Raw genomic sequence first — 57,671 nt, 5'->3', positions numbered from 1 at the left:
CGCGCCTTTTCTGCAGCCGACCCTTCATGCTTCTCGGGACCTATAGCTACGGCCTGTACGTCTACCATCACTTTATATCGTACTATCTCGTGACTCATCGAACCGAGCTTACACTCGGCGAATGGCTCGGCTCTCACAGCGCAGCCGTGGCAATACAGGCGACAGCGGGAGCACTCGTCTCGCTGCTGATCGCTTATCTGAGCTATGAATTCGTCGAAAAGCGCTTCCTGGACCTGAAGCGGTTCTTCAACGCTCGGCGCGCCGTTGCTGCTGGCGAAGCGTTGGCGCCTTCCCATCCGTACCGCAACTGATGGCGAGCCTCGTACGGTAAAAACCCTCGAGAGCGCGAGCTGCTGAACTCCAGGCATACTTGCTTTCGGCCAAATGCCTTGCGGAACGTCCGAGATCCGCAGCGCGATCGGCATCGCCCAGTAAGCCGCTGACACGGGCGGCAAAGCTCTCGACATCGTCCGCGATCATGATGTCACGATCCAGCATGGCCTCGATCCCCTCGGCGCCCAGGGTTGTCGAGACGATTGCCTTACCCATCGCCATAGCCTCGACAATCTTGAGCCGTGTCCCGCCTCCCAATCGCAGAGGGACGACGACGACCGCCGCCTCGGCAAGATGCGGTCTCAGATCCGGCACGAAGCCGGTGAACTCGATTCGGGGACCTGCCAGCGCCAACAGGGCGGAGGGCGGCGAACCGCCAATGATCTTGCAACGCGCATCCGGATGGCTGGCCGCGATGCGCGGCCATATATCATTGATGAAGTGGATGACACCGTCGACATTCGGTGCATACGACAGGAGGCCAAAGAATACGACGGTGCGTCCGTCGGGCTTCGGATCGTCGGCACGCGGGCGATAGAACTCGATATCCGCGGCATTGGGTATGACGGCAGTCCTGGCTTCCGGCACTTCTTCAAGCAGCCGTCGTTCGTCAGCAGCGCTGCACAGATAGACGCCGTCTGCGTCACGATAGGTCCCGAGTTCCTCCTTCCGAAGCTTACGCCAATTGACTTCGGAATAAAGGCGACGAAACAGGCTGTCGCCGCTTTGGGCGTACTGGCGGGCGAGGTCGTAGTCGATGTTGTGAGAATCCACGACCAGTACCGGAAGCTTCTCTCCTGCCGGCGCCTTGCGCAGCTCGTAGTGACCAAGGAACGTGAACTCGAGATTAACCACGTCGAAGCGCGTCGACCCAAGCAAGTCATCCAGCGTCTGACGCACGACGTCTGCCGTGATTCGCAAACGCTCGAAGCTGAGGGGCGATACCAGGGAGCGCAGTTGAAGCAAGCGCTTCGGCATCCCATCGCGACCGAACGGGTTACGCACGAGCACCACCTTGCGGCAATAGGCCTGCATGGCAGTTCGGCATTCGTCGATGTCGTGCTCGTCATCCACGAGCATGACTGCCGTCAGGTCATGGCGCTGAGCCAATTCCGTCATCAAACCGTGCATGCGTGCCTGCGCGCCGATCCGCGGCGGGCTCGCAGGCATCTGTGACACGAAGAGAATATTTAGGCGGTCTGAGTGCATCGATCCAAACCTGCCTGCCGACGTCGACAGGTACTGAGATGCTCGCTGGGGTCCACATTCACATAGCTCGGCTTACTCAATGCTTAAGCCGAAGCCTTGCGTTAATAGTTGCCTCGTTCCTCTTAACGAAACAATGATAGAAAGGCGGCGTGTCCATTTATCCGCTTGGATTTTCGACGTAGAAGCATTGCCGAAGCAGTCTTGGTAGGTTCTCCGCAACGTTACCTCGTGCGGGCCAGCTCAAGCTCAAGCCGCGAAGGCGACGATTGAATGTGCGGTATCTCGGGTATCATCGGCCGGCTTGACGAAAACAACCGAGCCGCGCTCGCTCGGATGAGCAAGGCCATGATCCATCGCGGGCCGGACGGCCATGGCTCGTGGGCTTCGACGCCGGATGCCCGCGGCTGGGGTGTCATGCTCGATCACCGCCGCCTCTCGATCCTCGATCTGTCGTCCGCCGGCGCCCAACCGATGGTGGACGATACAACCGGGCACGTGATTTCGTTCAACGGCGAAATCTACAACTATGTCGCCCTGCGCAAACGCCTCGAGAGCGAAGGGCAGTCTTTTCGGTCCAGCGGCGACACCGCCGTCATGCTGCGGGCACTCAGCCTGCATGGCCTGGACGCAGTTGGATGGCTGCGCGGCATGTTCGCATTCGCAAGCTGGGATCCGCAACAGCGACGACTTCTGCTTGCGCGCGACCAGCTCGGCATCAAGCCGCTCTATATCGCGCAGTCCAGCAATCCGAACACGACGTGGTCGCTGATATTTGCATCCGAATTGCGTGCATTGCTGGCCTCAGGCTTGCTCGGAACGCCGCGTCTTGATCCGCAGGCGGTTGCGAGCAACGTATGGAACGGGTTTGTTGTCGGCCCCTGCACCGCCGTTCAGGGCGTTGAACTTCTTGCGCCGGGTCACTACGCCGAGTTTGACGAGACAGGCCGTAGAATAGGCGAGCGCGATTTCTGGCGCATTCCCGGAGAGTCGCCAAAACCGACAATGGACGAAGCGACGCTTGCCTCGATCCTCGACGCAGGGATGAAGCTTCACCTCGCCAGCGATGTGCCGCTCGCCATTTTCCTGTCGGGCGGCATCGATTCCTCCGCGATGGCAAATCTCGCGCAACGGACCGCTGACGCCCCGGTTCATACTTTCACGCTCGCGTTCGAGGACCAGCAGTTCAACGAAGCGCCGTTCGCAAGGCAGACCGCTGCGGCAATCGGCACTCAGCATCATGAGGTGGTGTTGTCCGAGCAGCGGTTCGTCGACAGTCTGGACGACGCCCTCGATAGTCTCGACCAGCCAACCTTCGATGGACTGAACGCCTATTTCATCTCCCGGGCCATTCGCGAAGCAGGCTTTACCGTCGCGTTGTCAGGAACCGGGGGTGACGAGCTGTTCGGCGGGTATCCGACGTACCGCGATCTTCCGATCTTGCAGCAGTGGTGTCATCGGGGCCGCGCATTTCCCAGAAAATGGCAAGCCAGGGCTGCAGCTTTGTTGACTTGGCCCCTGCGACGATCCTCGCATCCCGTGCCGCCTCAAACGCGCTGGGCGAAGCTTCCGGATATGGTCGATCGTAGCGAGGATCTGCTGGCGTTATACCAGATGGCCTACGCGCTCTTCCTGCCTGGATTTCAGGGTGAATTGCTTGCACCGGATTTCGCGGGCGCGCTCGTGGAAGGCCTTCCCGACGCGATGCGCCGGCGGCTGACGGCCGAAACGGCCGGCCGTACCCCTGTTTCCGCTATTAGCGTGATGGAACAACGTCTCTTTTTGGGTGAACGCCTCCTGCGCGATAATGATGCAGCAAGCATGGCCAGCTCGCTCGAGCAGCGCGTTCCGCTGGTCGACCACGTATTGTTTGAAAGCGTCGACGCCCTGTCGGACGAAGCGCGATATCAGCCTTTGGGGCGCAAAGATATGCTTCGGCGGATCGGATTGCGCGGTCTCGATCCTGCGCTCTTCGAGCGCCCAAAGACTGGCTTCGTCATGCCCTTTGACCGGTGGATTCGCCGCGGATTGAAGGACGCCATGGATCGAACCATGCGCGATCCGCAGGCGATCGCGCCTACCGGCCTGAATCCCGCAGCGGTTGAGCGACTTTGGCGAGCCTTTCTCGACGGAGCGCCCGGCATGTACTGGTCGCGGGTCTGGTCCATCTACACGTTTGTCCGTTGGTGCCATCGCAACGGCGTTTACGCATGAACAGCGAGTGCCTTCACAGGCTTTCTCGCCGCTCACTCTGACCATTCGTCCAATCGATAACGTCGAACTCGAGCCCTCGCTTCAGCATCTCCGCCTCAAGATCGCTGGCATGCCGCTTCCATTCGGCCGTCGACCGGACTCGGAATTTGGGATCTTTGCCGCTTGCCTCGAATTCATCGTCGGCCTCGAGCGCGCCGCGGATAGCTTCATATATCATCCTCAGACTGGGATCGGTGATGGCACTGCAGGCCATTGGTTTCAGTGTCTCGATCTCGTCGAAGTTTTTGCTCATGACTATGGTCGATCCTCATCTATGCGCGCTAGCGCGCCTTCGATGACCTCGATCTCCTCGCGGAGGATATCGCTCACGATCGACGGCTTGAACCCTGGAATGGTGTGCATCTGAACATCATCCAGCAATTGCTGACGATGGTGCCTCAGCTTTTCCAAGGCTTGGCGATCCTTCAACGAAACGTAGCCGGCAACGATCTGCTCGATGGCTTTCATCGGAAATGCGCTCTACAATAAGAATAACGTACTGCAATCTCCCGATTAAAGTGGCCAAATCGCTTCCTGGCAAGGCCCCCGCCTTTGTGCTCGTGCGGCAGCGTTAACGCTCAGTCCGTAAAAACCCGGACCCTCCACGAAATGATTCCGCCGCTTGTCGGGATCCGGCTGAAAGCGAAGAGGTCGGTTCGATCGTCTTGGTCGAGTCGCTTCCACGCAACACGATGGGGAAGGTGCATAAGAACCTGTTGCGCGACCGCTTCGCCAAGATCTACTCGGCGCAGGTTCAGCAGCGAACCTGAAACGCGCTGCTGGATCCGCGCTCCGATACCCGTCGCGCAGCACCGCGGATCCTCAAAGATAGCAGCGATGCCGTGGACGGCGTTCCGTTCACCGGCTGCGAGCGATGTGTGTGACGCCAGTCAGGAGTGACGCGTAACGACGCCCGTCGGCGTGGCAAAGTCCTGGAGAGTCTTGATCCGCTTCTCGAGCCACCAGCCGAACTCGGGCGACCAATCCTCGAAACGGCTGTTGATGCCGAGATCGTGCGCCCAGTGGTGGGCGATGTTGGGATTGAACTGCGACTGCCGCCCGACGGCAATGAGGTCGGCCTGGCCTTTTTGAAGGATGGCCTCGGCCTGCTGCGCCTCGAGAATGATGCCGACGGCCATGGTGGTGATATCCGCCTCCTCGCGCACGCGCTCGGCGAAGGGAACCTGGAAGCCGAGGCTGCGCGGCACTTGCGCTGCCGTAGCCGCGCCGGAGATTCCGCCGGAGGAACAGTCGACGACGTCGACGCCGCGCGCCTTCAGCTCGTGCGCGAAGGCGACCGTATCATCCATGTTCCAGCCCTCGACGGTGCCGTCGACGGACGAGACGCGCACGAACAGCGGCATGTCCGCCGGCATTTCGCGGCGCACCGCCTCGACGATCTCGAGCGGCAGACGCATGCGGCCAGCGCGGTCGCCGCCATACTCGTCATTGCGTGTGTTGGAGACCGGCGACAGGAACGAGGCCAGCAGATAGCCGTGCGCGGTGTGGATCTCGATGGTGTCGAACCCGGCGGCAACCGCTCGCCTTGCAGCGGCTGCCCAAGTACCGACCATGGCCTTGCACTCGGCAGTGGTCAATTGCCGTGGCGTCAGCCAGCCCTTGGCGACCGGCTCGGCGGTCGGGCCGACCGGCTGCCAGATCCTGGCGCCGGCTTTCAGATTCTCCTCGGTCAGCGGCCCCATGCCCTGCATGGCGGACTGTGCCGACGACTTGCGGCCGCCATGGCCGATCTGGATGCCGATCGCCGTCCCCTGACGCTTCATGAAGGCGACCAGCGGCTTGAAGCTCTCGGCCTGCTCGTCATTCCAGATGCCGAGATCGTTTTCGTTGGTGAGTCCGACTTCCTCCACCGCCGTCACTTCGACGAAGACGAGCCCGAATCCACCGAGCGCATAGCGACCAAGATGTACGAGATGAAACGCTCCGCAGGTATTTCCCGGTTCGCAGCTGTAATGGACCATCGGCGGCACGACGAGGCGGTTCTTCAGCGTAAGGCCTCGAATCGTGAGTGGCTGGAACAGCATCGGCCGCTCGTCTTCTTTGCCGTTGATCATTTCGCCACTCATGGAACTATCTCCTTGCATGCTATGGCCGTCCGTTCGTGCCATGGACGGCAAGTCTTCAGGTACGTCTTGGGGGCCCCAGCGACGCGCGCGGGATGAACTCGTTGGGCACGAGCACGCGCCGCGGCTCGTGCGGACCGTCGTTTCGGATGCGATCGAGCAGCATGCCGGCCGCAATCCGGCCGACCTCCGCCTGATCCCAGCCGATGATGGCGACGGCCGGTGAGACGAGCTCGGCGAGCTCGGAATGGCCTGACGCGATCAGCGACAGGTCCTCCGGTATCCGCAGGCCTCGCCCGCGCACCGCGCGCAGCACGCCCGACAACATGTCGATGCCGCCGGAAATGATCGCGGTCGGAGGGTTGCGCTGGCCGAGCAATGCCGAGGTGATACGAAATCCCGCGCCGGGCAGGAAGCTCCCGGCGTGAACGAGCGAAGGATCAGGCTCGAGATTTCGCGCGGCAAAAGCCTCCTGATAGCCGCGAACGCGTTCGCGCGCCGGATAGAGCCCGGCGTCGCCGGTGATCAGCGCCACGCGCCGATGACCAAGATCCAGCAAATGACTGACCGCGACACGCATCCCTTCGGCGTGATCGGCCATAACGGCATCAGTCCAATCCGGCTGATCACGATCGATCAGCACGATCGGAATATCGAGATCGCGCAGGAAGGCCTCGAACTCACCGGCGACCGGCGTGTATGGCCCCATCATCACGCCGTCGGCCTGCCGCCGCGACAGCCGGCTGAGCAGCTCTCGCTCACGCTCCTTGCGGCCTTCCGAGTTGGAGATGAGCAGCGAGAAGCCGACCTCGTCCAGCACGTCGTGCGCGGCTTTGACGAAGCCCGCGAGTTGCGGAATGTTGATCTCACGCAAGATGCAGCCGATCGTGTGGGTCGACCGGATGCGCATGCTCTGAGCCACCGCGTTCGGCGTATAGCCCAGATCATCGATTGCGCGCTGGACCTTCCGGCGGATGTCGGGATGGACGGTGGCATTGGCATTGAGCACCCGCGACACCGTGCCGGTCGATACGCCCGCTGCGGTCGCCACGTCGCGGATCGTCAATTTGCTTCCGCGACCTGCCGTTTGCTGTTCTGCCATCACCATCACCGGGGCTGAGATCTCAATCCCCTGCACAATACGCGGAAGCCAATTCGGCCGCAGGTGCTATCAGCCGGCCGAAGGCAAATGATTTGTGCATTTCTCCACCGTGATCCAAACGGCCTGGCCTCCCGTCCTTGTTCCGGAACGATCAGATGGCGTCGGCTTCGACGATATTGCGGCTCATACTTCGAACGCCCACTGCTCCGCCACCAGGTTGTATCGGCCCGCCTCGCGCCGCATATGTCCGAACCCGGGGAAATGCAGATGCATGCCGCCGACCAGCATGTCGTCAGTGACCACCATGTCGAACATCATCTGACGAGCGGCTGCGGCGGCCTCGGGGTCGGTGTCGAATTCCATCGTCACTTCCGGACGTGCAACCTGGATCTCCGGCACATGGACCGTGTCCCCCCAAACCACCATTGATTCGCGGACGCGCGATACGACATAGGCGGCGTGGCCGGGGGTATGACCGTGGATCGGGATCGCCGTGACGCCCGGGAGCACCTCGCCCTTCCGGAATGTCTTGACGCGATCGGCAGCCATATAGGGCTTCAGCTGGGTGCGGCCGGCCTCGAAATAGCGGCGCCGGGGCCGCTCGGCGGCCTTGGCCATCGCCTCGTCGTTGAACCAGTGATTGATCTCGTTCTCATGGACGATGACTTCCGCGTTGGGAAACAGCCGCGTTCCGGTTGCGGCATCTGTCAGCCCGTTGGAATGGTCGGGATGGACGTGAGTCAGCAGCACCGCGTCGACCGAGGCCGGATCGATGCCGGCGGCAGCGAGATTTGCCGGCAGACGGCCGCAGGTCGGCCCCATCAGATCCGCTGATCCGCAGTCGATCAGGTAGGTTCGGTTGTCCATGCGCACGGCAAAGGCGTTGACCGAGATGCGCGGCGGCGAGGTGCGATGATCGCGCGCCAGGATGGCTTTGGTTTCCTCCTCGGGGATATTGCGAAAGATCGTGTATCCCATGTCGACGTAACCGTCGCTGAGGCCGGTGACCAGCGCGTCGCCAAGCCTGCGGTGATAGACTCCTGCGACTTGCGTTGAGGGTGAAGTGCTCATTGTGCGTCCCCTTGCCAAAATCTTGCAACGATCGCTGGATCGTCGCGCCTGTGGTGCCAGCTCCGGCCCACGCCAAGTTGCGCCTTCGACCAGAGCCTGATCTGCATCAGCGCGTAGGCCCAGGTGACTGCAAACACGTCCATCACGGGAGCACCGGCGATGCGGTAGACGCCGTGACGAACCAGGAGTTCCGCCAGCACACCTTCCGCCGGAATGATGACGTCAGCGCCGTGCGCCACCAGGCGCTCGGCCGCGGCGGTGAAATTTGCGATGACCGGAGCCGGATCGACGTAAGCGCGCGCCAGTTGCGGCTCGTCGAGCGGCGGATCCATCGCCGCAACCTCCAGCACACGGGCGGCGAGCTTGTGCTTATCGACCGCAACCTTCGTCATCCACTGCACCGCCGGCGCATTGGAGATCAACGCCACATAGCTGCCGAGCGAGCAGCCGACCAGAAGGCCACTCTCGGTCAGCGAGGCGACGGGAATATCCACCGCGGAGCGGATCTCGCGCAGAAACGGCTCGCTGAACGAACCGATCACGAAGGCATCATAACCCTGCCGCTCGGCGGTGATCGCATTGTCGATCACCCGGCTGAGAATGCGGTGATAGGCGAATGCATTGCCGAGCACCGCAGTGGCCGAAGCGCCGGCGTATGATCCGGACGGAAGCCCGTGGACGACGACCTCGGCGTCGTCGCCAAGGATTTCCGCCGCATGGGCCTCGAGCGCGCGCTTGTAGACTTCGAGATGATCGAGCTCGTTGACCGACTGGTGCCAGATGCGCGGCGTCGATCCCTTCCCAGGCATTGCTGCGCTCATGCGTCGCCCCGGTCGTTGGTCAGGCGAAGCGAGCGGATCGACCCGAGGTCCTCGATATTCCAGAGTTGCTCGAACAGTGCTGCGGCCTGGCCCTGCTTGAACACCCGGGTCGCGCAGTCCATGAACTTATCCTGCAGTTCGTCGCGCGAAAGCGGGCGCTGCCAGCTGCCCTTGGCATGAACCACCGGCGCATGCTCAAGCACTTCGCCCGACGCCAACACGACGCTGACGCGGTCGGCCGGCGCAAACGGCTGGTCGCCCGGCATGATCTCGTCCGTCGTCGTGCAGCGGACCTTGGCGAAGGTAGCGCCGACGTCGGGCCGCGAGACGAACTCATCGGTGAGCTCGGACAGCCCGACACGGCCGGCGACCAGCGCGGCGGTCATCGCGAATTCCATGCTGAACTTGGCCTCGAGACCGGTCTGCGGGTTGGTGTTGCGCAACATCAGCCTTTGGGTGACGCCAGTGTGGACCCGAATTTCCTTCACGTCGTCGGGTTTGAGCTTGTGCGCATTCACCAGGCCAATCATCGCGTCGATCGAACGATGGGTCGCATAGCAGGTCGGATAGCGCTTCACATTGATGCCGAGATCGGCAAGCCGCCAGTTGCGGCCGATATCGATCGTGCCGTTTTCGATATCCGGCGTGCCCGATGGCGAATGGGCGCGCAGGAAGCCGGTTTGGTGTTCGAGCACATCCAGCGATGCGGTAAATCCCTGATCGGCGAGGCGCGCGGCAAGCACGCCGGATTGGGCGGTGCGGCCGGCATGCAGCGATTTGGTCATGGTGCCGAAATTGGCGACCAGTCCGGAGGCGAGCGAGGCGGCGATCGCGATGGCATGCGCGGTCTTCGTGGAGTCGAGATTGCGCAGCCGCGCACAGGCGGCCGCGGTGGCGAGCGCGCCCATCACGGCCGTCGGATGAAAGCCGCGCTCATGGAGGTGACCGGGCTCCAGCGCAATGACCTGCGCCCAGACTTCGTAGCCCGCGGCATAGGCGGCGAGCGCGTCGGCGCCGCTGGAGTCGAGCGACCAGCCTTCGGCCAGGATGGCCGGCACCAGCACGGTGCTCGGATGTCCGGCCAGCGCCACGTCGTCATAGTCGAGCACATGCGCTGCGACGCCGTTGACGAGCGCGGCATCCGGCGCCGCGAGATTGCGGCCCGACGGAACCTCGGGCGCGCCATCGTTCTGGGTGGACGCGGCCACCATCGCCGACACGATCCGCACCGGCTGCTCGGCGGCACCAGCGATCATGACGCCGACGCAGTCGATGATGCCGGTCCGCGCCGCCTCGCGGCAGCGGCCGGACAGATCGGACAGCTTGAGGCCGGCTACAAAATTGGCTGTCTGACGCGTGATATCCAGCATGGGTCGTCTCCTCAGTAGGAACGCGGAAGACCGAGCACGTGCTGCGCCACATAGGCCAGCACCATGTTGGTCGAGATCGGGGCTGTCTGGTAAAGACGGACCTCACGCCATTTGCGCTCGACGTCGTATTCCTGCGCAAAGGCGAAGCCGCCATGGGTCTGGAATGTCGTATCGGCCGCTTTCCAGGTGGCCTCCGACGCCAGCAGCTTGGCGATGTTGGCGTCTGCTCCGCAGGGCTGCCCGGCCTGGAACAGCGCGGCGGCGCGGCGGCACATCATGTCGGCGGCTTCGAGTTCGGCGTAGGCGCGCGCCAGCGGAAACTGGATGCCCTGATTCTGGCCGATCGATCGTCCGAAGACGCGCCGCTCATTGGCATAGGCGACGCCCTTGCCGAGCAGCCAGCGCCCGTCGCCCACACATTCGGAGGCGACCAGGATCCGTTCGGCGTTCATGCCGTCGAGGATGTAGCGAAAGCCCTTGCCTTCCTCCCCGATGAGATTGGCGACCGGCACTTTCAGGTTCTCGATGAACACCTCGGTCGTGTTGTGATTGACCATCGCCTTGATCGGGCGGATTTCGACGCCGTTGCCCTTGGCCTCACGCAAGTCGACGAGGAACACCGAAAGTCCGTCGGTGCGCCGCTTCACCTGATCGACCGGACTGGTGCGCGCCAGCAGCAGCATCAGGTCGGAGTGAAGCGCCCGCGACGTCCAGACCTTCTGGCCGTTGACGACATAGACGTCGCCCTGACGCTCGGCGCGAGTCTTGAGCTGGGTGGTATCGGAGCCGGTATTGGGCTCGGTTACGCCAAAGGCCTGCAGCCGCAGCCGTCCCGCCGCGATCTCCGGCAGGTAGGTCCGCTTCTGGGTCTCGTTGCCGTGACGGAGCAACGTACCCATGATGTACATCTGGGCATGCGCGGGACTGGCGCTGCAGCCGTTCGCATTGATCTCTTCGAGGATCACCGCGGCCGCACGCAGCGGCAGGCCCGAACCGCCGTATTCCTCCGGGATCAGCGCGCCGAGGAATCCCGCTTCCGTCAACGCCGCGACGAATTCGGTCGGATATGCGCTTTGGTCGTCGAGCTTGCGCCAGTATTCGCCCGGAAAGCCCTTGCAGATCTGCCGCACCGTGTTGCGCAAGTCGGAGAAATCCTCGCCCAACGCGACGGTGACTTCCATGTCGGCGGTTTGGGCGGCGTCGTGATAGTTCATGTCATATCCTTTCGGGCGGCGGCGCTGGCCGACACGCGGAACGTTTTGGGCAGGCCGGCGCGGGCGATCGCGCCGGAGAACCGTTCGCCGGGCAGCCAGCTCTCGACCTCGCGTCGCAAGGCAACCAGCCGCTCGACATCGGCGCCGGTATCGAAACCGAGTTGCTCGAGCAGGAAGACGGTATCCTCGGTGTCGATGTTGCCGGTGGCGCCGGGTGCGAACGGGCAGCCGCCGAGTCCGGCGAGGGATGCGTCGAAGGCGCGTACACCCGCATCCAGTGCCGCCGTCACATTGGCGAGACCGAGACCGCGCGTATCGTGGAAGTGGCAGGCGACCGGCAGTGGACGCACCGCTGCGATCACCGCGCCCATCAGGCGGCGAACCTGACCCGGATCGCCATAGCCGACCGTATCGGCGACGATGATCTCGTCGGCGCCCATCTCGGCGAGCCGCACCGCGATCTCGACCACTCGTGCCTCCGATACCGCCCCCGAGATGGTGCAGCCGAACGCGGTCGCGATGCCCGCACCAAGTCCGATTCGTGCTCCGGGGCGCTGATCGCGCGCCGCGGCGATGCGCGCGAAGTCCTGCAGCGACTCCTCGGTGCTGCGGCGAACATTGGCCTGGTTGTGCTCCTCGCTCGCCGACAGCACGTAGTTGACGATTGGCACACCGAGCGCGAAGGCGCGCTCGGCCCCCTTTAGATTCGGAACCAGAACCGACGGCCGCAAGCCAGGCATCGCCAGCGCGCCGCGGGCCACCTCCTCCGCATCGGCAAATTGCGGGATCACCTTGGCCGGCACGAATGAGGTCACCTCGATCTCGCGGAGTCCGGCCTCCACCGCGCCACGGCACCAGGCCAGCTTGCGCGCGCTCGGCAAGATGGTCTTGACCATCTGAATGCCGTCGCGGGGTCCGACCTCGCGAACACGAGCTTTCTCACGCATTTCGCGCCTCCTACTTGCCTTGAAAGTTGGGTTTGCGGCGCTCGTTGAACGCCAGCACGCCTTCGCGCCGGTCCGCCGTCGGGACCAGACGGTTGTAGGCCTCGATCTCGAAGGCGAGGCCATCGGCGAGCGACATCTGCAAACCGCGATGGATCGCCTGCTTGGCCTGGCGCACCGAGATCGGGCCATTGGCAGCGATGCGATGGGCGATGGCGAAGGTCGCCTCCAGCAATTCCCCTGGCGGCAGCACCCGATTGACCAGCCCCCACTGCTCGGCCTCGGCAGCCGAGAACGGCTGCCCGGACAGAATCAATTCCTTGGCGCGGCGCTCGCCGACGGCGCGCGGCAGATTCTGCGTGCCGCCGCCACCCGGCATGATGCCGAGCGTCACTTCGGTCAGCGCGAAGCGTGCATTGGTCGAGGCGTAGACGAAGTCGAGCGCCGCGGCGATCTCGCAGCCGCCGCCATAGGCCGCACCATTGATCGCGCCGATCACGGGAATCGGACAGCCCAGCAGAGCGCGCAGCATGCGCTCGAAGACCAGATGCTGCGCCTGCCAAACCTCGTCCGTCATGCCGTTGCGCTGCTTCAGATCGCCCCCGGCGCAGAACGCCTTGTCGCCGTGTCCGGTCAGGATCACCGCGCGCAACCCCTCGATGTCGGTCGAGAAGCCCTCGAACAGTTCCACCAGATCGAGGCCCATCTGGGTGTTCATCGCATTGGACGCTTCCGGCCGGTGCAACGTCACCAGCAGGATATCGCCATCACGCCGTTCGACCTTGATGGTCTGGAAATCAGTTCGCATTGATGGCTCCCTTGCTCGCAGGCTTTCGAAGAATGGCATTGTGCTGGCCGAGCGCTGGCGCAGCGGTGCGTGCGCGCGGTCGCGTACCGTCGAAGGCAAGCGGAACGCCGACAAGATCGATATCGTCGCCAGCACATCGCACCATCATGTCGAGGGCGCGGGTTTGCGGATGCTCCGCAACCTGATCGGTGGTCAGCAGCGGTGCATTGGGAACCCCGGCGCCGTCGAGAATGCCGCCAAGCGCATCGGCCGTATACTTACGCACCGCGGCCGCGATTTGCGGGATCAGTCGTTCGCGGTTGACGACCCTTGCCGCGTTGGTCGCGAAGTCGGGATCATGCGCAAGCGCCTCGAGGCTCAACGCCACGCACAGCTTGCGGAACAGATTGTCGTTGCCGGCGGCAATCATCAGCCATCCGTCGGACGCCTCGAATGCCTGATAGGGCGCGATTTCCGCGGTGCCCGATCCATAGGGCTTGCGCACCTCACCTGACGCCGCATAGCCGGCCAGCGGAACCGTCATCCACGCGAGCCCGGTCTCGTAAAGCGAGGTCGCAACGCTGCGGCCCTGACCGCCCTTGTTGCGCGCCACCAACGCGGCGAGCATGCCGATCACTGCCCACATGCCGGAGCCCATGTCGACCAGCGAGACGCCGACACGCACCGGCGGCCGGCCGCCCTCGCCGGTGACGCTCATGATGCCGGTGCTGGCCTGGGCGAGCGGATCGTAACCCGGCTTGCTGGCGAGCGGCCCCTTGGCGCCGAACGCGCCGATGTCGCACCAGATCAGCGATGGCTTCGCGGCGCTGAGCGCATCCGCGGTGAGACCAAACTTGTCCAGGATGCCGGGCCGCAGATTCTGGATGACGGCATCGGCCTCGTTCAGGATCAGCGACTTCAGCCTCTCGCAATCCTCCGCTGCGCCGAAATCGACGGTGATGCCTTCCTTTCCGCGATTGAGACTATGGAACACACTTGCCGTTCCGTTCCAGAACGGCGGCCCCCAGCCACGCGCATAATCGCCGCTCTTGGGATTTTCGACCTTGATCACACGGGCGCCGAGATCGGCCAGAATCAGTCCGGCATAGGGGGCGGCCACGCTGTGTCCGAGTTCAACCACGGTGATACCAGCGAGCGGCTTGTCAACGTCCATCAAATCCTCCCGGCTGCCGCAAGGGCCGCCGCCGTTCCTGTTGCCATCAATCGATTCATCATGTCGAGCGGCGTCGCTTTCACGACTTGTCCTGCGCATTGTCGGCAACCAGCACCGCGCCGTTGACGAAGCTCGCGCGGTCGGACAGCGCGAAGACGATCAAATTCGCGAGTTCCTCCGGCGTGCCCCAGCGCGTGTTGCGCATCGAATTGTTTTCCGACCAGCGCTTGCGTTCGGCTTCCGCCTCCTCTTCGCCCAGATTGCGCTTGGCGAGCTCGCGCTCCCATTTTGCAAAACGTTCCGGAGTATTGACGAATCCGGGAACGACGCAGTTGACGCGAATGTTGTGCGGCCCGAATTCGTTGGCGAGAATCTTGGAGAAGCGGATTTCGGCCGACTTGGCCGGACCGGTGCATGACGACAGGAACGGCGGCATCGTCACCATGATCCCGGTTTCGCCCGACACGTTGACGATGCTGCCGCCGTTCTGCTCGATCATGATCGGAATGATGCGCTGACAGATACGGAACTGAGCGAAGAAATTGATCGCCATGCCGTATTGCAGTTCCTCGTCGCTGACTTCGAGGAACGGCTTGTAGGTGCCGGTGCCGGCATTGTTGACCAGGATGTCGATGCGGCCGAGACGGTCGCGGGCGACCGCCGGCAGCCGCTCGATCTGCTTCAGATCGGTCACATCAAGCGACAGCGTTTCGACCTTGACGCCGGTGCTCCGCTCGACGTCAGAACGACATTCGGCCAGCGCGTCCTCGCGGCGCGCGCAGACCAGAACCTTGACACCCTCCTCCGCCAGCAAGCGTACGGTCTCGAGACCAATGCCCTTGCTGCCGCCGGTGACGATCGCAGTCTTGCCTTCAAGTCCAAGTTTCATTTGATCGCATCCCTTTGAGATCGGGTCAGGCGGTCGAGCAGCCTGCGCACAGGCATCGATCCGCCACTACGTGCCGAGGCGAAAACCTCGGCCGCAAGGCTGGCGCCTTCGCCGGCCGGAATTCCGGTGCCGGCCAGGCGGCTATTAAAAACCTCGGTGGCGCGGGCTTCGTGCTGGAACACCAGAACCTTGGGCGCCTCGCGCGCGGTCCGGCGAAGACGCGCACCATTTTCCATCTCCAACTCGACGGTCGCGTCGAGATGGGTGCCGACCGCGTCCGGCTCGACGATCGTCTTTCCGACGAGTGCCATGATCTCCCGGTCCTGGCGGTGCTCGACGCCCATCTCGTAGTCGAGGCGGCCGTAACGCAGCATGGCGGCGACCGCAAAGGCGGTGCTGGCCTGGGTCTGCACCGTCCGCGTGAACGGTCCCTTGAAGGACGTTCCCGGATATTGCGTATAGGGCTCCCAGATCGTCACGGTGATCCGCTTCACCTGCGACAGATCGATGCCGTCGCGGTAGAGCACATGCGCCGCCAGCACCGCCGACATGTTGTCGCCCAGGGTTGCGAACGGCTTTGCCATGATGCCGATCATCGTCGCGACATCGGGGCCTCGCTGCCATTGTTCTGGCGTGCGATCGAGGCCGGCAAGCGAGCGCAACAACCCCTTCGGTCCTTCCAGCGCATCAGGCGCCCCCTGGACGCCGCGCGCCGCAAGCTCCGCGGCAACCAGCCCGCCCTGGGCGGCGCGCCCGTTCTGTACGCGCCATTCGTCGGAGCCGCAGCGCACCGGCTCCAGCGTTCCGCCGGTCGTGCAGGCCGCGATTGCAACCGCGCTGGTGGATCTCGGTGGATCGAGCCCAAGTGCGGCTGCGGCCGCCGCCGCGGCGCCGATCGTGCCGAAGGTCGGGCTGGTCCGCACGCCCCGGCCGATCAGGCCGCGGGCAACGACTTCACCCGCACCAAGCCATTTGAGCGCGGAATAGCCGACCGTGAGAGCGGTCAATACGGTGCGCAGCGGCGCATCCAGCGTTTCGCCAAGCGACACCGCGACCGGCGCAATCAGGGATCCCGGGTGCGTCCATGAATCGTGGTCGGTGTCGTCCTGAAAATGGGCGTGAACGGCAATGCCGTTGGCGAGAACCGCCTCGGACAGCGCGGCATGTTTGCCGCTCGCCCAGATGCGCGCGGTGCGCGGTCCAGGCAGCACCTCCGCGGCCATCGCGCGCGCGGCCGCGGCCGTCGGCTCGTGTCGCGCCGCGAGCGCGAGCCCCAGCGAGTCCAGCAGGCAAATGGCTGCCTTCGTGGCGACATCCGGGGACAGTTCGCTCGCCGACGTCGTTGCGGCGAAGGTCCCGAGCAGCGCAGTGGCGTTCAAGGTAGCGGACATCACAAATACTCCTCGGCAAGCGCAACGTCGCGAATTTCGGCAACGGTGCCGCTCCGCCTGACCTCGCCGCCGCGCATCACGTAGCCGCGTGTGGCAAGCTTGAGCGCCGGACGCGCCATCTGCTCGGTCATGAGAATGGTCGTGCCTCGCTGTTGCATATGGCGGATCGCCTCGCTGATCTGCGCGATCCACACCGGCGCGAGCCCGAGAAAGGGCTCATCCAGCAGCAGCAGCTTGGGAAACGAACTCATGGCGCGCGCCAGGGCGACGATCTGCTGTTGTCCCCCCGACAATTGACCGGCCGGCTGGCTGGCGCGCTCCTTCAGGATCGGAAAGATGCCACAGAGCCAGGCCCAGGCTTGGCGCTGGCTCGCCCCGCCGTGCCAGCAGGCGCCGCTCAGGACGTTGTCGGCGACCGACATGGTCGGGAATACGCGGCGCCCTTCGGGCGAATACCCAATTCCGGCCCGCGCGCGCCCATCGCAGGATACGGCACTGAGATCACGGCCTGCGAAGCGCACGCTGCCGTGCGAGGCCTGGACCAGACCGATGATGGCGTTGATCAGGCTCGACTTGCCGGCGCCATTGGCGCCGATCAGCAGCACCGTCTCGCCCTCGGCGACGTCGATCGAGACGCCGCTGATTGCCGTGATGCCGCCGTAGCGGACTTCGAGGTCTTTCACCGCCAGCATCAGGCCGCCTCCTCATCCACTGTCCCGAGATAGGCGTCGATGACATCCTTGCGTGCCAGGACGTCGGCCGGAGCGCCTTCGGCCAGGACACGACCGGAATCGAGCACCAGTATTCTCGGACAGAGGCGGCGCACGAGATCCATGTCATGCTCGACGATCAGGACCCCGCAACCGAGCTCCGTCCTCACGTGGCGCACGAAAGCATCGATCCGCAGGCGCTCCCGCCGCTCGAGGCCGGCCGCCGGCTCGTCGAGCAGCAGGACTTTCGGCCGGGCGGCGCAGGCCAGAATGAGACCGAGCATCTTCTGGAGCCCGTACGGCAGCTTGTCGCTCTGCTCGTCGAGCTGCGGTTCAAGCTCGAACTCGTCGATCAGCGGCGCGACGCTGTCCCATCCGGGCCCACTGCCGCTGAAGCGAAGGGCCCGCGAAATATTCTCGCGGACCGATGCCGTACGGAAGGTGTTGGTCTGTTGGAAGCTGCGGATAATTCCCATGCGACTGACGGCATGCAGCGGCTTGCCGGTCATATCCTTGCCGTCGAGCCGCACCCGGCCGGTGGTCGGCGGCAGCATGCCGCAAATGACGTTGATGAGCGTGGTCTTGCCGGCGCCGTTCGGCCCGATGACGCCAAGGACGTCGCCTGGTGGGATGGCGAAGCTGATATTGTCGAAGACATGCAGCCCGCCGAAACGCTTGGAGATGGCTGCGACCTCGAGCAGCGCGCCGCCGTCGGTCCGTCCGGTGCGTTCGGTCGTCATTGCAGGGGCTCCATCGCATTGGGCACACTCAGCGTCGGCGACGAGGCGACGGTGGAAGATCGCGACGGCGACGGTGGCGAAAACACGCGGACGCCGAGGCGATGGATCGTCCCGACGACGCCCTCGCGCGCGACCAGCACCACCACCACGATCAGGAAGCCGAACAGGAACTGGGAATACTCCCCGCGCAATGCGAAGACATCTCCCGCCCAGATCAGCAGAGCGCCACCGACAACCGGGCCAAGCATGCTGCTCTTCCCACCGATGATCGCATAGGCAATGTAGTTGACCGATGACAGCGCGCTGAACGAGGTCGGATGGGCGGTGAGCAGCATATTGACGAGGGCGAAGCCGGCGAGCCCGGATACGCCCGCGGCGATGGCGAAGCCGAACGCCTTGTAGTGCCAGACGACGAGACCAAGACTCTGGGCGAGCAGTTCGTTCTCCTCGATCGCCGCGAAATGCTGGCGCAGCGTGCGGGTCACCGCAGCGGTGACAATGGCGCCGGCGAGCGCCAGCCCGATCGTGACTTGCAGCACCGCGCGGTTGTCGGCGAGCTCCAGCCCGAACAGCGTCACCGCCGGCATGCCGACCAGTCCATTGGATCCGCCGGTCCATCCCGGCGTTTCAAACAGCAACAGTTGCGTGATCTCGGTGAGGACGAACGTGACCAGCACGAAATAGACGCCCGTCAGACGTAGCACCAGCGCGCCGAGCGGCAGCGCAAATAGCGCCGGCACCACGAAGCTCGCAAGCCCCAGCAGCAGCACATCGGTCACGCCGTGACGAAGCCCCAGGATCGCGACGGTGTAGCCGCCGATTGCCATGAAGGTCGGCACCGCGAAGGTCATCAGATTCATGCGCAGCATGATGTAGACACTGAACGCGGCCGTAATCGCGATCAGCATCTGGTTGGCCAGCGAATAGACCATCGGGTTCTGGCTGAGCCAGGGAACTACGAAGGCGACCGCGATAACCACGACGCTTGCTGCCTCGGCCAGGTCGCCGCGCTTGGAAAGGGTGCGGGCTGTCATGTGCTCAAGCTCCCCGAACCCGGTGACCGAACAGACCCGATGGCTTGACGACCAGCATGACCAGGACGAGCACGAACAGCGCGAGTGCGCCCTTCGACCCACCGAGATAGACCGCAGAGAACGCCTCCGCCATGCCGACGATGAAAGCCGCGACTGTCGCACCACCGACGCTACCGAGACCGCCGAGAATGACGATCAGGAAGGACGTCGCCAGCACGGGATCGCCGATATGCGGCGCGAGCGACAGGATCGGTGTGACCAGCGCGCCGGTGAGGCCGGCGAGCCCCGTCGCCAGGGCAAAGGCGGCCGGAAACAGAATCGCCGGACGCAGTCCCTGCGCCGTCGCCACCGCGCGGTCATCGGCCAGCGCACGCAGCGCGCGACCGAAATCGGTGTAATAGATCAGGCCGTAGATCGACAGGATCCCGACGATGCAGACGCCCAGCACCACGAGATTCTCGATCGGCACAAAGAAGCCATGGCCATGAATGACACCGGTCAATGGAAAGGCGAAGGCCGGAGACTGCGGTCCGAACACCACCAATATGCCGCTCGACATCATCAAATAGAGGCCGAGCGTCAGCATCAGCGTCGCCAGATGATCGTCAATCACGCGATCCAGCACGAAGCGTTCGAACAGGAATCCGAGCAGCATGGTGCCCAGCGCCGCGCAGATCACCGCCAGCGCGTAGGGCATGCCGAGATACGTCACCGCGGAATAGGCGAGATATCCTCCGAGAACGTAGAAGCCGCCATGCGCGAAATTGACGACTCCGAGAATGCCGAAGATCAGGGTGAAGCCGAGGGCGAGCAGCGCGTACTGCGCACCCAGGCTGATGCCGATGAGGCAGGTGGCGACAAAACCTTGCACGGAGTACCCGCTACTTGCCGCCGGCCGCTTCGACCCTGATGGTCGGTTGCAGCTTGCCTTTTTCCACGAGTCCGACGCCGAACGGGAACGACAGTTCCTGGTTGATGCCGAAGAAATCCTGCCCGATCCAGTGTCCGGGACCGATATTGGGATCCTCAACCGGCAACGATCGCAGGGCCTCGGCAACCTTGGCCGTGTCCGAGATGGTACCGGCCTTGGCGATGGCTTTGGTTACCATGCGGGCGGCGGAGACCCACTGAAAGAACAGATTGTTTTCCGGCCGTTCGGCACCGAGCAGCTTCTTGTACTCGTCGGCGATCATTTGCACTTTCTCGTCGATGAGAACCGGCTCGTACCAATAGAAGTCCTTCAGCACCTCGTCGCCACCGGCGACGCGGGAGATTTCGGTGTATCCCGGACCGCCGAGACGTCCGATCGGTCCCTCAAAGCCAGCCTGACGCAATTGCTTCACGATGATGCCGGCGTCGCCAGGGGGCGATGAAGCGAGATCGACGGCGTCGGGCTTCGCGTTCATGATCCGGGTCACGATCGGCGCGAAATTGGTGGTGCCACGCTGATAATATTCTTCGGAAGCTGTGATGCCGGTTCTCTTGTATGCGTCGGCGTCGACGCTCGCGATATCCGTGCCACCCTGGTCGTTCGGCGCGACCAGCACCACGCTCTTCATGCCGAACTTCTGCTTGGCGATCTTGATGATCGGCTCGGCCCAGCCCGACGGACCCGGCCCCATGTGGAAGACCAGCGGCAACTGCGGCGATAGCGCATCCTTGGCGTAGCCGTTGCCCATCACCAGCATCGAATTGCGCTTGGCGATCGGCTTCACGCCGGTGAGCTCGGGCGAGCCGATCGGACCGATGATGAATTTAACGCCCTGCCCTGCCAACGTGTTGGCTGCAGCGGCGGCGCCTTCGGCCGTGTATTTGCTGTCGATGGCAACGACGTTGACCTTGCATGGCGCCCCGTCGACCTTGATCAGGCCGTCCCGGTTGGCCTCGGCAGCGACGAGTTCGACCGCACCGCGCAGCGCGAGGCCCCATTGCGCAGCGGGACCCGACAGAACGCCGACGACGCCGAGCGTCAATTCCTGTCCCGCCGCCATCACCGAAACATTCGAACTGGCCAGCGCAGCGCCGATGGCGATGCCGGACAACAGCAGATCTCTCCGCGTAGTGCTCATCACTCCCCCCGTAATTTGTTGCGGCTCATGCGCCGTCCACTTGTTGCGTGGAAACCCGAAGCGTTCCGCTCCGGGGCCGCGCGTATCGCTCGGCGCCGGGACGCTAGGCGCGCGGAGGTCGCCTTGTCAATGAAACGTTTCATGAAAAATAGGGCAGATCAGCTATGCTTGAGATGAGCCACCGTTCCGGACATGCAATAAATATAAATAATAACAGTATGTTGCACTATTGATCGAACGATCCGTCAGAACTCCAAACGACACGCCGCTACCGACACCCCTGTGCAATGAAACGTTCCACTTGAATCAACCTGGCCTGCCCGTTAGCTTCCGTGACCCGTCGCGGACAGAAGACGACGGCCAAGGGGAGAAACTCGATGATGCGGGGCGCCGTGACGGCCGTGCTTGCCGTGCTTGCGATTCAGTGCAGCCAGGGAGCGCTAGCAGCCGAAACTCAGTTCAAGCTGCGGGCTTCGGTGGACACGTCGGCCACACACGGACGGACATTGTCTGCCGCCGACTACCTGAAGAAGCTGCAGGAAAAATCCGACGGCCGGATCACGACCGAGCTGTTCCACAGCGGCCAGTTGTTTCGCGACCGCGACGTGGTGAAGGCGCTGCGTCAGGGCGCCGTCGAGATGGCGATCCCCGGCACCTGGGTGCTGACCGGCTTCGTCCCCGATGCAGACGTCTTCCAGCTGCCGGCATTTTTCGGGCAGCCCTATCCGGTGGTCTATGCTGCTGCCGACGGCAAGATCGGCGAGATCATCAACAAGCAATTCGAGAGCAAGCTCGATGTCAAATTGCTCGGCCCCTGGCTGCAGCTCGGATATCAAAACACCTACAGCACCAACAAGGCGATCCGCGACTTCGCCGATCAGTCCGGCATGAAGATCCGCAACTCCGGCGGTGCCGGACAATCGGCGCGGGCCAAGTTCTTCAATGCAACGCCGAACGTCACAGCCTGGCCGGACGTACCGTTGGCGCTCTCGCAAGGCACGTTCGACGGGCTGAGCTCGACCGATGAAAGCCTTGCCAGCGCAAAGCTCTGGGAATCCGGCGTGAAATATGGATTTGCGGATCGCGAATTCGTCGGGTTCTACGTGCCGATGATCAGCGAGAGCTTCTACAAGAAGCTGCCGCCGGATCTCCAGAAGCTGGTCGTCGACCTCTGGCAGGAGAACATCCAAGCTTACCGCAAGAGTATGGAAGAAGCTCAGACCGAGGCGCGCCACACGCTGGAAAAGAACGGCATCGTGTTCGTTTCGCCGTCCGAGAGCGCGCTCGCTGCGGTCCGCGCCAAGATGCTGCCTTTGCAGGACGGCATCGCGAAGGAGTTGCGGATTTCGCCCGCCTTGCTGCTGCAGGTGCAGGCGGACGTAACGACCGTCGGCCATTGATTGCCACCCATGATGAAGATCTGGAACAGGCTTGAACTCCTGTTGATAGGAGTTCTTGGTGCCGCCGCGCTGACGGTCGGGACCGCTCAGGTCATCGGCCGTTACGTGAACAAGAATTTCGCTTTCATCAATGGCGAGGAGGTAGTGGTCTATCTGACGGTCTGGGCGGTATTTCTGGCGTCGAGCCAGTTGGTCCGGACCGATGGGCATGTCAGGCCCGACGTCGTGCTGCGACTGTTGCCGCCGCAAGGGCAAAGATGGGTCGAGGCATTCAACTGCTGTGTCGCGATCTTGTTTTGTGGCGGCTTGGCCTATTGCGGCTTCCAGGTTGCCGACGTCGCCCGCAGCCTCGACGAGCGCAGCATCACGGGCCTCGAATTCCCGATGTGGATCTACTACTCGGCCATCCTGACCGGCGCCGTGCTGATGCTGTTGCGCTACGTCATCAAGCTATATTTGCTCGTCTTCCGCTTCGATCCCGCCACCATGGTCATCGCCGTTCACGATCACTGAGCGATCGGCGGCGACGTCAGCCGTCTTGATGACCGATCTGCCATCGGCAAACTGACCGTCGTGGTCCCGCATCGGGACGCTTCAGGTCCAGCTACAGCGAGACCGACACGATGTGGACGATGCTTTTCCTGCTGATGTTCTTCGGGCTGCTCTGCGCGGGAATGCCGATCTTTCTGGTGTTGGGTCTCTGCGCGGCGGTCCTGTTCGGCTTCAGCGACCAGCCTCTGGTGGCGATCGCGCAGAAGATCGCCGATGAAATGAATTCCAGCACACTGATGGCCTTGCCCCTGTTCGTGATGGCCGCCGCATTCATGCGGCGCGGCGGCGTCGCCAAGGCGCTGGTCGATGTCGCGATCGCCTGGTTCGGACGATTGCGGGGCGCACTCGGTCTCGTGACGGTGGTGTCATGCACCCTGTTTGCCGCGATCTGCGGCTCCTCAGTTGCGACCGCGCTCGCCATGGGCACCATTCTGGTGCCGGCGATGATCGAGCGCGGCTATCCGCGTCATTTTGCGCTTGGCGTGGTCGGCGCTTCCGGCACGATCGGCATCGTGATTCCTCCCAGCCTGTCGCTGATTCTTTACGGACTGATCGCGGAGCAGTCCGTGCCGCGCCTGTTCCTGGCCGGCATCATGCCCGGGCTGCTGCAGGCAGCGATGTTCTTCGGCTGGGTGTTCTACTACTCGCACAAATACGAGCTGCCGCGCGAACCGTCCGTGCCACGCGCCGAACTGGTGCGGATGAGCCTCAATGCCCTGCCTGCGCTGTGCGTGCCTTTCATCGTGATGGTCGGAATCTACGGCGGCCTGATGACGGTCACCGAAGCAGCTGCGGTCTCGGCCACGGTGGCTCTTCTCGTCAGCCTGTTCTTCTATCGCGGCTTCAAGGTCAGCCAGACGCTCGAGGTGATCGCCGAGGCAATCAAGAGCGCCGCGACGATCATGATCATCGTCGCGACCGCTTTGGCATTCGGCCACTGGATGACGGACTCGGGCATCCCGGCCTCGCTGGTGAAGTTCACGCTCGACAACCAGCTTCATCCCTGGCAATTCCTGCTCGCGATCAACGTGCTGCTGCTCGTGCTCGGATGCTTTCTCGAGGTCGCCGCCACGCTGCTGGTGGTAATGCCGATCCTTGCGCCTGCGCTGAAGCCGCTCGGAATCGATCCCGTCCATTTCGCGATCGTCTTCACCCACAACATGGAGATCGCGCTGGTTCATCCCCCGGTCGGACTGAACCTCTACGTGCTGGCCACGATTTCCACGGCGCCGGTCACCGAAGTGGTGCGCGGCGTTCTGCCGTTCCCCGGCCTGCTGCTGCTGTGCCTTGCGATCATCACCTATGTCCCACAGCTTTCGCTTTGGCTGCCCAATCTGGTCTATGGCGCGGGCTAGCAGCGCGGATGGTCTCGACGGAGAGTTCGAGCATGTCATCGAAATCAATCCATTGGGCCGGCGAATTCTCCGCGCTCGCGCTCCGCTACGGCAACAGGCCGGCCGTCGTCGACGCCGCCGGCACAACGTCCTATGCGGAGTTGTTCGCCAAAGCCGCCGGCGTTGCGGATGCCCTGATGCAGGCCGGGATCGGCCCGGCAGATGCCGTGGCTACATTGTTCCGCAACAGCGCCGACGCCGTTGCGGCCACTTTCGGCGTCATGCTGGCGGGTGCCGTCGAAGTCCCGATCAACCCTGCGCTGAGCAGCGACGAACGCGCTTACTGCCTCGCGGTCGCCAACGCTCGCCTGTTGATCACCGGCGCGGCCCTCGCGACCGAAAAGGCCGCCGGCAGTCCGAACATCATCGAGGTCGAAAGCATCGAACGGACCGCGTTGGATCCGGCCGCCTTCCTGCAGGTCGACGGCGACGCGCCGGCGCGTATCGTCTTCACCTCTGGTACCACCGGACGCCCGAAAGGCGCGGTTCACAGCCAGATCGGCCGCTGGACGGCCAACATATTGCTGCGGGCGAACCTGCCGTTCCGCCCGGACGCCGGCAGCAACGTCCTGCTGATGACGCCATTCTCGCACGGCTCCTCGTTGATGACACATGCCTATCTGTCGTCGGGTGCGGCCGTGACACTGCTCGACGGCGTCGACCCGGCGCGCGTGCTTGATATCCTCGCACGCGGCGCATGCGATGCCATGTTTGCGCCGCCGACCGTGCTGGCAAAGATCGTGGCTGCCGCGGGCACGCGCCAGTTCTCGTCGCTGCGCACGATCTTCTGCGGCACGGCCGTGCTGAAGCCCACGCTCTACGCGCGCGTCAAGGAGATGTTCGGCCCCGTGGTGCGGGTCACCTATGGCAAGAGCGAAGTATTCAATCCGATCACCGTGCTCGAAGCCGAGGAGACCGAGTCCTGGTATGCATCCGGAGGCGAGGACGCCTGCGTCGGCTGGCCCGCTCCCGGTGTTGAGATCGTCATTCGCTGCGAGGACGGCCGGCCCGCCGCGGCGGGCGGCGACGGCGAGGTTCTGATCCGTGCACAACACCTGATGACCGGGTATCTCACCGCCGAGGGTTTTAGCGCGCTCGCACCGAATGAATTCCACGAAACCGGCGATCTCGGCTATCTCGATGCACGCGGCCGGCTGCACCTCACCGGCCGTAGCGCCGACGTCATCAAATCCGGCGGCTACAAAGTAGCGCCGGAAGAGGTCGAACGATTGCTTGCGCCGGCGCTGCAGCCATCGGAAGTCGCGGTGGTCGGCATTCCCTCGGACTATTGGGGCGAGGTCATTCTTGCAGCGGTGGAAAATCCCGCACCAGGCTGGGAGGAGCGCATCAATCGCGTGGTGCCGAACATGACCGACTACAAGCGTCCGCGCCTGCTGATTGCCCTCGACGAATTGCCGCGCAACGGAATCGGCAAGATCCTCCGCGGCGCCATTCGCACCGACGTGCTGTCCCGGTTCCGCATCACCGAAGGGCCGCGGCCGCGGCTCGAAAAGCGCTCCTAGTTCAGCGCGAGCGACGAAGCCGAGTTCGCGTTGCAAGCGCAGAGAATGTGGCCGCATTACGGGCACTTTACTCCGGCCGAACGCACAGCACGCCGTTTTCACGAGAACGGCACCGTCCAGCGAACGAGAAGGCTTACGTAGCGCCCCAATCGACAACCTGTCGCCATTACGTGGCGTTTGCCCCAATAGTTGGAGTCGTGATCGCCGCCCTTGGCCTTATTTCGTGGCTCATCGGACGAGTCTGCTGCGACATCCTCTCCGGTGATTGACACAGCCTGGTTCAGGACTCCTATCATCGGGACGCTGCCCTGCATTATCGCTGGATCAATCTGTCAGAGATATCGGGCGGGGTGTTGCGCGCACGCAAACGGACCGCGGCGCGGGGCTGGTAAGCGTCGGGGCCTCCCACTTCGTTCCGCTACGGGACAGAAGGCCGATAGTGACTCTTCCTTTTGGCTCGACAAGCGCCGCAGGCCCGCGCTTCGCTCTCGGTCGTCTTCGAGCTCGCCCCAGTTCCATGCGAAGATAGTCATCTATCCACCGACGCGTTGCGCCGGGACGTGATCTGCAATGCATAATGCGCGTCACGAAAGTTCCAAACTCGCCTAACGCCAATTCCAAACTCGCCTAACGCCAAGCGTCTCTCGCCCTTGCCGTGAGCAGCCCGCGTTTGGCGCCGCCTGTTGCAGCCAAGTTACAGCAATTCCGCACGTGTCTGATAGGCGATGAACTTGGGGCTGGGCTAGTACAAGAAAGTTGGAATGAAAAAGATGAAGAAAATTCTGCTTGTCACCGCCAGCATGATCGCGCTCGGCGCGGTCGCGCCCGCTTCCGCGGCTGATCTCGCGCCTCAGCCCTACACCAAGGCTCCGCCCTATGTTGCTCCGACCCCGATCTACAACTGGACCGGGTTCTACATCGGTGGTCACGTCGGTGGTGCGTTCGGTGGCAACGACAACGTCCTCGCCCCCGGCTTCGGCGGTGGCAACGACGGTGTGTTCATGGGCGGCGTGCAGGCTGGCTATGATTACCAGTTCGCGCCGAGCTGGGTGCTGGGTCTTGAAGCCAACTATAGTTTTCTGGATACCAGTTCGAGCTTCGCCAATCGTGGCCTCGGTTCGGTAACCGGCCGCCTCGGCTACACTTGGGGTCCGGCGCTGCTTTACGTCAAGGGCGGCTATGCCTGGGCTGACACGCGCTTCTCAAACGGCTTCGGCGGCGACGGCGGCCGTGACGGCTACACCGTCGGTGCCGGTCTCGAATACATGTTTACCCAGAACTGGTCGGGCAAGCTCGAATACCAGTACTATGACTTCGGCACCGTCAACGTGTCCGATTCTCTCGGCTTTATCGGCAGCTTCCGCAACGACCAGCACACCATCAAGGCGGGCTTGAACTACAGGTTCAACCTGGGCGGCCCGGCCGTCGCCAGGTACTGATCGCTCGCTTAACTCCAAGCGACATGAGAGCTCCGGGCCAAACAAAGGCCCGGAGCTTTTTCGTTGGAACGGTGGTTCCTCCTGGATTGGAAGCCTCTAGCGCGGTCGATTGACGCACGTTGACGGACTGATCCGTGACGACATGACGCACGACGATCAATGCGTCATGGAACTGACCTCCAAGGGACGATGGCAGCTAACGCTCATCGGGCTGATGGAGCGCGAACAGGAGGCCCGTTGCGAGCGGTTCGGCCGGGCTGGTTATTTGGACAGGCCGGTCGGATTTGCCGCGTGGGCGCCGCGCGCTGCGAAGCTTCAGCGCCGCTGCCTGATCTGCACGGCCTTCAGATAGTCGGCAACCTGCTCAGCCCAATCGGCGGGTGGCGCCACGCCTGTAACTTGCGGGCTGCGACCGCAGCCAACGCAGATCGGCTGAGTGTCCTGATCGCTCTCGAAGCTATAGGCATCCGCGCCGTCGGTAATCACGCACGGCGTCATGTCGGAGCGCTTGCGGTCGCAGCGTTTCATCATGGCCTCCGTTCCCCGGCGAGTGCTAGCCGACACACTTTGCGAGTCCAGTGCTGGATCATGAGTCGCCCACCACCGCCGAGGAGAATGCAAAGTGAAACGCATTCGATGGAACAGCAACACACGTGGGTGTTTTGGTTGTTGATTGATTATGATGCAATCGTGACCATGGAACCGGTGCTGTTGGCACGGACTGCACATCCCATCACGAGGCGGTTGTGATCTCATTGCGTACATCGGATCGACCGAGCACGCGCATCGGCTCGGCCAATCCGAAATACTGGCAAAGACGGCTCCGGCGCGGCCCTCAGACAGCACGTCGGGGCCGTCGCTTGCGTCAGCGGAGCTTGCGAGATGGGTGACAGCCATCGAGTGCCAATGTCGGATATGCACGCGCGCGTGTTGACGCGGCGTTGAGGCGCTCAATAGCTTTGCCGGTTGGGGTGGCTTGATGCGGTGATGGCGATGTCCAGAATAGAAGTGAGCGCGGAAGAGAAGGAATTGATTCTAATGCTGCGCGAATGGAAACGCGACGTGCGCGGATTTGGGTCGTCCGAGGTTTTGATTTCACGCCAGCATGGACGCGGATGGGAAATCAGGCTTGCGCTCAACGCGGATCAAGTGTCGTCCATCGGACTGAGCTTCGGCCTGGCTTGGAATGCACTGGCGGCAACACAATTGGGTGCCGCACGAAGGACGACCTGCGTTGTGCATGAACCATGATACAAGCAGGACAGCGGAACCAGTTGCGTTGGCACAAAGTGCACTTCCATCCAAGGCCGAGTGTGATCTGATCGTCATTCGGATCAGCCGAGCCCCACAGCGCATCAAACTCGGATAGGCCGAAGCACTGGCGAAGACAGCTTCGACGTTGAAGCCCCTCAGACTCACGTCGGAGCCGTCGAAAAAGGTGGCGCCAATGAAAAATCGAACAGGCACCGAATGGGCCATCATCGCCGCTGAATGCTGGCTCGCAGTGGTCGCGGTGGCGATCTTGCTGATCGCGCTACACCCGGAAGTTGGCTGATTGCGACACGCGCGGCTGTCGGGATCTAAGGGACGATTTTGGTTAGGGCTGGTGCCCAAGCGCATGGCGCAAGTCGAGATTCGTCCTCGCCTTCAGGACGACCGCCGCAGACGAGCGAGCGGAGCATCGCCGCCCCCGTTTGGCGAGCGCCTTGATCGCGTCTACTGCTCAGGAATCCGAGAGACGGACCACGCGGCCGGCGATACCTAGAACAGCGTCTCGAACATGCTTCAACGAGCAACCGTAGACGGAGATTCACGAGTTGCGCTGTTGGGCGCGTCGTTCGACTGTTCGGCAGCAACGATGGAACGAATCTCGTCAATCCGTCGACAAGCGCGGATCGCACACTCTCTCAACTCATCGATCGATTGGGTTTCTGCCCGCGTCTTTTCAACCGCTTCGATTTGCGAATTGAGGGCTGCAAGTTCTGCCTGGAGCAGCTCAAGTAGCGATTGGTTGGAACCAACCGCCCTTTCCACTCTTTTTGCCCGCATTGTCATCCCCAAATACGGTTGTACATTCGTGACAACGATTCGTGGCGTCATTATGAATCCGAATGCCCCCAGCTTGAGCCGGGGCCTCGCGTCATGGCAAAAACGCTGCCGAACTGATCGTTCATTGCAAGGCGCGCCATTTCGTTCGCGACCTCTAGCGCGCCCCATCTGCGATGGTCGAACCTCGAACGAGAACGCCCCTGATCGTGTTCGCGTATTTATCGCGACTGCAAATGCACGGCCTTTGCCAGGGCTCGCGCCGCCTCTGCCGGAGAAGCCTTGTCCGTATCACCGTCGACCATGAGGTTAGCGGCGCGCATCGCCTCAACGGGCACCGAGCCGACAAGCGGAACAAGTGCTCGCTTCAGCCGCGCATCGGCGGCACGCTTTGGCGAGATGAGGATCAGCGCATCATAGGAAGGTATCGCATGCTTCGGGTCAGCCAGTACGAGCAGATCAAGCGCCGCGATACGCCCGTCGCTGGAGAACGCGGAGACGACGTCGGCCTCGCCGGCCTCGAGAGCGTGATACATGATCGTTGGATTGAACGAGCGTCGCGTTCTGAACGACAGACCATAGGCATCCTTAAGCGAGCGCCATTCCGGTCGCCCCAGGAACTCAAGGTCATCGCCGATGGTGAGTTGAGGTGCAACACGAGCAAGATCGGCAATCGACCTGACGTTTAGTGCCTGCGCTCTCTCCCGTTTCATCGCGAGAACGTAGGCATTTTCGAAACCAAGCGCGCCGAGTACCGTGACGCCCCGGTCCGCTTTCATCCAGCGGACGATCTCCGCCTGCATCTCCTCGCGCGGTGGCATGTCGGTGCGACCGATAACGTTGCGCCAGAGCGTGCCGGAGTAATCGACGTAAGCATCAATGTCATTGTGAGCCAGCGCGCGAAAGGCGATAGCCGAACCGAGCCCATCCTTGCGCGTTACGCCGACTCCTTCAGCCTTCAGCCGGTCACCCATCAGGTCCGCCAGAATGAACTGTTCGGAGAAGCTCTTCGCGCCGATGACATAGGTTTCTGCTTCGTTCGAGAGCAGCGGCGCGAAACCGGCGAGCGTACCGAGAGCAAGCCCGGCGATGCCGAACAACACACGCTTCCTGCTGCGTCCAGACGCCCCTGTCTCCACAAGACCGAGACAGAAGTCGGTGATCAGAGCAAGCCCGGCCGCGGCGATGCAGCCGAACAGCACGGAAACCCAGTTCTCGGTTTGCAACCCCGTAAAAATGTAATTGCCAAGGCTAGTTTGGCCGACGGGCGTGGAAAGCGTGGCTGCTCCAATCGTCCATACAGCTGCAGTCCGCACCCCGGCCATGATGACAGGCGTGGCGAGCGGCGCCTTGACGCGTGTCAGAATCTGCTGAGGCGTCATACCAACGCCTTCTGCCGCTTCGACGATAGCTGGACTGACGCCGTTCAAGCCAACCACACTGTTGCGCAAAATCGGAAGCATCGCATAGAGCGTCAATGCGATCAGCGTCGGCAAGAATCCCAGCGCGGGGATGCCGAAGCCGAAAAGCCGTGCCGTCAATGTCGAGAGCGCAAGGAGCAGCGGATAGAACAGTGCGAGCAACGCAAGTCCCGGTATGGTCTGGATCAAGCTGGCGATGGCAAGCACCAGCCTACGTAGCCATGGTCGTTCCGCTGCGAGGGCGGCCAGCGGCAGGCTGACGAGCAGTCCAAGCGCCAGCGCCGTGGCGCAAAGTACAATATGTGGTGTGAGATAGGTGGGAAGCAGGCGCCAGGCGTCAAACAAAGCGTCTAATCGGGCACTGGAAAGCAGCTCCGCGCCGGCATCAGGCACGGGCAGATCCGTTCCTGGTCGCAAGCGCGGCGATGCGTTCCGCTTGACGTCGCGGCACTTCCATCAAGGCGGTCACGTCCGGATCGTCGGAACCAGAGCCCATCATCAATGTGTGCGGCGTATCGTCCGCGAGCACGCGGCCGTTCTTCATGACGACGATTCGATCAGCCATCAGCGCAGCTTCCTGGATGTCATGGGTCACCATCAGGGTCGTCATGCCGAACCGGTCGTGCAGCTCGCGGTAGGAAGAACCCAGGCTGTCGCGGGTGACAGGATCGAGCGCACCCAGCGGCTCGTCCATCAGAACAATGCGTGGTCGGGCGGCGATTGCACGCGCGACGCCAACCCGTTGGCGCTGACCTCCGGACAACATGTGCGGAAAGCGGCCGGCGTAATCCTGCGGCAAGTCCACCATATCCAGCATTTCGGCCACCCGCGCTTTGATCTCGCTCGCCTGCCAGCCACGCAATTTGAGTGTTACGGCAATGTTGTCGGCAACGCGCATGTGCGGAAACAAACCGATCCCCTGAAAGACGTAGCCGATGCTCCGCCGCAGCATCGGCGGTTCGGCTTCGCTGACAGGGACTCCGTCGATCCTGACTTCTCCAACGTCAGGATCGACCAGTCGATTGATGGTCTTCAGCAGTGTGGTCTTGCCGGATCCCGAGCCGCCCACGAGCGCGACCAGTGAACCCTGCTGCACGTCGAGCGATACGTTGGAAACAGCAACGCTCCGCCCCCCATCGTAGGATTTCGATACAGCATCGATCTCGATATACGGCACGGAATTAGACGGATTCGAAATCGGCGAAGCTGTCATGAACAGGGCCTCCCTGTAGACTGCAGAACTGGCAGAAAATGACCAAGCGGGAGTCAGGGCATGATCCGCTTGGATGCGCAGGTCCCTGGGTCACACCCACGCCCATCTTCGGAAGGCGAGCCCGTCACGGCTCCAACGCGACCTGCAGGCCGTCGTCACCCTCAACATGGACATAACGCGGTCCGATCGGACGCCCCCTGCCGCTGGCAACAGTGACAATGTCTTCCAGGGGAGCGGCGCGCGCATCCGCCTCAGGGCGGGACAACATCAGGTCGGCGTGAAACAGCCCTTCCGACTCAAGACCGGTGGCATCGATGCCAAGAGCCGCCAGGCTGGCCAAGCAGCTTTCAAACTCTTCAGCATCGCGAAAACGACGCTGGATGAAAGTCGCGCCGGCAAGACGCTCCGTCACAAGGCCACGCTTCGCGAACGTCGCGGCTAGAGAATCGAACGGGAACATTCGTAGCACGAACGAAATGATCCATGGACGCTTCTCCGTCACATCGAGAATCTTGCTGAACGTCTTCTCGGTGACGTAGCCGATGCACCCCGTCGACATGATGACATCCGCGGATCGGATAAGATGCGCGCTGTCGGTCGAGAGCGCCTCCGTTTCAAGATCTGCGACAATGCCCTGCTCAAGCAGACCAACACCCGTTGCATACCTTATCGCCGGCGCCGATACATCGAGACCGATAAATCGCGCGAGACCGACGTCCGGCCAAGCCGCATAAAAATAGCGATCGAGACGCACCAATGTCTCAGAACCGATCGCCCTCATCTCGCGCCGGGCGTAGCGATGGCGCAAGCCCCCGAAAGTCAGTGGAAACCGATGCACCGCTGCGTTGATTCCGTATGAACAGCCAACATCAAGCACGGTCGGCTTGACGCCGGTTTCCGAAACCTTCGCTGCCAGAATTTGGCGCACAACCGGCTCGGCCACGTCCGGGATCATGTAATCCAAATCTCCCAGGACAGAGAAATATGCCCTGGGATCATCCAGGGCATAAATATCATCGAAGACGGCCTTGGACTGATTGATGCGCGAAAAATGTGTTTGCAACCCGGTCTCCTATTTCAACTTGCAAGCCACTCGACGGCTGCTGCGTTCAAGTGCTTGATGCCCTATTGCAGAGATTGATCGACGCACAAACCCATTGCGCTTTTTTTCAACCTCGCTTCGTGGAACTGCGCTGCGCACTGATGTGCGCGCGCGTGTAACGCGGCCTCCTTTTCGAGACCATCGCCTGTTGGGGCGGCTTGATGTGCGGTCAGGATGATGTCGAAAATGCCAGTCGCTCCGGCAGAGAAAAGGATCAACTCTAGTGCTGCACGAATCAAAGCGTGCGGGCAGCCGGCCCCGATAGTCGACAATGCTGGTCAGGCACGGACGCGACGGTTGGGAAATCACGCTCACGTTGCGTGCCCGGTGGCGCCAGTCGCGGCACCGAAGAACATCTCGCAGAAGCATGGAACGCACTCGCGCCAGCACAGTTGCCGACAACAGGTTGAGACCGCGCCAATAGGAAGGCCGCTCAGATGGGAATGATTGGCCCGCGTAGTTGGCCGATGGATCGAACTCGGCCTACGGACAAGGCGCGCTGGAGCAGTTCCTCGGCAACGGCAACTCACGCACGTGGTTTGGGGGCCATGTTAGAAAATGCGCCAAGCCGCCACGCCGAGGATGAACCAAGCTTGAAGCTGATTTGGTGGAACAGCAACTCGCGCATACGCACAGGGCTATTGACGGTTTGCATCGCTCGCGAGGCCGATGTTCGGAACTTTGTCGGTTCCGCTGCAACGATGAGGCCCTGACAGCACTGAACGCACCGGGCTCCTCGCACGGTATCGTCAGCGAGATTGAGCGTTTCCAAGCGTCTCGAACACCGTCTGCTGCCACCAATCACCTTCGATTTGATCGAGTACGGCGAGATCGAGCATCGGCCGCAAGGCGCTGTCTTTGGGCAGTACGATCGCATAGCTCTCGCTGCTGAAGCTGGTATCGACGACGCGAGCCGAGGCCGAGAAGTCGCTGCGAACCATCCAGGTCAGCAACGGCTTGTCATGAACAAAGGCATCGATTGTCCCACGCCCCAGCGCGGAGAGGCCGCCTTGGATGTCCGGAAACGTTCGAAACGAAAGCCGCTGACGAGCGAGGTAGTCGGTCGTCGCGGAGTTCGCGACCGCGCCGACGCGCACGGAACGCAGGTCGTTGAAGCCGTGAACGGCGCCCTCGAGCCCTCTGCGCGTCAGGGTGGAGGTGATACCGGCGGTGAACACCGCAATCGCGATCACGGAAGCGATCATCCATCCCATTGCCACGATCCTGCCGGGGAGTGTTGTCGGCGCATTCTGAGCGGCCCCGGCTTGCGTCATGGCGATGGTCGACCACCAGAAGCTGGAGCCGAGTCCCTTGGCGCCGCCACCGAAGTGCTCCGTTTTGCGCCGTTCCAGCATCCAGATCAGGAATCCGACCGCCATTGCGAAACCAAGCAGCACCGCGACCGCCTGGAAGAATCCGAACGAGAGAAGCGCCCGTCCGATCGCGACCCAGGGGTTTTCGGTGACCGGCACCGCAACGCCGAGTCCGGTGTTGTAAAACGGCTGTGTAAAATCGACCTTGCGCGCACGCTCGGCAGTCACTGTAACCGCCGCGACGCCAACGTCGAATCTGCCGTTTGCGACGCCGTCCAGCAAATCCGGCACGCTCTGGGTTTCGACCAGGCGAAAACGTAGGTGTGCCTGATCGGCGATCCTTTTCCAGAGCGCGATGCTCATACCGCTCCAACTCCCATCCGGCTGCTTGATGGCAAATGGAGGGGCCTGCTTGGTCGCCACGACTAATTCCTTGTCAGGGGCCGCGGCACCTTGGGCGTGAAGGACGCCGCAGCCGAACGCGGCCACCGCCAGCGCCAAGATGCATAACCAGACCGGTCGAATCGACGTCCGCTTGCGTTGTGAGATTGGATCTCCCCGCCTGGCGCTGTGGGCAGCCATCTCACACGACACCCCTCCCAAGTCACGGTCGTGCAGAGCTGACGGGAAAGCCTCGAATGAACTCATTGCTCACCTCGATGCATACCGGGATTGCCGGCCGGAGCTTCGCTACTCTCTTGGCAGCATTCGTCACACGCCTGTCCGTCAAAACAATGGCGAAGGAGTCTTCGGCCATGTCCGGAGGGCCAACTAACCTCAGGTTGAATTCCACAACGCAGACGCTCGATTGTCGACGTTGCGAGTGACGGCATCGCTTCTCTCGATTCAACAAAATCGCAAGCATCGGCATGAGCTGCGAGGCAACGACAAATGACACCATAACGCTCAGAATACGAGAGTTTCGGCACCATCGAGGCGTTCGCGAAGACACCTGATGGCGTGCGCACGGTCTTTACGAAGAATGGAGCCCGGTTGGATGCTGAAGCCTCGCTTGCGGTTTTGGCAGTGGGTTCGGTCGCAGACACGAAGCGGCTGAACGTCGCGGTTGAGCCTACCCCACCTACAGAGGGATCTTGGCCCGGGCTGCGGTGATGGCGGCAGGACAGCTCGGCTTGAGCATAGACTGGCAAGCGCACCGGTTCGAGATTGTAGCGCCTGCGCCCCGCCAGTCGGGAGAGGTCGGGGAGCGTCGGTGACCTTCCCGGGTCGCCCGTCGCAAGGGCGATTTCCGCAAATTTCGGCAAGTATCGAGACGTTCGAACGGCCCAAGGAGACGGGCTAGCAGTCCCGACCAGTAAGCCGATCCTGGTCAACCCACAGCACTGAAAACCACCCAATCCCTGCAGTCCGGCAGCCCCCCGCGACGGGCAGAACGGCTAGTCCGTTTTGTTCGCGCTGATACCCCCTTTCAGCGACGAACACGGTAGCCACCGCAACGAAAACGCTAGGCAATGGCGGCATTGGCGGGGTTATCAAGTCCATGCCATTGAATTTGCTTGGGATATCCCTCCTGCCGGGATCGCCCCGTCATTTCCCGGCCCAGTGTTTTCAATAGGTTGAGCCTCAATTTGGAAGTCGAGCTTGTTCAGAAGGCGCAGCCTCATGAAGACTGGAACGAAAGCAAAGCGTCGAAAGCCAAGAGAGCCAGTGACGGTCCTTTGGCGCGCGTTCGCGCCGCGTCATGCGCACGGCTCGGCCGGCCCGTCATGTGCACGTCGACATGCGTGTGAGTGACAAGGTCATCGCCTGTGGTCGCGTTCTTTCCGGATCACGAACGGACCCGAAGTTTGACGATCATTGTGAGCCACCCCACAGCCCGCATGCCGCCGAGGTGATAAAAGGCATTTTAGACATTGGACAAGACCGCTGACGGTCTCCGGCGGTCCGAGAACCGCAGGTTTGTTGATTTTCTCTCCAAGACAGGGTTCCATTCCGGCTCCATTGAGCCGAGGTCGTGCAATGCCTGCCGGAGCTGTCGCGAGGGAGCAAGCCGCCCACACGCCAAAATGGGTGAATGCACGCCTCCGGTCTCAGGAGTGGTCAAACAACCCTCGCGCGGACGCCCGGACCGCGGCAGTGCTGCTTATCGACATTGCCGGCTTCACAGCGAAGACCGACCGCGCTGCCGGCGACGGCGCTGAAAGCCTTACCTACTTCATCAACGATTGCTTTGCGATACTGGCCGACGTGATTGATTCCGAGGGAGGCGACATCGTCGCTTTCGCCGGTGACGCCATTCTCGCGATTTGGGTCGATCCGGACGCCGCCGTCGCTACCGCGCAGGCCGTGCACTGCGGCCTTGCGCTGCGACAGGCCATGACCGCCGGGCCGGGCCGAGAAGCGATCAGTGCGCGTACGGCGGTGGAAACCGGCGAAGTGTTCTTCTGCAGGCTCGGCGGCTGGCAGGACAAATGGCACTATGTTGCAGCCGGAGAACCCTTTTACAGCATCGGCCTCGCCTATCAGAAGGCCGCGATCGGCGACATCGCGTTGTGTGCAAACGCCGCGCGGCTGTTGACGGGCTCGTGCGAACTCGAGCCCATGCCCTATGGAGCACGGCTCCTTGGAATGAACTCGCCTGATGCCGTCGCACCGATAGACCGCACCACCTTCGGAAGCCACACGGACAAGGCCGATGCCAGCGACTGGGTCGGCGAGTTTCGCACGCTCACAGTGGCGCGGGTCGGCCTCCCCGATTTCAATTTCGATGATGATTTCTTGACGAGACTGCAGGCCTTCGTCGTTGACGTCCAGCAAATCGCCGAACGGCTCGAGGGAACCGTTCATCAGGTCCTGATGGACGACAAGGGCCTGACTCTTACGCTCGTCTTCGGATTGGCTCCGCTTGCCCACGAAGACGATCCCTTCAGGGCAGTCGAGGCGTGTCTGCGCCTCCGTCGCCAGCTGGAAGCGAAGGCCATTCCGATTTCTGTCGGCCTGGCGACGGGCCGCCTGTTCTGCAGCAATTATGGCGGCCTCCATCAAAGGACATTCGGGATTTTTGGGCAGGCCATCAATGTGGCCGCGCATTTCGCCGAGGCCGCACAGGGCGACGTCGTCTGCGACGCCACGACGGCCCAAGCCGTCGGGCGCAGGATCGTGTTCAACCTGCTGCCACATCTCCAGGTCAAGGGGACGGGCGCATCGATGTTGGCGTTCAGTCCCGCGGCAGTGACCGACGATTTCCATGCTCCACCCCGGCGCACCATCATCGACCGCGTCAGCGAAACCGCGATGCTCAGGAGCTGTCTCGACGGTCTGAAGACGGGAACCGGTAAGCTCGTCCTCATTGCAGGCGAAGCCGGCATCGGAAAATCGCGCCTGCTCGAAGACTTCATCGGATCGGCGCAGGCCGACAATCACGCCGTCCTGGTTGCAAATGCCACGGCGATCGAACGATCGACGCCCTATTTCGTGTGGCGCGCCGTATTGCGGCAGATCTTGCAGTTTGAAGGACCGGGCGACGGACCGCGGGTTCGACGCGAATTGTCGGAAGCGCTGCTCGAAAACGAGTCGCTGCTGAATTGGCTTCCGCTGCTCGAAGAAGTCATTCCACTCGGATTTTCCGAATTCGCCTTCACCGAACAGATCGTCGGCTCGGCTCGCGCGAGCGCGATCGAAGAACTCGTGATCTTCATCCTGCGCCGATCGAGCGTTCGCATCCTCCTGATGGAGGACGTCCACTGGTTCGACGGCCCCTCGATCGAACTGCTTGGCGCCGTCGCGCGCCGGCTTTCGGACTTCCTGATCGTGGTTACTCAGCGGACCCAGACGACAGCGATCGCAGAGCAGCGTCTTGCCGTCGAACTCGCCTCATCGCTGCAGCTGCGGCTCGACCGGCTGTCGCGCGACGACGTGCGGCGGCTGGTGAAGCGGCGCCTGAGATCGTCCGAGGTTCCGCCGGAACTGGTGCGATATGTCTACGGTCATGCCAGTGGAAATCCGTTCTTCAGCGAGGAGCTCGCGCTCGCGCTCAGGGACACTGGAAAGATTCAGGTTACGCGGGGGATATGCTCGTTCGATGAACAGAGCCTTGCCGATTCCAGTATCTCGCTCTCGACCAGCGTCGAACGCGCAATCGTCAGCCGGATCGACCTGCTATCGCTCGACGACCAGCTGGTGCTCAAGGCCGCCAGCGCAGTCGGCGACGCCTTCTCCTCCGAGCTGCTGGATCAAATCGTCCCGGAGTTGTCCGCTGCCACCAAGGCGGAATGCATCCGCCGATTGATCGAATTTGACTTCCTGCAACTCGATCGCGATACGCGGCCACTTTCCTTTGTGTTTAGGCACTCCATAACGATGGAGGTTGCCTATCATGTCTTGTCTTTTGCGCAGCGAAAAACCCTCCATCGGCGGATTGCCAGCTTCATCGAGCAGCATCACGCCGAGGAGCTGCAACCGAATTATGCGCGCCTGGCAAGGCATCTCGAGCTTGGCGGCGAGCCGTTGCGGGCGATCACTTACCTCGAGCTTGCGGCGCAACAGTCGCGCAACAACTCGGCAAATCGCGAAGCGATCCGTTACGTGGAGAAGCTATTCGATCTCACGCAGCGCGAAGCAATCCAGATCGGACGCAGCCGCAAGGCGGCTTGGGAGGTCATCCTCGGTGACGCTTGTCACGAATTGTCGGACTACGAGAGCTCCGCCAACCACTACCACCGCGCGATGGAGTTGCTTGGTCATCGTCTTCCGGCGAGCAAGACCGAACGAATCGGCGCGCTTGTTCGCAACGCCGCAACCCAGTTGAGGTTACGGTATACTTCGTCGAAACAAGTGGCCCTGGCTGAGCAGGACAGGTCCGACATGCAGCGCGTCGCTCATATGCACGAATTTCTGTCGGAACAGTATTTCTACCAGAATGACTCGCTGGCCGTGCTCAACGGAACCCTGGCCTCGTTGAACCTGGCCGAAAAATGCGGCGCGACCCCGGAGACGATTCGAGGATACAGCGCGCTGGCGCTCGGAATGGGGATGTCCGGCATGGTGGGGATCGGTCGCAGCTACGCAGCGCGCGCGATCCAACTTGCGGAAGGTTACGGCTCGCTGCCCGAGATCGCGCGGGTCCGACTCGTGCTCGGCGTTCTCTCTTATGGCCTCGCCGAATGGGACAATGCCGAGGCGCATGGCGAACATGCAAGACGTTGTTACGAGCGCCTGGGAGACCGAAAGCGTGCGCAGAACAGCGAGACGATGTTGATCTTCATCGCGCTGTTGCGGGGATATATTTCGCTCGCCGACGAGCGGCTTGCCAGGCTGTTCGCGGAACTCTCCGACGATTCCCCGCCGCAGATCCGCGCTTGGAGTCTTTCCTTACGGGCATTGATCGACATCACCCGGGGCGGGGCCGATACCGGATGCCTCGACAAACTGAAAGCGCTGGCGGGCCAGCGGTTGATCCGCACCGAACAATTGCTTTGCACCGGCGTGGCCGCGGCCGGCTACCTCGAGCGCGGCGAGGCCGCGGTCGCCCTGGAGCTTGCGGAACGGGGACTTCCGATCTTGCGCGAATGCGGCGTTGTGTGGGGCGGATATGCCTTCGGGCCGGCAGGAATCGCCGATGTCTTACTGAGCCATTGGGAGCAAGCTTCCGGCGCAGTCTCTTCGAACATTCAAAGCCAGGCGAAGCTGGCGTGCCGGGAGCTTTCCCGGCTGGCTCGAACATCGCCGATCTGCCGTCTCTACAGTCTGTTAATGAACGGCCGATTGTGCTTCCTGACCGGTCAACCGGCGCGGGCGCTCGAGAATTGGAAGCGCGCCGCCGAAGTGGCCGAGCTGCTGCAAACCCCCCGCGAGCAGGCGCAGGCGATCTATCGAATCGGCCTTGCGACCAGCGCGAGCGATCCTGAGCGTGAGTCTCGCCTGCGGCAGGCGGCCGACATCTTTGAACGCCTCGGCGCCGCCAAGGAGCTCGCCGAACTGAAACGTGTCCATCCATCGCCGTCGTCGCAATGGAGACAGGCTTGAGCCAGCGCCGCATCATCATCGTGGGCGGCGGAATGGCGGGACTTTCCGCCGCCTATCAGCTCAGCCTTACATCGGAATTGCGCAAGCAATATCACGTCACGGTCTATCAGCTGGGATGGCGGCTCGGAGGCAAGTGCGCCAGCGGGCGCGATGCGCAGGGCCGCAACATCGAGCATGGCCTGCATATCTGGTTCGGCCACTACCTGAACGCTTTCCAGATGTTGGCTGAGGTTTACCGAAACTTGCCGCGGAAGGGAGCGAAAGTCGATTTGAACACCTTGATTCTCCCACAGGCTTACACGCCGATCGGCGATCCCGATGGGGCCAAGCCGACCGTGTATGACGTCAACTTCCCGACATCGAAGAAAGTCGGTATACCCGGCAGAGAACCGGCTGACCTCAGCATCGCCAATTGTCTGTCGCACGCGATAGGGCTGTTGATCGACTTCCACGACTATGCGCTTGGGTCAGACTCGCCGATCGTCAAGCTCGACGAAGTTTCGATCGAAACGATAAAAATGCGCGACGACCCGCGGTTTCCCCCCTCAAGACTACTCGGTGTGGTGACGGCAAGGACCTGTCTGGAGATTGCCTCGGCATGGCTGTTGCATCTCGACGAAGACGTGATCTCGTTTGGCCCCGCGGACATGGAATTAGTCCGCCGGGTGCTTCAGGGCGCTGCTGGCGCCAGTTGTCATATGACCTTTGCGAATACCGCAGCCGGTCACTTGTTCGACCAGGCCTTGCGACTAGCGTGGCCGCTGGTGGACGGCATTTTCGACGACATCGTGATTGAGCAACGATCCATCCAGCAGATGGACGGCGAGGACTTTCGCCGCTGGTTGGTTCGTCATGGCGCCGAGCCCTTACTGGTCAAGCAGTCGCCAATGGTGAGAGCGCTCTACGACACGATGTTTCAGTATCCGGACGGAGACATCGCCAACGCGAGCTACGGCGCAGGAACCGCGGTCCAGGTCCTGCTTCGAGCACTCGGAACCTATCAGGGAGCCGTGGCGTGGGAGCTGCAGGCCGGTGCGGGCGAAGTGATTGTCGCTCCCCTGTTCGAGATACTCAAGCAGCGAGACGTCGAGTTTCGGTTCTTTCACAAACTGACCGATATCAGGGTCTCGTCGGATGGGCGATCCGTCGATTCACTGCACTTTGACGTGCAGGCGATACCGAAGTCCGGCTATGAATGGACCGTGCCGATTGGCGATGGACTGTCCGGCTGGAGCAGCCAACCCGACTGGCTTCACCTCGACGTGCCCCCGAACGGCTGCGTTGATTTTGAATCGTTCTGGTGCAACGAGCGGGTCGGCACCGACGTAAAGACACGAGTCGACGATTTCGACGATGTCGTCCTGGCGATACCGCTCGGCGCTTTCAAGAAGTTCACGGGCAACAAGAGTGTCGAGCGACCGCCCGGACCAGGCCTATCTGGCATTGAAGCGAAGCACGAGCCGTTCGACGACCTTTACAACTACAGCACCGGCTTCTGGAATATGGCGGCAAAGCTTCGCCTGGTGCCCAGCATCGCAGTTCAGCTCTGGAGCACGCGCTCGCTTGCCGGCCTCGGCTGGTCCGGACAAAAGCCCGCGCTGGTGTCAGGCCCCAATCCTCTCGACATCTGGGCGGACATGTTCCAGCTCCTGCGGTATGAGCGCCGCGACCCTCCCTACTCGCTTCACTACCTCTGTGACGTCTTCCCTTCGAAATTGTACGCAGCGCCGCGGACAAGCCGGCATGCCCAGGAGATGGCAAATCTGCTCGCCTATCTCAAGACGTTGGATTGGCTCGAGCACAAGGCCAAATTCATCTGGCCGAAGGTGATGACGAATGGTGCGTTTGACTGGACCGTGCTTTACGACGATCAGGATCGCCACGGCTATCGCCGGATCAGGGCTCAGCACGTCAAAGCCAATATCAGTCCCTGGGACTGCTGTGTCGCGACGGCGGCCGGCACCAGCGCCTGGCGCCTGAAGACCGACGAGTCCGGCTTCAAGCACCTGTACCTCGCCGGAACCTGGATCGACACCGGCTTCAACACCGAATGCGTTGAAACAGCCGTGATCTCGGGAATGCAGGCGGCGCGCGCGATCACCGGCGCAGAGCTCGAAATTCCCGGCGAGCGTTTCCTTCACGCTACCCGACAATATGTGTCTCTCTGTGATGTTATGCGCAGCTGCGCGCCCGCTCCCGCTGAATGAGGATCGGCCGCATGGCGCTCAGAAAGATTGCAATCCTGGGAGGCGGTGTCGCGGCGCTCAGCGCGGCGTTCGAGCTGACGGAGCAAGATCCGCAGCATCAACTGTTCGACATTACCGTCTACACGATCGGCTGGCGGCTTGGCGGCAAGGGAGCGGTCGGCCGCGACAAGGAGAAAGGATATCGCGCCGAAGAACACGGACTTCATGTCTGGACCGGTTTCTACGATAACGCATTCGAACTGGTCGACCGGCTTTATGCCGCGATGAACGATCTCGATCTCAGCCCGCCGTTCGGATCACGCGAGAACGCCTTCGAGGGCCTCGATCGATCCGTGCTCATGGAGCCGTTCAATTCCGGTTGGACTTCATGGACTATAGACATTCCACCCCATGAAGGAATTCCGGGCACACCGCGTCCCGCAGTCTCGCTCGTCGATTTTCTGCGCTCACTGCTCGAATGCTCGGTGCAGCAGAGCCAGTCGATCGCTGGTTTCACCGACCAATGGCCGGCGGGGACCCAGCACTCCGCCGTGGCGGCCGGAACAACCGACGGTCCGTTCAGAACGGCGCGGGCGAAGATCGATATCCTGCCGCAGGATCCCAGGGCGGTCAGCCCGAGTGACGCCGCCGAACTACAGACGATACTAGGGCATGCGCGGACTCAGCTCTGCGACAAGCCGGCGTCAGCCGCCATGTCTCGCGACCCGCGCGAGATCGTGGCAGAGGTCGCGCTGACGATCGCGATCGGTATGTTGAGCGACGGCGTGCTGTGGCAGGGCTTCGACTGCATCGACCATCAGGAGTGGACCGATTGGATGAGGTCGAACGGTTGCTCGGATTCGACGCTGGATTCCGCTATCGTCCGTGGCTGCTATGATTATGTGTTCGGGTTCTTCGGTACCCGCCACACGCATGAATACGGGAATGTCATTCCCTGCAGGAATGTGGCGGCAGGCACCGGCACCCGCATCCTGTTGAAGCTGCTCTTCACATATCGCGGGTCGTTCTTCTACCTTCTCAAGGCGACCATGGGCGAGCTGCTGTTCGCTCCGCTCTACCAGGTCCTCACGAAACGCCATGTCAAATTCGAATTCTTTACCAAGGTCGAGCACATCGGACTGTCTCAAGACAAAGCTTCGATCGAGTTCATCGACACCACCGTGCAGGCGACCACCCACTCCGGCAATTCTTACGATCCGCTGATCTGGATCGGCGCAGATGGCACAATCCCGAGCTGGCCTTCCCATCCAGACTACTCTCAGCTGGTCCAAGGACAGGCTCTGCGGGACCAAAGAATAGACCTGGAATCGGCGTGGACGAAGTGGCCTGGCGTCGCCCCCCGGAAGCTGCTGCGAGGGAGGGATTTCGACGATGTCGTGCTCGGCATCGGCATCGGCGCATTTTGCACGATATGCAGCGACCTGATCTGCCACACGCCCGGCTGGCGAGAGATGGTCGATGCCATCAAGACGACGGCGACGGTAGCCTTTCAAGCATGGACAAACGTCGGCATGCGAGAGCTCGGTTGCAAGCAGGATCGAACGGCTCTTTCGGGATTCGTATTGCCGCTCGATACCTGGGCCGACCTCAGCCTGATGTTGCCACTGGAAAAATGGCCTCAACCGCCTCCCAAGGGGTTGGCATATTTCGTTGGCTCCCTGGTCGACGATCCCCTGCATCCGCCGCCCCCGTTCTGCAAACACAGCTATCCGGCCAGGATGCTCGCGCGGCAAAGGCGAAGGATGCTGCACTGGGTCGAGAGCAACCTTCACTTCCTATGGCCCGGAATTGAAGGCCCCGGCCATGCCATTCGTTGGGAGCGATTCTTCGACTATCGTGCTTATTCCCCCCCGACTCGAAGGCGGTTCTTCGCGCAATATCCGCGGGTGAACATCAATCCCTCGGACCGATATGTGCTATCGGTTCCCGGCAGCGTGTTCAAACGCATGGAGGCCGGCAAGTCGGGGGTCGACAATCTCTTTCTCGCCGGCGACTGGGTTCGTACCGGTATTAATGCGGGTTGTATTGAAGCATCGGTCATGGCGGGCCGCGCCGCGGCAGCCGCAATTGCAGGAGTAGATATTGCCATGCCAAACGCCAACGACTTCAACGACGTTTCGCTGCCAACCGCCTTGTTGCCGGCATTGGACCTGTTGCGCAAGCTTGCCACTAACGCCGTCGCCGGTACCGGCGAAATCGAGGCGTTTTGCGTCGTCCAACAACGGCCGCGCTGCGAACTCGAGAAGATGCTACCCGATGGGCTGACACTCCTCGAACCTCCAGCGCCCCACAGCACGATCAAGACAGCGCATCACGGCGCGGCGTCCGATGCAGAGGGCAAGACGGAAAAGACACCGGAGATTATTCCCGAGCCACCGCATCATGTCGTCCTGATCTTTGCCCGGCAACGCAACGTGCGTCCAGGACCACTACCCTTCGGCGGCGCGCACTACCTCGAAATCGCCCAGCTGATTCCCGACGTTATCCATAAGAACGCACCTTCATTGCAGAACGTCCTGTTCAGCTACATGCCGCAATTGTTCGTGAGCTCGCTGGCAGCCACGTTGATCGGCCAGAATTTTTACGGCTTCAACAAACAGGTCGCACGAATCCAGGATGATAATGACTCCTTCTCCATGCGAAGCTCATCCGGCACCATAAGAACCTGGTTCGAGCGCGACGGCGTGCCCGGTGGCATCGACAGCTATCTCGCCATCAAGCAACTCCGCGACAAACTGGATCAGCCTCTGGTGGGCGTCCAGCCGGATGGCAATTTCATCTACTCGATGCTGAAATACGGTCTTGGCGGTGCGGTCGTTCAACCCATCAAAGGCAAGATCGCGCTATCCTCGCCTTTCGCCCATAAGGCAGAGGAGATCGAACTCGCACCGATCTCAAAGCCGCCGCAAAAGGACGACTCTTGGGGATTCCGGTTCATCGCGCCTTGGACGCTCAGCCTGCCCTTCAACTTTCCGGCGGGGCAGCCGAGTTCGAGCGCAAGAAATCTGGCGAGGGCCACCGGCGAGTACAGCACGGCATTGCTGGGCCGTATCTTGATACGACGCTGACGGCCTGGAAGCTTGGCGCCACTAATTCGCTCAATGGTCGCCAAGGCACCGCACTCGTACGAAGCTCTTAGAATGACGACCGCCATCAAAACGGCGAGAGTCGAGCATGAGGATGCAGCGGCTCCGACCCGACAGCTGAACACCAGGCAGCCTTTCACTCGCTACTCGTGCCTTGGCCGCAGAGCGCGCCGGCCCCCGAGCTGGCGGACCGCGTGGAAAGCACCATCCCTTTGGAGGCTGGATAAGGCGGTGAACCGCGACGGTATGAAATGCCGCATGGTAGCGGGGGAGCGCTACATCGCGAGACCCACTATGTGTGAAGCGCTGTTTTATTATCGGAGGACATCCTAACTCGGAACGTCGGTTCTAGACAGCCCGCCAGAGGCCGCCGTTCGTGCGCGATCTGTCGCCGGCTGAACGGTTGACGAGCAGATTCGACTCGCGAAGGCCCAACCACCGGTATCTGCATTCGCGTCCTGTGGACCCGCGGCTGCAACGATCGGCTGAAGCGCGAACATGAGGCTTGACCTCGATCAATTTTCAGGGCCACTGCGATCCTTGTCATTTCCTCCGTCGCGCGGCTTCTACGCCCAGCGCCGCGCGGGCGGCGACTTGAAACAAAGCTTCGATTCCGCGCGTCAGGACTCCGCCATCGGGCGCAAGCATGCGCACCACAAGCCCGGCCTGGTTCGGTGCCTCCGATGCGCCCGCAAGACAGCCGCATTCGTCCGCAGCCTGGGTCAACGCCAAGATGCCGGGCAGTTTGTCTCGTGGTGCCACGAGCAAGGCGCTTGCGGCTGCCGCCATGGTCCCCAACGCGCCGTTTCGCAGCTGCCCGCCGGCGAGACGCCCGCGATCCAGCAGCAGGAGTCTGCCGTCCGGCCGCATCACGCGCTGCTGGGTGACATATTCGGCAAAGCCATGTCCGGAGCATCGCGGATCGTGCACCGCGAGGCCATCGACCAGCAGCAGCACGGCATCCTCCCCGACCACGGCGGTGGCGTCGAGCGCAAGGTTTGCGCCGGGAAACAGCACATAGGGGTCGCTTGATATGGCGCAGAACGCCCGCGGGCCCACACGGATGCGCAACTGCTGCATCGACCGGTCCCCTCGTCCGTGATGTACGACGGTAGCCGCCTGTGTCGTGAGATGGAATGCAGCTTCCGTGCCGACATCAACATCCAGCGCCAGACGATCGCCCGCATAGAGCCCGCCGGATGCTGACTGGATGTAGAGCGTCAAAAGATCGGGCCGCGCGGCGTCGAGATAGAAGCCTCGCGTCACGTGCAACGGATAACCAACATGCTGACGGCGCAGGATGGTCCGACCGCCGGCCCGCTCCGCCGCCACATGAGCCTCCGCGACGCGGCCGGTATCAAATGCGGAAGAGGACAGAGGCAGAGATTGCATCCGCGACCTCCTCGACGCCCAGCCCGCCACGCACATTGGTCGGAATCACGGCGCGACCGCCGCGCACCGCTCTTGCCTCTTCCAGCATGCGATCGATATTGACGCCGACATAGGGCGCCAGATCGACCTTGTTGACGATGAGAAGGTCGCAGCGCAACAGGCCCGGCCCCTTCTTCCGCGGGATGTCGTCTCCGCCCGCCACGTCGATGACGAAAATCCACCAGTCGACCAGATCGAGCGAGAAGGTCGAGGCGAGATTGTCGCCGCCCGACTCGAATAGAATCAGCTCGATACCCGGAAAGCGGTCTTCAAGATCGTCGCCGGCAGCGATGTTCAGGGTCGGATCCTCACGGATCACGGTGTGCGGGCAGGCCCCCGCCTCGACCGCGGTGACGCGGGCCGGATCGATCAGGCCGGAGCGCCGCAGCCGCTCGGCGTCTTCCTTAGTGACGAGATCGTTGGTTACGACCGCGAAATCGATGCCGCGCTGTTGCAGCACGGGGATCAACGCCTCAATCAGCGCGGTCTTGCCGGAGCCGACCGGACCACCGATGCCGACGCGCGCGGCACCCGGGCCGGAACGGCCTGCCTGCACATTTAAGCCGACCTGGTCGCGCATCATCTCACCTCAACATGTAGCGCCGCGCCAACGGCAGTTCACGCGCCGGCTCGCAGGTCGCCAGCACGCCATCAACGAAGACCTCGAAGGTTTCAGGATCGACCGACACCTTGGGACAGGCGTCGTTCCAGAGCATGTCGCGCTTGCTGAGCTTGCGCGTGTTGCCGACCGGCAGCAGCGTCTTCGAAAGTCCAAGTGCGCCTCCGAGATCGCGCTCCAGCGCCAGCGGGTGCACGAAGCAGGCGGACAGGGCGGCCGGCGCACGACCGAATGCGCCCCATTGCGGCCGCATCAGCATGGGCTCGCAGGTCATCAGCGACGCCGCGCTGTCGCCCATGGCGCCCCATGCGATGAAGCCGCCCTTGATGACCAGCTCCGGCTTGATGCCGAAGAATGCAGGACGCCACACCACAATGTCGGCGAGCTTGCCGGCCTCCAGCGAGCCCACGTGGTCGGAAATGCCGAAGGTCCTTGCAGCATTGATGGTGTATTTGGCGATATAGCGGCGGATCCGGGCATTGTCGCCAAAGCCCGGCCGTTCCTCGGGCAACGGGCCTCGCTGATCCTTCATCTTGGAAGCAAGTTGCCATGTCCGGCAAATCACCTCATGGATGCGGCCCATACCCTGACTATCGGAACCCAGCATGGAGATCGCACCGATGTCATGCAGCACGTCTTCCGCAGCGATGGTCTGGGCCCTGATCCTGCTCTCGGCGAAGGCGACATCCTCGGGAATGGCCGGATTGAGGTGATGACACACCATGGTCATGTCGAGATGTTCGTCGAACGTATTGACCGTGTAGGGGTTGGTCGGATTGGTCGACGACGGCAGACAGTGCATCTCGCCGGCAACGCGAATGATATCGGGTGCGTGGCCACCGCCCGCACCTTCCGTGTGATACATGTGAATGGTGCGGCCGCCGATCGCTTCGAGCGTGTTCTCGACAAAACCGGATTCGTTGAGCGTGTCGGTGTGGATCTGCACCTGGAAATCATAGTCGTCCGCGACGCGCAGGCAGGTATCGATCGCGGCCGGCATCGAGCCCCAGTCCTCGTGCAGCTTGAGGCCCATGACGCCGGTCTCGAGCTGCTCGACCATCGGTGGGACGCGATGCGAATTGCCGCGGCCGAGGAAGCCGAAATTCATCGGCCAGGCCTCAGCGGCTTGCAGCATCTTCCCGGTATTGAACGGCCCCGAAGAGTCGATGCCGACGGTAATGGGGCCAAGTGATCCCCCGATCATCGTCGTGATGCCGCTGGCAAGCGCGTGCTCGACGAGGCCGGCGCTGTCGAAATGGACGTGAACGTCGATTGCACCGGGAGTCGCCAACAGCCCCTCGCAATCGCGGACGGTTGTGCCGGTCGAGACGATCAGATGCGGATCGACGCCGTCCATGATCGCCGGATTGCCGGCCTTGCCGATACCCACGATCCGTCCGTTGCGGATACCGAGATCTCCCTTCACGATGCCGATGACGGGATCGATGACGGTGACGTTGCACAGCAGGAAATCGAGCGCCCCCTCGGCGCTGGTGATGCCGGCCATGCCGATCCCGTCACGCAGCGTCTTGCCGCCGCCATGCAGGCATTCGTCGCCATACACCGCATGATCCTTCTCGACCACGGCGAGAAGCGAGGTGTCGCCAAGACGCACGGAATCGCCGGTAGTCGGTCCATAGAGAGCGGCGTAGTCCCGCCGATCGATCCTGGTCACGTGAGTCCCCTCAGTTCAATGGTGCCTGCCAACTACGCCCCGCGAAAATCGCGCGACCTGGCGCGCGCCAAGGCTGCATCGCGCACGGCCGGATCGCTGCCCTGGCCGTTGGTTAGGTTGTTGAGGCCAGTGAGTTCCTTCTGCCCGCCGAACTCCACCAGCGAGATTTCCTTGGATCCGCCCGGCTCGAACCGCACCGCCGTCCCGGCCGGAATATCGAGGCGCATGTTGAACGCGGCGGAGCGGTCAAATTCGAGCGCCTTGTTGACCTCGAAGAAATGGAAATGCGAGCCGATCTGGATCGGCCGGTCTCCGGTGTTGACCGCGGTCAACGTGACTTTGCGCCGGCCGGCATTGAGCTCGATCGAGCCGTCCAGTGCCTGCACCTTGCCGAGATGCTCGGGATCGGCTTCGGCGCCCGGACCAGGGCGGATCGGCTCGTGGACGGTGACCAGCTTGGTTCCGTCCGGAAAGACGCACTCGACCTGAATGATGTCCATCATCGAGGCTATGCCGGGCAGCACGTCGGCCGTAGTCAGGATCGTCGAGCCGAAGCCGATCAGGTCGGCCACCGAGCGGCCATCCCGCGCACCCTCGAGTATCTCGTCGGTGATGATGGCTACCGCCTCCGGATAGTTGAGCTTCAGCCCACGCTCGCGGCGGCGCCGCGCCAGCCCGGCGGCGCCGAAGATCGTCAGTCGTTCAAGCTCGGTTGGGGTCAATAACATGCCGTATCACCTCAATTGGCAAACAGTCTGAGATCGGCCTGCTCGTGCCGCGCGGACGCGACATCGAGGAACGGGAGAAAGCTTTCCATCTCAGCATCGATCGGCACCGGCTGCACCACGAACTGCTGGATCAGCGGCAGGCAATCCCGCAGGATCGCCTGTCCTTGCAGCACGCCTATTGCGCCGAGACGTATAGCAGCCGTGATGAGACCGGAGACCGCCGCGTAGCCGCTGGTCAGCTGGGCGAGTTCCTCGTCGAGCCCGACCGTAGACCAGACCGCTCCCTGCATGACGGCGATGTGGCCGAGACATTCGCCGCGACGCACGGCGTCCCGCAGACTGACCGCAGACTCATTGCCGAGCCGCGCATGCGTGGCGAGGAACGAGGCGCCGTTGCGCCGCGACCCCCGACGCAAGGCGCTGAACAGCGTCGATGCCTCGACCTCGCGATCGATGCCGGCGATCGCCGCGAGGTCGGCGCCGGCGCGAAACGCGCGCAGAAGCGCGATACGGTCAAACGTCGCCCAACGGTGCCGGATGATTGCGTGCATCAGCTGTGCAAATTCGACCTGCTGCATTCCCTGCCGCAGCGCGATCGCGCCCTCCAGTCCGTAGGAGAATGCAAACGATCCGCTGGGAAAGGCTCCGTCAGCCTGCCACATTGCGCGAAGCGTCGATAGCATGGCTACTGGCCGTGACCAGGAGAGTGGGAGTGGGCGTGCCCGTGCTCCGCGAAGGGCGCAGCTTCATGATCGACGGCTTGCTCAATCACGCCGGCCCCGACGCGGTCGGACTCGATCAGCCCCTCGAGCCTTGCGAGGTAGTCTTCCGGCCGGCCTTCGAGGGCTACCAGCAGGACCTGACCCTCGAAGCGAACGCGCCAGTGCAGATTGCCGACCTGATAGCCGAGCTCGATCGCGTCGCTCAGACAGCGCGGTTCCAGTCGCAGCCAGCGCTCGGTGGCCGCCCGCACCACGATGGCCCGCTCCTCCTCCAGCAGGAGAACCGCACCATCGAACAGCCTTTGATGCCGTGGCAGCGCGATCGCGAGCTCTTCGCCGCCGCGCGTGGTGATCAGCAGCCTGCGTCGCGCCAGATCGACCACCGGGACATGCACGACATCGACCGCACCACGATGGTCCAGCCTGTGCAGCTGCTCGGAGAGTTTGGGCTCCACCCGGCTCCCCAACACGCACTCGATACGCAGCATCGACTTATTCTCCGAAAATTGTCCGCCTACCCGTTTCGCCGTGGTGGAAGAGGCAACCGTGATCGGATGCGGGAAAAGCATCGAACGCCTCTCCTTGTGCCAAGATCGTGCCAACGCACTCCTCGCCGTTCACGCCAACGCGCCAGCAGCCCGAATCGTCATCCGAGCCAGCCATATTCTTGTACTTGGCCCAGGGTCTCTCTCGATGCGCCGAGCCTAGTGGGTTCAGTGGTGACGTTGAGAAGCCGTGCGGCTCCGCGACATCTGCACAATGGAGCGGCAGCCCTGCCAGATATTTCGGCGGCAGCATGGGCGCGAACGGCAGCACATGCGATCTCGGCTCAGAATGGACGCCACGCCATCATTCGACGAGACGCTCCTGGCGCGGAGAAAGTCCGAATTGCCCCCGGTACGCCCGTGAAAAATTTGCCGGTGTTCCATAGCCGGTGGCCGCCGCGATTTCACCGATCGGCATCGACGTCTGTCTCAGCAACAGCCGGGCGCGCTCGAGCCGCATTTGCGCATAACGCCGCGTGATCGTCGTGCGCAGATATTTGGCGAACAGCCGCTCGAGCTGTCGCACCGAAACTCCAGCGTGCCGAGCCAACTGACGGGAAGTCAGCGGGGCCTCGACATTGCCTTCCATTCGGGACAGCGCAATGATCAGCTTTGGATGATGCACCCCGAAGCGATCGGTAGGTGAAAGGCGTTGCGCCACTTCGCCGCGACGGACTTCCGTCTGCAGAAACCAGTCGCTAACGTCGGCCGCCACTCGCGCTCCGTGATCAATACGGATCAGCGCGTGCATCATGTCCAATGCCGCTATACCACCCGCGCAGGTAAACCGGTCGCGATCGATCTCGAACAGCGCCTGGCTGAGATGCAGGAAAGGGAATTTCTCTGTGAACGCCGGAATGTGCTCCCAGTGTAGCGTGCATCGGTAGCCCTCCAGCACGCCTGCCTGGGCAAGCAGGAACGGACCCGCCGACACTCCTCCCAATCGCACACCATGCCGGGCAACCTTGCGCAGGAACGCCATCGTCCCTGGATGACGGAAGCTCTGCGGATTGCCTCCGGCGCAGACGATGATCGTATCCAACCGCCCGATGTCGACGATACTCGCGTCCGCCTGAATGCGCACGCCGTTGGAAGCGACGACCTCGTGTCCCTCAATCGAAATATGGCGCCAACGATACAGAACGCGTCCGGTCAGAACATTGGCGGCACGAAGCGGCTCGATCGCCGACGCATAGGACATCAGCGCGAACCCCGGGATGAGCAGGAAGCCGACGCGGCTCATCCGAGGTTTGTCGCTGTGGGATAATTTTCCGTCGTTTCTTGCCATGCAGGTCCGTGCTTATCAGGACATGCTTCGGCTCACAAGCTTGCCTTCGGTGTTGCGGCCTATGCGATACTCTTTCCTCACCCTCGCCCGCCAGGCGCTGCGCGGCCATCGCGACTGGCAGCCGGCATGGCGCGATGCCGAGCCGCGGCCAAGCTACGACATCGTCATCGTCGGCGGCGGCGGCCACGGTCTCGCAACGGCCTATTATCTTGCAAAAAAGCACGGCATGCGGAACGTCGCGGTGCTGGAAAAGGGCTGGATCGGCTCCGGCAACGCCGGACGCAACACCACCATCATCCGCTCCAACTACCTGCTTCCCGGCAACGAGCCGTTCTACGAATGGTCGATGAAACTATGGGAAGGGCTTGAGCAGGAACTGAACTACAACGCCATGGTGAGCCAGCGCGGCGTGCTCAACGTGTTTCACTCCGACGGACAACGCGATGCCTTCGCGCGCCGAGGCAACGCCATGCGGCTGGCAGGAGCCGACGCCGAGTTGCTCGGCGCGGACGCGGTTCGCCGCATTCTGCCATTTGCCGATTTCGACAATGCCCGCTTTCCGATCAAGGGCGGCTTGCTGCAGCGTCGCGGCGGCACCGCCCGTCACGACGCCGTGGTGTGGGGCTACGCACGCGGTGCGAGCGATCTCGGTGTCGACATCGTTCAGAATTGCGAGGTTACCGGCTTCCTGCGTGAGGGCGATCGTGTGGTCGCCGTCGAGACCACGCGTGGCACCATTCATGCCGGAAAGGTCGGACTGGCGGTAGCCGGCAGCAGCTCGCGGGTCGCAAAGATGCTTGGGCTCAAGCTGCCGATCGAGAGCCATCTGATCCAGGCCTTCGTGTCCGAAGCCATCAAGCCGCTGATCCCCTGTGTCGTCACCTTCGGCGCCGGTCACTTCTACATCAGCCAGTCCGACAAGGGCGGCCTCGTGTTCGGCGGAGACATCGACGGCTACAACTCCTATGCCCAGCGCGGCAACCTGCCCGTTGTCGAGGACGTCTGCGAAGGCGGCATGGCGTTGATGCCGATCATCGGACGCGTCCGCATCCTGCGTAATTGGGCCGGCCTGCTCGACATGTCGATGGACGGCTCGCCGATCATCGACCGCACGCCGCTGGACGGGCTCTATCTGAATTCCGGCTGGTGCTATGGCGGCTTCAAGGCGACGCCCGCCTCGGGCTGGTGCTTCGCGCATCTGCTCGCACGCGGCGAGCATCATGAGGTCGCGTCCGCCTACCGGCTGGACCGCTTCAAGACCGGCCACCTGATCGACGAAAAGGGCCAGGGTGCCCAACCCAACCTCCATTGAGATCGCGACGAGCACCCCAAGATGCGCATCCGATGTCCTTATTGCGGCGAGCGCGACCTCAGCGAGTATGTCTATCACGGCGATCCGACTCCGCGCCCGGATCCCGCGGCGCCCGACGCGCAGCAGAGGTTCTATGAGGCGGTCTACCTCCGCGACAATCCTGCCGGCCCGCATGAGGAGCTCTGGTACCACGCCAATGGGTGCAGGAGCTGGCTGCGCGTGAGGCGCGACACGCGCACACACGACATTCTCGGCACGGCATTCGCGGGCTCCTGATCATGGTCAATCCTGCTGGGCCACACAGGCTTGCGACAGGCGGACAGATCGATCGCGCAACGCGCCTGCGATTCTTCTTCGATGGAGTGTCCTATTCAGGCTTCCCGGGCGATACCCTTGCCGCGGCGCTGCTTGCGAACGGGGCCAGGCTGGTCGGCCGCTCGTTCAAATATCACCGGCCGCGCGGCATCCTGACCGCCGGCTCGGAAGAGCCCAACGCCCTCGTCGAACTGCGGCGCGATGCGCGACGTGAGCCGAACACGCGCGCCACCACAATCGAACTGTTCGATGGGCTCGAGGCGCGCAGCCAGAACCGCTGGCCGTCGCTGAAGCTCGACGTCGGCGCACTCGGCTCCCTGCTCTCACCTCTGTTCGTCGCCGGCTTCTACTACAAGACCTTCATGTGGCCGGCCTCCTTCTGGGAGAAGGTCTATGAGCCAGCGATCCGCCGTGCGGCAGGCCTCGGACGCGCCAGCGGCGAGGCCGACCCTGACGGATATGAAAAGATACACGCGTTCTGCGATCTTCTTGTCATCGGCAGCGGCGCGGCGGGTCTCGCCGCAGCCCTGGCGGCCGGCCGGGCCGGCGCACGCGTCATTCTGTGCGAGGAGGACTTCGTGTTCGGCGGACGGCTCAATGCCGATACGTGCGAGGTCGATTCCCTTGCCGGCGCGACCTGGGCCGGGCAGGCCGTCGCCGAGCTGCAGGCCTTGTCAAACGTTCGCATGCTGCGCCGGACCACCGTGTTTGGTGTCTACGATGGCGGCACCTACGGCGTGGTCGAGCGGGTGTCCGATCATCTGCTGGTACCTGCCCCGCAGCAGCCGCGCCAACGGCTCTGGAAGATCGTCGCCAGGCGCAGCGTGCTCGCCGCCGGCGCGATCGAGCGGCCGATCGTGTTCGGCGGCAACGACCGTCCCGGTGTCATGATGGCATCGGCCGTACGGACCTATCTGAACCGGTTCGCGGTTGCGCCCGGCCGTCGCGCGGCCGTGTTCGCGAGCTGCGACGATGCGTGGTCCACCGCCTTCGACCTTGCGCGGCACCGGATCGAGGTCGCAGCCATCCTCGACGCACGGCCGCAGGTCGATCCGGCCCTCGCCGACCGTGCGAAAGAGTTGGGAATTTCGGCAATCGCAGGCGCGCAGGTGATCGATACGCGCGGCCGCCACCGGCTGAAGACCATCGTATTCCGGGACGCCAGCAAGCGCGTCAGCGAACTGGAGGTGGACCTGCTGGCCGTCTCCGGCGGCTGGAATGCGAATCTGGCGCTGGCGACCCAAATGGGGAACCGTCCGGAATGGTCCGATAAGGTCGCAACTTTCATTCCCGGCAAGGCGCCGCCTGGCATGGCGGTGGTCGGCGCCGCCGCCGGCCGTTTCACACTGTCGAACGCCCTGCGTGATGGCATGGCGGCCGGAGCGCAAGCGGCGGAGACCATGGGCTTCGCCGCCAAAGCGATAGCTGTTCCTCGAGCCGGTGACGAGTTCGACGGCGTCACGCCGCTCTGGCACGTCGGCGCCTCGCGTTCGAAGTCGTTCGTCGATTTCCAGAACGACGTCACCAGCAACGACGTCGCGCTCGCGGCGCGCGAAGGCTTCAGGTCCGTCGAACTGCTCAAGCGCTACACCACGCTCGGCATGGCAACCGACCAGGGCAAAACCTCGAACCTGAACGGCCACGCCATGATGGCCGAGCTGACCGGCAAGGCCATCAGCGATGTCGGCACCACCATGTTGCGTCCGCCTTATTCGCCGGTCGCGATCGCAACCTTCGCCGGCCGCCATCGCAGCAAAGAGTTTCGCCCGACCCGTCTGACGGCCGGACATGGCTGGGCCGACGAAAACGGCGCCACCTTCGTCGAGGCCGGACAATGGCTGCGCGCGCAATGGTTCGCGCAACCCGGCGAGACGGACTGGCTGGCGACGGTGAGCCGCGAGGTGCGCGAGACACGCGAGCGGGTCGGTGTCTGCGACGTCTCCACGCTCGGCAAGATCGACGTCCAGGGCAGCGATGCCGGGGTATTTCTCGACCGCGTCTATGCCAACACCTTCTCGACGCTGCCGGTCGGCAAGGTGCGCTACGGCCTGATGTTGCGCGAAGACGGCATCGTGATGGACGACGGCACCAGCGCACGATTTGCGCCCGATCACTACATGATGTCCACCACGACGGCGAACGCCGGCAAGGTCATGCAGCATCTCGAGCACGCCCGCCAGGTGCTGTGGCCGGAGCTCGACGTTCAGCTCACGTCGGTCACGGAGCAGTGGTCGCAATATTCGATCGCCGGTCCACGCTCACGCAATCTCCTGGCACGCCTGCTCTGCGGCGCCTACGACGTATCGGACGCGGCGCTGCCCTATCTGGGTTGCGCCGAGTTCACCTGGCGCGGCGTATCGGCACGCATTTATCGCGTCTCGTTTTCCGGAGAGCTCGCCTACGAGCTCGCCGTGCCGGCGACGTTCGGTGACGCGGTGATCCGGGCAATTATGGATGCCGGAGCCGGATACGGCGTGGTCCCCTACGGCACCGAAGCACTCGGCGTCATGCGCATCGAGAAGGGACATGTCGCCGGCAACGAGCTCAACGGCACAACGACCGCAGCGGACCTCGGCCTCGGCCGCATGATGTCGCAGAAGAAGGACTTCATTGGACGGGTTCTGGCGCAGCGTCCTGGCCTGACCGCCGCCGACCGGCCGGCCCTGATCGGCATCAGACCCGTCGATCGCGGCGAACGGCTCCGCGCCGGCGCGCACTTCCTCGCGCCGGGTGCTGCGGCGACCATGAAGCACGACGAAGGATACGTCACCTCCGTCGCCTTCTCGCCGATGCTCGGACACTGGATCGGACTCGGTTTGCTCAAGCACGGCCCGTCCCGCCACGGCCAGCACGTGCGCGCCTATGATCCGGTCCGGAACGGCGACACCCTGGTCGAGGTGGTGCCGCCGGTCTTCTTCGACCCCGAAGGAAAAAATCTCCATGGCTGAGCTGTCGCGGACATCCGCCTTATCTTCAGTCCCGCGCGGCGCGCCAGGCGGCGGGGTGACAATCACGGAGCGTCGCGGTCTCGCGCTCATGACCATGCAGGCCCGCCGGCGACAGGAGCAAGCGCTGCGCTCGCGCATCGCACAGTCCTGCCAGACGGATCTGCCCGAGCGCCCTGCCTTCGTGACAGGACGCGACATCGCATTCGTCGGCCTCG

The 57,671-nt window shown here is 62.7% G+C and carries 46 protein-coding genes and 1 pseudogene (1 of these 47 running past the window's edge); 15 read left to right on the top strand and 32 right to left on the bottom strand.

Annotated elements, in window-relative coordinates; all coding sequences use genetic code 11:
• On the top strand, window positions 1-311 hold the 3' portion of the coding sequence (locus J6525_RS05645; protein ID WP_225642681.1) for an acyltransferase family protein. It extends 967 nt beyond the left edge of the window; the window shows 311 of its 1,278 coding nt (coding positions 968-1,278); its start codon lies beyond the left edge, outside the window; its stop codon occupies window positions 309-311.
• Here the strand turns inward: J6525_RS05645 and J6525_RS05640 are convergent.
• On the bottom strand, window positions 247-1,542 hold the full coding sequence (locus J6525_RS05640; protein WP_225642678.1) for a glycosyltransferase family 4 protein: 1,296 nt from the start codon (window positions 1,540-1,542) through the stop codon (window positions 247-249). The two genes, J6525_RS05645 and J6525_RS05640, sit on opposite strands and share 65 nt — an antisense overlap.
• Before the next feature lie 270 nt (window positions 1,543-1,812).
• On the opposite strand from J6525_RS05640, the gene asnB reads away from it, so the two are divergent.
• Window positions 1,813-3,753: an asparagine synthase (glutamine-hydrolyzing) gene (gene asnB / locus J6525_RS05635; protein WP_225642676.1), complete on the top strand. Its 1,941-nt coding sequence runs from the start codon at window positions 1,813-1,815 to the stop codon at window positions 3,751-3,753.
• A 13-nt stretch (window positions 3,754-3,766) separates the two neighbouring features.
• On the opposite strand, the gene J6525_RS05630 is transcribed toward asnB, so the two are convergent.
• The 18 genes from J6525_RS05630 to J6525_RS05545 form a co-directional block, all read right to left on the bottom strand.
• Complete coding sequence (locus tag J6525_RS05630; RefSeq protein ID WP_225642674.1) at window positions 3,767-4,045, bottom strand: hypothetical protein; 279 nt, start codon at window positions 4,043-4,045, stop codon at window positions 3,767-3,769.
• Window positions 4,046-4,047: 2 nt separating this feature from the next.
• Window positions 4,048-4,260: a hypothetical protein gene (locus tag J6525_RS05625; RefSeq protein WP_225642672.1), complete on the bottom strand. Its 213-nt coding sequence runs from the start codon at window positions 4,258-4,260 to the stop codon at window positions 4,048-4,050.
• A 422-nt stretch (window positions 4,261-4,682) separates the two neighbouring features.
• The gene (locus J6525_RS05620) at window positions 4,683-5,879 is read right to left on the bottom strand and encodes an NADH:flavin oxidoreductase/NADH oxidase (RefSeq protein ID WP_225642670.1); all 1,197 of its coding nucleotides are present in this window, start codon (window positions 5,877-5,879) and stop codon (window positions 4,683-4,685) included.
• Window positions 5,880-5,934: 55 nt separating this feature from the next.
• Window positions 5,935-6,942: a LacI family DNA-binding transcriptional regulator gene (locus J6525_RS05615; protein WP_225642667.1), complete on the bottom strand. Its 1,008-nt coding sequence runs from the start codon at window positions 6,940-6,942 to the stop codon at window positions 5,935-5,937.
• Between the two features lie 219 nt (window positions 6,943-7,161).
• Entirely contained in the window at window positions 7,162-8,049 is an 888-nt protein-coding gene (locus tag J6525_RS05610; protein WP_225642664.1) for an MBL fold metallo-hydrolase, read from the bottom strand.
• On the bottom strand, window positions 8,046-8,858 hold the full coding sequence (locus J6525_RS05605) for an aspartate/glutamate racemase family protein (RefSeq protein WP_225642662.1): 813 nt from the start codon (window positions 8,856-8,858) through the stop codon (window positions 8,046-8,048). Before J6525_RS05605 ends, J6525_RS05610 begins: the two co-directional genes overlap by 4 nt.
• 8 nt (window positions 8,859-8,866) lie before the next feature.
• Window positions 8,867-10,240 (bottom strand): MmgE/PrpD family protein, encoded by a 1,374-nt coding sequence (locus J6525_RS05600; RefSeq protein WP_092081527.1) that lies wholly within the window; start codon window positions 10,238-10,240, stop codon window positions 8,867-8,869.
• An 11-nt stretch (window positions 10,241-10,251) separates the two neighbouring features.
• A complete protein-coding gene (locus tag J6525_RS05595) occupies window positions 10,252-11,454 on the bottom strand; it encodes an acyl-CoA dehydrogenase family protein (protein ID WP_016844204.1) in 1,203 nt (400 codons plus the stop codon).
• Window positions 11,451-12,401, bottom strand: a complete 951-nt coding sequence (locus J6525_RS05590; protein WP_225642660.1) for a hydroxymethylglutaryl-CoA lyase — start codon at window positions 12,399-12,401, stop codon at window positions 11,451-11,453. The genes J6525_RS05595 and J6525_RS05590 overlap by 4 nt, the downstream gene beginning before the upstream one ends.
• 10 nt (window positions 12,402-12,411) lie before the next feature.
• The gene (locus tag J6525_RS05585; RefSeq protein WP_176936814.1) at window positions 12,412-13,206 is read right to left on the bottom strand and encodes an enoyl-CoA hydratase/isomerase family protein; all 795 of its coding nucleotides are present in this window, start codon (window positions 13,204-13,206) and stop codon (window positions 12,412-12,414) included.
• Window positions 13,196-14,359, bottom strand: coding sequence for a CaiB/BaiF CoA transferase family protein (locus tag J6525_RS05580; RefSeq protein ID WP_225642658.1), 1,164 nt, complete (start codon window positions 14,357-14,359; stop codon window positions 13,196-13,198). Before J6525_RS05580 ends, J6525_RS05585 begins: the two co-directional genes overlap by 11 nt.
• 79 nt (window positions 14,360-14,438) lie before the next feature.
• Window positions 14,439-15,248, bottom strand: a complete 810-nt coding sequence (locus tag J6525_RS05575; protein WP_092081537.1) for an SDR family NAD(P)-dependent oxidoreductase — start codon at window positions 15,246-15,248, stop codon at window positions 14,439-14,441.
• Entirely contained in the window at window positions 15,245-16,639 is a 1,395-nt protein-coding gene (locus tag J6525_RS05570) for an MmgE/PrpD family protein (protein ID WP_225642656.1), read from the bottom strand. Before J6525_RS05570 ends, J6525_RS05575 begins: the two co-directional genes overlap by 4 nt.
• On the bottom strand, window positions 16,639-17,331 hold the full coding sequence (locus J6525_RS05565; RefSeq protein ID WP_050387518.1) for an ABC transporter ATP-binding protein: 693 nt from the start codon (window positions 17,329-17,331) through the stop codon (window positions 16,639-16,641). The genes J6525_RS05570 and J6525_RS05565 overlap by 1 nt, the downstream gene beginning before the upstream one ends.
• Window positions 17,331-18,089 (bottom strand): ABC transporter ATP-binding protein, encoded by a 759-nt coding sequence (locus tag J6525_RS05560; protein WP_225642654.1) that lies wholly within the window; start codon window positions 18,087-18,089, stop codon window positions 17,331-17,333. Before J6525_RS05560 ends, J6525_RS05565 begins: the two co-directional genes overlap by 1 nt.
• On the bottom strand, window positions 18,086-19,123 hold the full coding sequence (locus J6525_RS05555) for a branched-chain amino acid ABC transporter permease (protein ID WP_225642652.1): 1,038 nt from the start codon (window positions 19,121-19,123) through the stop codon (window positions 18,086-18,088). The genes J6525_RS05560 and J6525_RS05555 overlap by 4 nt, the downstream gene beginning before the upstream one ends.
• Before the next feature lie 4 nt (window positions 19,124-19,127).
• A complete protein-coding gene (locus tag J6525_RS05550; RefSeq protein WP_225642650.1) occupies window positions 19,128-19,994 on the bottom strand; it encodes a branched-chain amino acid ABC transporter permease in 867 nt (288 codons plus the stop codon).
• A gap of 10 nt (window positions 19,995-20,004) precedes the next feature.
• Entirely contained in the window at window positions 20,005-21,192 is a 1,188-nt protein-coding gene (locus tag J6525_RS05545) for an ABC transporter substrate-binding protein (RefSeq protein ID WP_225642648.1), read from the bottom strand.
• A 377-nt stretch (window positions 21,193-21,569) separates the two neighbouring features.
• Between J6525_RS05545 and dctP the strand changes: the two genes are divergently transcribed.
• The 5 genes from dctP (at window position 21,570) to J6525_RS05520 (ending at window position 27,500) form a co-directional block, all read left to right on the top strand.
• Window positions 21,570-22,592 carry a TRAP transporter substrate-binding protein DctP gene (gene dctP, locus J6525_RS05540; RefSeq protein ID WP_225642646.1) on the top strand — a complete coding sequence of 341 codons (1,023 nt, stop codon included), beginning with the start codon at window positions 21,570-21,572 and terminating at the stop codon, window positions 22,590-22,592.
• A 9-nt stretch (window positions 22,593-22,601) separates the two neighbouring features.
• Window positions 22,602-23,105, top strand: coding sequence for a TRAP transporter small permease (locus J6525_RS05535; RefSeq protein ID WP_057017373.1), 504 nt, complete (start codon window positions 22,602-22,604; stop codon window positions 23,103-23,105).
• Between the two features lie 110 nt (window positions 23,106-23,215).
• Complete coding sequence (locus J6525_RS05530; RefSeq protein ID WP_225642644.1) at window positions 23,216-24,499, top strand: TRAP transporter large permease; 1,284 nt, start codon at window positions 23,216-23,218, stop codon at window positions 24,497-24,499.
• A 32-nt stretch (window positions 24,500-24,531) separates the two neighbouring features.
• Entirely contained in the window at window positions 24,532-26,061 is a 1,530-nt protein-coding gene (locus J6525_RS05525) for a class I adenylate-forming enzyme family protein (protein ID WP_225642642.1), read from the top strand.
• A 770-nt stretch (window positions 26,062-26,831) separates the two neighbouring features.
• Entirely contained in the window at window positions 26,832-27,500 is a 669-nt protein-coding gene (locus J6525_RS05520; protein WP_057017476.1) for an outer membrane protein, read from the top strand.
• A 315-nt stretch (window positions 27,501-27,815) separates the two neighbouring features.
• On the opposite strand, the gene J6525_RS05515 is transcribed toward J6525_RS05520, so the two are convergent.
• Complete coding sequence (locus tag J6525_RS05515) at window positions 27,816-28,031, bottom strand: hypothetical protein (RefSeq protein WP_092081554.1); 216 nt, start codon at window positions 28,029-28,031, stop codon at window positions 27,816-27,818.
• A 456-nt stretch (window positions 28,032-28,487) separates the two neighbouring features.
• Between J6525_RS05515 and J6525_RS05510 the strand changes: the two genes are divergently transcribed.
• Window positions 28,488-28,751: a hypothetical protein gene (locus J6525_RS05510; protein ID WP_225642640.1), complete on the top strand. Its 264-nt coding sequence runs from the start codon at window positions 28,488-28,490 to the stop codon at window positions 28,749-28,751.
• A gap of 534 nt (window positions 28,752-29,285) precedes the next feature.
• Here the strand turns inward: J6525_RS05510 and J6525_RS05505 are convergent.
• From J6525_RS05505 to J6525_RS05485, 5 genes are all read right to left on the bottom strand, one after another.
• On the bottom strand, window positions 29,286-29,600 hold the full coding sequence (locus J6525_RS05505; protein ID WP_225642638.1) for a hypothetical protein: 315 nt from the start codon (window positions 29,598-29,600) through the stop codon (window positions 29,286-29,288).
• A gap of 167 nt (window positions 29,601-29,767) precedes the next feature.
• Window positions 29,768-31,312 carry an ABC transporter permease/substrate-binding protein gene (locus J6525_RS05500; protein ID WP_249795927.1) on the bottom strand — a complete coding sequence of 515 codons (1,545 nt, stop codon included), beginning with the start codon at window positions 31,310-31,312 and terminating at the stop codon, window positions 29,768-29,770.
• Window positions 31,313-31,352: 40 nt separating this feature from the next.
• Complete coding sequence (locus tag J6525_RS05495; protein ID WP_225642634.1) at window positions 31,353-32,180, bottom strand: ATP-binding cassette domain-containing protein; 828 nt, start codon at window positions 32,178-32,180, stop codon at window positions 31,353-31,355.
• A 124-nt stretch (window positions 32,181-32,304) separates the two neighbouring features.
• Window positions 32,305-33,243 (bottom strand): class I SAM-dependent methyltransferase, encoded by a 939-nt coding sequence (locus J6525_RS05490; protein WP_225642630.1) that lies wholly within the window; start codon window positions 33,241-33,243, stop codon window positions 32,305-32,307.
• Window positions 33,244-34,031: 788 nt separating this feature from the next.
• Window positions 34,032-35,018: a transporter substrate-binding domain-containing protein gene (locus J6525_RS05485; protein WP_225642628.1), complete on the bottom strand. Its 987-nt coding sequence runs from the start codon at window positions 35,016-35,018 to the stop codon at window positions 34,032-34,034.
• A gap of 1,674 nt (window positions 35,019-36,692) precedes the next feature.
• Here J6525_RS05485 and J6525_RS05480 point away from each other — a divergent pair.
• The 3 genes from J6525_RS05480 to J6525_RS05470 are packed head-to-tail and all read left to right on the top strand — an operon-like array spanning window position 36,693 to window position 45,855.
• Entirely contained in the window at window positions 36,693-40,580 is a 3,888-nt protein-coding gene (locus J6525_RS05480) for an AAA family ATPase (protein WP_312009740.1), read from the top strand.
• Window positions 40,577-42,787 carry an NAD(P)-binding protein gene (locus J6525_RS05475; protein WP_225642625.1) on the top strand — a complete coding sequence of 737 codons (2,211 nt, stop codon included), beginning with the start codon at window positions 40,577-40,579 and terminating at the stop codon, window positions 42,785-42,787. The genes J6525_RS05480 and J6525_RS05475 overlap by 4 nt, the downstream gene beginning before the upstream one ends.
• An 11-nt stretch (window positions 42,788-42,798) precedes the next feature.
• Entirely contained in the window at window positions 42,799-45,855 is a 3,057-nt protein-coding gene (locus J6525_RS05470) for an NAD(P)-binding protein (RefSeq protein ID WP_225642623.1), read from the top strand.
• 561 nt (window positions 45,856-46,416) lie between these two features.
• Here the strand turns inward: J6525_RS05470 and J6525_RS05465 are convergent.
• From J6525_RS05465 to J6525_RS05435, 7 genes are all read right to left on the bottom strand, one after another.
• Window positions 46,417-47,301, bottom strand: coding sequence for an urease accessory protein UreD (locus J6525_RS05465; RefSeq protein WP_225158791.1), 885 nt, complete (start codon window positions 47,299-47,301; stop codon window positions 46,417-46,419).
• Window positions 47,231-47,884, bottom strand: a complete 654-nt coding sequence (gene ureG, locus J6525_RS05460; protein ID WP_225158837.1) for an urease accessory protein UreG — start codon at window positions 47,882-47,884, stop codon at window positions 47,231-47,233. The genes J6525_RS05465 and ureG overlap by 71 nt, the downstream gene beginning before the upstream one ends.
• 4 nt (window positions 47,885-47,888) lie before the next feature.
• Window positions 47,889-49,598, bottom strand: coding sequence for an urease subunit alpha (ureC, locus tag J6525_RS05455; RefSeq protein WP_225158792.1), 1,710 nt, complete (start codon window positions 49,596-49,598; stop codon window positions 47,889-47,891).
• A gap of 32 nt (window positions 49,599-49,630) precedes the next feature.
• On the bottom strand, window positions 49,631-50,326 hold the full coding sequence (locus tag J6525_RS05450) for an urease subunit gamma (RefSeq protein WP_225642621.1): 696 nt from the start codon (window positions 50,324-50,326) through the stop codon (window positions 49,631-49,633).
• A gap of 11 nt (window positions 50,327-50,337) precedes the next feature.
• Window positions 50,338-50,988, bottom strand: coding sequence for an urease accessory protein UreF (locus J6525_RS05445; protein WP_225642620.1), 651 nt, complete (start codon window positions 50,986-50,988; stop codon window positions 50,338-50,340).
• Between the two features lie 23 nt (window positions 50,989-51,011).
• Window positions 51,012-51,536, bottom strand: coding sequence for an urease accessory protein UreE (gene ureE, locus J6525_RS05440; RefSeq protein WP_225642928.1), 525 nt, complete (start codon window positions 51,534-51,536; stop codon window positions 51,012-51,014).
• 361 nt (window positions 51,537-51,897) lie between these two features.
• The gene (locus J6525_RS05435; protein ID WP_225158795.1) at window positions 51,898-52,836 is read right to left on the bottom strand and encodes a GlxA family transcriptional regulator; all 939 of its coding nucleotides are present in this window, start codon (window positions 52,834-52,836) and stop codon (window positions 51,898-51,900) included.
• Between the two features lie 106 nt (window positions 52,837-52,942).
• On the opposite strand from J6525_RS05435, the gene J6525_RS05430 reads away from it, so the two are divergent.
• The 4 genes and pseudogenes from J6525_RS05430 to J6525_RS05415 form a co-directional block, all read left to right on the top strand.
• On the top strand, window positions 52,943-54,193 hold the full coding sequence (locus J6525_RS05430) for a sarcosine oxidase subunit beta family protein (protein WP_225642618.1): 1,251 nt from the start codon (window positions 52,943-52,945) through the stop codon (window positions 54,191-54,193).
• A 21-nt stretch (window positions 54,194-54,214) separates the two neighbouring features.
• Window positions 54,215-54,469 carry a sarcosine oxidase subunit delta gene (locus tag J6525_RS05425; RefSeq protein WP_225642616.1) on the top strand — a complete coding sequence of 85 codons (255 nt, stop codon included), beginning with the start codon at window positions 54,215-54,217 and terminating at the stop codon, window positions 54,467-54,469.
• Between the two features lie 2 nt (window positions 54,470-54,471).
• Window positions 54,472-57,456 (top strand): sarcosine oxidase subunit alpha family protein, encoded by a 2,985-nt coding sequence (locus tag J6525_RS05420; RefSeq protein WP_225642614.1) that lies wholly within the window; start codon window positions 54,472-54,474, stop codon window positions 57,454-57,456.
• Window positions 57,449-57,671: pseudogene (locus J6525_RS05415) on the top strand (sarcosine oxidase subunit gamma); the annotation flags it as partial. The gene J6525_RS05420 and the pseudogene J6525_RS05415, both read left to right, overlap by 8 nt.

It is taken from the genome of Bradyrhizobium australafricanum (assembly GCF_020329495.1).
Classification (GTDB): domain Bacteria; phylum Pseudomonadota; class Alphaproteobacteria; order Rhizobiales; family Xanthobacteraceae; genus Bradyrhizobium; species Bradyrhizobium australafricanum.
The sequence above is the reverse complement of the archived record's forward strand: the minus strand, read 5'-3'. Positions and strand labels throughout refer to the sequence as shown.

Coding starts and splice junctions, on each gene's coding strand:
- J6525_RS05640 (WP_225642678.1), bottom strand. CDS start 1,542: ATGCACTCAGACCGCCTAAATATTCTCTTCGTGTCACAGATGCCTGCG.
- asnB (WP_225642676.1), top strand. CDS start 1,813: ATGTGCGGTATCTCGGGTATCATCGGCCGGCTTGACGAAAACAACCGA.
- J6525_RS05630 (WP_225642674.1), bottom strand. CDS start 4,045: ATGAGCAAAAACTTCGACGAGATCGAGACACTGAAACCAATGGCCTGC.
- J6525_RS05625 (WP_225642672.1), bottom strand. CDS start 4,260: ATGAAAGCCATCGAGCAGATCGTTGCCGGCTACGTTTCGTTGAAGGAT.
- J6525_RS05620 (WP_225642670.1), bottom strand. CDS start 5,879: ATGAGTGGCGAAATGATCAACGGCAAAGAAGACGAGCGGCCGATGCTG.
- J6525_RS05610 (WP_225642664.1), bottom strand. CDS start 8,049: ATGAGCACTTCACCCTCAACGCAAGTCGCAGGAGTCTATCACCGCAGG.
- J6525_RS05605 (WP_225642662.1), bottom strand. CDS start 8,858: ATGCCTGGGAAGGGATCGACGCCGCGCATCTGGCACCAGTCGGTCAAC.
- J6525_RS05600 (WP_092081527.1), bottom strand. CDS start 10,240: ATGCTGGATATCACGCGTCAGACAGCCAATTTTGTAGCCGGCCTCAAG.
- J6525_RS05595 (WP_016844204.1), bottom strand. CDS start 11,454: ATGAACTATCACGACGCCGCCCAAACCGCCGACATGGAAGTCACCGTC.
- J6525_RS05590 (WP_225642660.1), bottom strand. CDS start 12,401: ATGCGTGAGAAAGCTCGTGTTCGCGAGGTCGGACCCCGCGACGGCATT.
- J6525_RS05585 (WP_176936814.1), bottom strand. CDS start 13,206: ATGCGAACTGATTTCCAGACCATCAAGGTCGAACGGCGTGATGGCGAT.
- J6525_RS05580 (WP_225642658.1), bottom strand. CDS start 14,359: ATGGACGTTGACAAGCCGCTCGCTGGTATCACCGTGGTTGAACTCGGA.
- J6525_RS05575 (WP_092081537.1), bottom strand. CDS start 15,248: ATGAAACTTGGACTTGAAGGCAAGACTGCGATCGTCACCGGCGGCAGC.
- J6525_RS05570 (WP_225642656.1), bottom strand. CDS start 16,639: ATGTCCGCTACCTTGAACGCCACTGCGCTGCTCGGGACCTTCGCCGCA.
- J6525_RS05565 (WP_050387518.1), bottom strand. CDS start 17,331: ATGCTGGCGGTGAAAGACCTCGAAGTCCGCTACGGCGGCATCACGGCA.
- J6525_RS05560 (WP_225642654.1), bottom strand. CDS start 18,089: ATGACGACCGAACGCACCGGACGGACCGACGGCGGCGCGCTGCTCGAG.
- J6525_RS05555 (WP_225642652.1), bottom strand. CDS start 19,123: ATGACAGCCCGCACCCTTTCCAAGCGCGGCGACCTGGCCGAGGCAGCA.
- J6525_RS05545 (WP_225642648.1), bottom strand. CDS start 21,192: ATGAGCACTACGCGGAGAGATCTGCTGTTGTCCGGCATCGCCATCGGC.
- dctP (WP_225642646.1), top strand. CDS start 21,570: ATGATGCGGGGCGCCGTGACGGCCGTGCTTGCCGTGCTTGCGATTCAG.
- J6525_RS05535 (WP_057017373.1), top strand. CDS start 22,602: ATGATGAAGATCTGGAACAGGCTTGAACTCCTGTTGATAGGAGTTCTT.
- J6525_RS05530 (WP_225642644.1), top strand. CDS start 23,216: ATGTGGACGATGCTTTTCCTGCTGATGTTCTTCGGGCTGCTCTGCGCG.
- J6525_RS05525 (WP_225642642.1), top strand. CDS start 24,532: ATGTCATCGAAATCAATCCATTGGGCCGGCGAATTCTCCGCGCTCGCG.
- J6525_RS05520 (WP_057017476.1), top strand. CDS start 26,832: ATGAAGAAAATTCTGCTTGTCACCGCCAGCATGATCGCGCTCGGCGCG.
- J6525_RS05515 (WP_092081554.1), bottom strand. CDS start 28,031: ATGATGAAACGCTGCGACCGCAAGCGCTCCGACATGACGCCGTGCGTG.
- J6525_RS05510 (WP_225642640.1), top strand. CDS start 28,488: ATGGCGATGTCCAGAATAGAAGTGAGCGCGGAAGAGAAGGAATTGATT.
- J6525_RS05505 (WP_225642638.1), bottom strand. CDS start 29,600: ATGACGCCACGAATCGTTGTCACGAATGTACAACCGTATTTGGGGATG.
- J6525_RS05495 (WP_225642634.1), bottom strand. CDS start 32,180: ATGACAGCTTCGCCGATTTCGAATCCGTCTAATTCCGTGCCGTATATC.
- J6525_RS05470 (WP_225642623.1), top strand. CDS start 42,799: ATGGCGCTCAGAAAGATTGCAATCCTGGGAGGCGGTGTCGCGGCGCTC.
- J6525_RS05465 (WP_225158791.1), bottom strand. CDS start 47,301: ATGTGCGTGGCGGGCTGGGCGTCGAGGAGGTCGCGGATGCAATCTCTG.
- ureG (WP_225158837.1), bottom strand. CDS start 47,884: ATGCGCGACCAGGTCGGCTTAAATGTGCAGGCAGGCCGTTCCGGCCCG.
- J6525_RS05450 (WP_225642621.1), bottom strand. CDS start 50,326: ATGTTATTGACCCCAACCGAGCTTGAACGACTGACGATCTTCGGCGCC.
- J6525_RS05445 (WP_225642620.1), bottom strand. CDS start 50,988: ATGTGGCAGGCTGACGGAGCCTTTCCCAGCGGATCGTTTGCATTCTCC.
- ureE (WP_225642928.1), bottom strand. CDS start 51,536: ATGCTGCGTATCGAGTGCGTGTTGGGGAGCCGGGTGGAGCCCAAACTC.
- J6525_RS05435 (WP_225158795.1), bottom strand. CDS start 52,836: ATGAGCCGCGTCGGCTTCCTGCTCATCCCGGGGTTCGCGCTGATGTCC.
- J6525_RS05430 (WP_225642618.1), top strand. CDS start 52,943: ATGCGATACTCTTTCCTCACCCTCGCCCGCCAGGCGCTGCGCGGCCAT.
- J6525_RS05425 (WP_225642616.1), top strand. CDS start 54,215: ATGCGCATCCGATGTCCTTATTGCGGCGAGCGCGACCTCAGCGAGTAT.
- J6525_RS05420 (WP_225642614.1), top strand. CDS start 54,472: ATGGTCAATCCTGCTGGGCCACACAGGCTTGCGACAGGCGGACAGATC.